At 59.2% G+C, this 57671-nt stretch carries 40 protein-coding genes and 1 tRNA gene (2 of these 41 cut by a window edge); 29 read left to right on the top strand and 12 right to left on the bottom strand.

Annotation, left to right across the window (positions count from 1 at the left end):
* From ACIF4X_RS01670 to ACIF4X_RS01600, 15 genes are all read left to right on the top strand, one after another.
* A protein-coding gene (locus tag ACIF4X_RS01670; RefSeq protein ID WP_397480667.1) for an NAD(P)/FAD-dependent oxidoreductase crosses the window boundary here: on the top strand, positions 1-1344 show its 3' portion. 63 nt of this gene lie to the left of the window's left edge; only the last 1344 of its 1407 coding nucleotides appear in the window; the start codon falls outside the window, past its left edge; the stop codon is at positions 1342-1344.
* Between the two features lie 41 nt (positions 1345-1385).
* Positions 1386-1730, top strand: a complete 345-nt coding sequence (locus ACIF4X_RS01665) for a cupin domain-containing protein (RefSeq protein ID WP_397480666.1) — start codon at positions 1386-1388, stop codon at positions 1728-1730.
* Between the two features lie 58 nt (positions 1731-1788).
* Positions 1789-2874, top strand: a complete 1086-nt coding sequence (locus ACIF4X_RS01660; protein ID WP_397480665.1) for a polyamine ABC transporter substrate-binding protein — start codon at positions 1789-1791, stop codon at positions 2872-2874.
* Between the two features lie 398 nt (positions 2875-3272).
* Positions 3273-4796 carry a hypothetical protein gene (locus ACIF4X_RS01655; protein WP_397480664.1) on the top strand — a complete coding sequence of 508 codons (1524 nt, stop codon included), beginning with the start codon at positions 3273-3275 and terminating at the stop codon, positions 4794-4796.
* Complete coding sequence (locus tag ACIF4X_RS01650; RefSeq protein ID WP_397480663.1) at positions 4793-5737, top strand: HNH endonuclease; 945 nt, start codon at positions 4793-4795, stop codon at positions 5735-5737. Before ACIF4X_RS01655 ends, ACIF4X_RS01650 begins: the two co-directional genes overlap by 4 nt.
* A gap of 436 nt (positions 5738-6173) precedes the next feature.
* Entirely contained in the window at positions 6174-7619 is a 1446-nt protein-coding gene (locus tag ACIF4X_RS01645; protein WP_397480662.1) for a serralysin family metalloprotease, read from the top strand.
* A 93-nt stretch (positions 7620-7712) separates the two neighbouring features.
* Entirely contained in the window at positions 7713-8141 is a 429-nt protein-coding gene (locus ACIF4X_RS01640; RefSeq protein WP_397480661.1) for an AprI/Inh family metalloprotease inhibitor, read from the top strand.
* Positions 8142-8343: 202 nt separating this feature from the next.
* A complete protein-coding gene (locus ACIF4X_RS01635) occupies positions 8344-10119 on the top strand; it encodes a type I secretion system permease/ATPase (RefSeq protein WP_397480660.1) in 1776 nt (591 codons plus the stop codon).
* Positions 10116-11465: an HlyD family type I secretion periplasmic adaptor subunit gene (locus ACIF4X_RS01630; protein WP_397480659.1), complete on the top strand. Its 1350-nt coding sequence runs from the start codon at positions 10116-10118 to the stop codon at positions 11463-11465. Before ACIF4X_RS01635 ends, ACIF4X_RS01630 begins: the two co-directional genes overlap by 4 nt.
* A gap of 2 nt (positions 11466-11467) precedes the next feature.
* Positions 11468-12838: a TolC family outer membrane protein gene (locus ACIF4X_RS01625; RefSeq protein ID WP_397480658.1), complete on the top strand. Its 1371-nt coding sequence runs from the start codon at positions 11468-11470 to the stop codon at positions 12836-12838.
* 321 nt (positions 12839-13159) lie between these two features.
* Positions 13160-16111, top strand: a complete 2952-nt coding sequence (locus ACIF4X_RS01620; protein ID WP_397480657.1) for an autotransporter domain-containing protein — start codon at positions 13160-13162, stop codon at positions 16109-16111.
* Positions 16112-16268: 157 nt separating this feature from the next.
* Complete coding sequence (locus ACIF4X_RS01615; RefSeq protein ID WP_397480656.1) at positions 16269-19346, top strand: autotransporter domain-containing protein; 3078 nt, start codon at positions 16269-16271, stop codon at positions 19344-19346.
* Between the two features lie 57 nt (positions 19347-19403).
* The gene (locus tag ACIF4X_RS01610) at positions 19404-21092 is read left to right on the top strand and encodes a polyurethanase (RefSeq protein WP_397480655.1); all 1689 of its coding nucleotides are present in this window, start codon (positions 19404-19406) and stop codon (positions 21090-21092) included.
* A 209-nt stretch (positions 21093-21301) separates the two neighbouring features.
* Positions 21302-23155: a polyurethanase gene (locus tag ACIF4X_RS01605; protein ID WP_397480654.1), complete on the top strand. Its 1854-nt coding sequence runs from the start codon at positions 21302-21304 to the stop codon at positions 23153-23155.
* A 241-nt stretch (positions 23156-23396) separates the two neighbouring features.
* Positions 23397-23771 (top strand): hypothetical protein, encoded by a 375-nt coding sequence (locus ACIF4X_RS01600; RefSeq protein WP_397480653.1) that lies wholly within the window; start codon positions 23397-23399, stop codon positions 23769-23771.
* 158 nt (positions 23772-23929) lie between these two features.
* On the opposite strand, the gene ACIF4X_RS01595 is transcribed toward ACIF4X_RS01600, so the two are convergent.
* Positions 23930-24154, bottom strand: coding sequence for a YgdI/YgdR family lipoprotein (locus ACIF4X_RS01595; protein ID WP_077572987.1), 225 nt, complete (start codon positions 24152-24154; stop codon positions 23930-23932).
* Between the two features lie 194 nt (positions 24155-24348).
* Here ACIF4X_RS01595 and ACIF4X_RS01590 point away from each other — a divergent pair, with 194 nt between their 5' ends.
* From ACIF4X_RS01590 to ACIF4X_RS01575, 4 genes are all read left to right on the top strand, one after another.
* Complete coding sequence (locus ACIF4X_RS01590) at positions 24349-26001, top strand: VRR-NUC domain-containing protein (protein ID WP_397480652.1); 1653 nt, start codon at positions 24349-24351, stop codon at positions 25999-26001.
* The gene (locus ACIF4X_RS01585; RefSeq protein WP_397480651.1) at positions 25998-28316 is read left to right on the top strand and encodes a helicase C-terminal domain-containing protein; all 2319 of its coding nucleotides are present in this window, start codon (positions 25998-26000) and stop codon (positions 28314-28316) included. Before ACIF4X_RS01590 ends, ACIF4X_RS01585 begins: the two co-directional genes overlap by 4 nt.
* Positions 28317-28321: 5 nt before the next feature.
* Entirely contained in the window at positions 28322-30241 is a 1920-nt protein-coding gene (locus ACIF4X_RS01580; RefSeq protein WP_397480650.1) for a PAS domain S-box protein, read from the top strand.
* A 77-nt stretch (positions 30242-30318) separates the two neighbouring features.
* Positions 30319-30855 (top strand): hypothetical protein, encoded by a 537-nt coding sequence (locus tag ACIF4X_RS01575; RefSeq protein ID WP_016983364.1) that lies wholly within the window; start codon positions 30319-30321, stop codon positions 30853-30855.
* 251 nt (positions 30856-31106) lie between these two features.
* Here ACIF4X_RS01575 and ACIF4X_RS01570 read toward each other — a convergent pair whose 3' ends face one another.
* The 4 genes from ACIF4X_RS01570 to ACIF4X_RS01555 all read right to left on the bottom strand — a co-directional run bounded on the left by ACIF4X_RS01570 (position 31107) and on the right by ACIF4X_RS01555 (position 35225).
* Positions 31107-31403, bottom strand: coding sequence for a hypothetical protein (locus ACIF4X_RS01570; RefSeq protein ID WP_397480649.1), 297 nt, complete (start codon positions 31401-31403; stop codon positions 31107-31109).
* Positions 31404-31590: 187 nt separating this feature from the next.
* A complete protein-coding gene (locus tag ACIF4X_RS01565; RefSeq protein WP_397480648.1) occupies positions 31591-32934 on the bottom strand; it encodes a cation:proton antiporter in 1344 nt (447 codons plus the stop codon).
* A gap of 83 nt (positions 32935-33017) precedes the next feature.
* The gene (locus ACIF4X_RS01560) at positions 33018-33875 is read right to left on the bottom strand and encodes a glucose 1-dehydrogenase (protein ID WP_397480647.1); all 858 of its coding nucleotides are present in this window, start codon (positions 33873-33875) and stop codon (positions 33018-33020) included.
* 195 nt (positions 33876-34070) lie between these two features.
* Positions 34071-35225 carry a MalY/PatB family protein gene (locus tag ACIF4X_RS01555; RefSeq protein ID WP_397480646.1) on the bottom strand — a complete coding sequence of 385 codons (1155 nt, stop codon included), beginning with the start codon at positions 35223-35225 and terminating at the stop codon, positions 34071-34073.
* 333 nt (positions 35226-35558) lie between these two features.
* Between ACIF4X_RS01555 and fdnG the strand changes: the two genes are divergently transcribed.
* The 7 genes from fdnG (at position 35559) to ACIF4X_RS01520 (ending at position 44630) form a co-directional block, all read left to right on the top strand.
* Positions 35559-38624, top strand: a complete 3066-nt coding sequence (gene fdnG, locus ACIF4X_RS01550; protein WP_397480645.1) for a formate dehydrogenase-N subunit alpha — start codon at positions 35559-35561, stop codon at positions 38622-38624.
* Positions 38625-38638: 14 nt separating this feature from the next.
* Positions 38639-39574 (top strand): formate dehydrogenase subunit beta, encoded by a 936-nt coding sequence (gene fdxH / locus ACIF4X_RS01545; RefSeq protein WP_008082738.1) that lies wholly within the window; start codon positions 38639-38641, stop codon positions 39572-39574.
* Positions 39571-40236, top strand: coding sequence for a formate dehydrogenase subunit gamma (locus tag ACIF4X_RS01540; protein WP_397480644.1), 666 nt, complete (start codon positions 39571-39573; stop codon positions 40234-40236). Before fdxH ends, ACIF4X_RS01540 begins: the two co-directional genes overlap by 4 nt.
* Before the next feature lie 3 nt (positions 40237-40239).
* Positions 40240-41166, top strand: a complete 927-nt coding sequence (fdhE, locus tag ACIF4X_RS01535) for a formate dehydrogenase accessory protein FdhE (RefSeq protein ID WP_397480643.1) — start codon at positions 40240-40242, stop codon at positions 41164-41166.
* Positions 41167-41211: 45 nt separating this feature from the next.
* Complete coding sequence (selA, locus tag ACIF4X_RS01530) at positions 41212-42615, top strand: L-seryl-tRNA(Sec) selenium transferase (protein WP_397480714.1); 1404 nt, start codon at positions 41212-41214, stop codon at positions 42613-42615.
* Entirely contained in the window at positions 42612-44528 is a 1917-nt protein-coding gene (gene selB, locus ACIF4X_RS01525; protein ID WP_397480713.1) for a selenocysteine-specific translation elongation factor, read from the top strand. The genes selA and selB overlap by 4 nt, the downstream gene beginning before the upstream one ends.
* Positions 44529-44534: 6 nt before the next feature.
* Positions 44535-44630: transfer RNA gene (locus tag ACIF4X_RS01520), tRNA-Sec, on the top strand.
* Positions 44631-44792: 162 nt separating this feature from the next.
* Here ACIF4X_RS01520 and ACIF4X_RS01515 read toward each other — a convergent pair.
* The 5 genes from ACIF4X_RS01515 to ACIF4X_RS01495 all read right to left on the bottom strand — a co-directional run bounded on the left by ACIF4X_RS01515 (position 44793) and on the right by ACIF4X_RS01495 (position 51644).
* Positions 44793-45152, bottom strand: a complete 360-nt coding sequence (locus ACIF4X_RS01515; RefSeq protein ID WP_397480642.1) for a DUF6124 family protein — start codon at positions 45150-45152, stop codon at positions 44793-44795.
* Positions 45153-45825: 673 nt separating this feature from the next.
* A complete protein-coding gene (locus ACIF4X_RS01510) occupies positions 45826-48369 on the bottom strand; it encodes a hypothetical protein (protein ID WP_397480641.1) in 2544 nt (847 codons plus the stop codon).
* 273 nt (positions 48370-48642) lie between these two features.
* Positions 48643-49002: a DUF6124 family protein gene (locus tag ACIF4X_RS01505; protein WP_397480640.1), complete on the bottom strand. Its 360-nt coding sequence runs from the start codon at positions 49000-49002 to the stop codon at positions 48643-48645.
* 515 nt (positions 49003-49517) lie between these two features.
* Positions 49518-51266: a phosphoethanolamine transferase CptA gene (locus ACIF4X_RS01500; protein ID WP_397480639.1), complete on the bottom strand. Its 1749-nt coding sequence runs from the start codon at positions 51264-51266 to the stop codon at positions 49518-49520.
* A gap of 195 nt (positions 51267-51461) precedes the next feature.
* Positions 51462-51644, bottom strand: a complete 183-nt coding sequence (locus tag ACIF4X_RS01495) for a DUF6026 family protein (protein ID WP_007914840.1) — start codon at positions 51642-51644, stop codon at positions 51462-51464.
* Between the two features lie 273 nt (positions 51645-51917).
* Between ACIF4X_RS01495 and gnd the strand changes: the two genes are divergently transcribed.
* From gnd to ACIF4X_RS01480, 3 genes are read left to right on the top strand one after another with little or no spacing between them, the layout of a single operon-like run.
* Positions 51918-52898 (top strand): phosphogluconate dehydrogenase (NAD(+)-dependent, decarboxylating), encoded by a 981-nt coding sequence (gnd, locus tag ACIF4X_RS01490; protein ID WP_007914838.1) that lies wholly within the window; start codon positions 51918-51920, stop codon positions 52896-52898.
* Complete coding sequence (zwf, locus tag ACIF4X_RS01485) at positions 52895-54418, top strand: glucose-6-phosphate dehydrogenase (protein ID WP_397480638.1); 1524 nt, start codon at positions 52895-52897, stop codon at positions 54416-54418. The genes gnd and zwf overlap by 4 nt, the downstream gene beginning before the upstream one ends.
* Positions 54415-55236: an HAD family hydrolase gene (locus ACIF4X_RS01480; protein ID WP_397480637.1), complete on the top strand. Its 822-nt coding sequence runs from the start codon at positions 54415-54417 to the stop codon at positions 55234-55236. Before zwf ends, ACIF4X_RS01480 begins: the two co-directional genes overlap by 4 nt.
* Positions 55237-55358: 122 nt before the next feature.
* Here ACIF4X_RS01480 and nhaB read toward each other — a convergent pair whose 3' ends face one another.
* Positions 55359-56861: a sodium/proton antiporter NhaB gene (gene nhaB / locus ACIF4X_RS01475; protein WP_397480636.1), complete on the bottom strand. Its 1503-nt coding sequence runs from the start codon at positions 56859-56861 to the stop codon at positions 55359-55361.
* Positions 56862-56935: 74 nt separating this feature from the next.
* A protein-coding gene (locus ACIF4X_RS01470; RefSeq protein WP_397480635.1) for a hypothetical protein crosses the window boundary here: on the bottom strand, positions 56936-57671 show its 3' portion. Its footprint extends 566 nt past the window's final position; the window shows 736 of its 1302 coding nt (coding positions 567-1302); the start codon falls outside the window, past its right edge — the gene reads right to left on this strand; its stop codon occupies positions 56936-56938.

The following is a 57671-nucleotide window of genomic DNA, read 5'->3' as shown; positions in this document are numbered from 1 at the left end:
CCCGAGCTTGAGCGAGACCTGGACGTCGACGTGGCGATCATCGGCGCCGGTTACACCGGGCTGTGGACCGCGTACTACCTGAAGAAGCTCGCGCCGGGGCTCGACATTGCGATTGTCGAAGCACAAACCGCCGGTTTTGGCGCCTCCGGTCGAAATGGCGGCTGGCTGATGGGCAATCTGCTTGGCGAAGACCGCTTGCTGGCGGGGCTATCGCCCGAGCAGCGCCGCGCGTCCTTCGACCTGCTGCACAGCATTCCCGATGAAGTGGAAGTCGTCCTCGAACGTGAAGGCATCGACTGCGATTACCGCAAGGGCGGCGTGCTGTATTGCGCGGCGCGCTATCCAGAGCAAGAAGCTACCCTGTGTGAATATCTGGCCAAACTGCACGCTCAGGGTCTGACCGACAACGATTACCGCTGGCTCAGTCCCGAACAACTCGCCCAACAGATTCGCGTCGCCAAGCCTTATGGCGGGATTTACGCACCACACGTGGCGACCATCCACCCGGCGAAACTGGTGCGTGGTCTGGCGCGCACCGTGCAGAACATGGGCGTGAAGATCTACGAAAACAGCCCGGTCACCCATTGGCAGTCGGGCAGCCTGCGCACGGCGAAAGCCAGCGTGCGCAGTCGCTGGATCGTGCCGGCCGTCGAAGGTTATTCGGTGACCTTGCCGCCGCTGGGTCGCTATCAATTGCCGGTGCAAAGCCTGATCGTCGCCACCGAGCCGTTGTCTGCTGCGACCTGGGATGAGATCGGCCTCAATCGTGGCCAAGCGTTCAGCGAATTCAGCCGCCAGGTCACTTACGGCCAGCGCAGTGCCGACAATCGTCTGATCTTCGGCGCCCGTGGCGGTTACCAGTTTGCCGGCAAGTTGCGGCATAACTTCGACCTGACCCGCGATGAGGTCGAGCTGCGCCGTTATCTGTTCGGCGAACTGTTCCCGCAACTGAAAAACGTGCAGATCACCCACGCGTGGGGCGGCAACCTCGGCATGTCCCGTCATTTCAAGCCGCACATGCTTTGCGATCGCGCCAACGGTATCGCGTTGTCGGGCGGTTATGGCGGGGAGGGCGTCGGCGCGAGCAATCTCGGCGGGCGCACCCTCGCGGACTTGATTCTTGAACGCGACAGCGAACTGGTTCAGCAGCCGTGGGTGCTGCCCGATGGCGGGATTCATACGCTGCGCGCCTGGGAGCCAGAGCCGTGCCGCTGGCTCGGCTACAACGCGATCATCAAAAGCTTCGTGCACGAAGACCAAACCCTGGCCAATCCGGCGACCGCGCCATGGCGGCGCAAGCTCGCCAGTCAGGTCGCGGGTTTCATGGAAGGTTTCATGCACTGAACGTCGATTTACTTCAAGAAAGCCCAAAGACAGGTCAGACCATGAGCATTACCCAGTTCAAGAACACCGCAACCTTGCCACTCGACGAATCCAGCCCGGTGGCCGTGCCTCTCGGCGAGCCGGTCGCGATCGCTTCGACCACCAGTGTCGAGCGCGACGACGGCGTCGAAACCGGCGTCTGGGAGTGCACGCCCGGGCGCTGGCGTCGGCAGATCACCGCGCAGGAGTTCTGCCATTTCATTTCCGGGCGCTGCACGTTCACCCCCGACGGTGGTGGCGAAACCCTGCACATACAAGGTGGCGACGCACTGATGTTGCCGGCCAACACGCTCGGTGTCTGGGACATCCAGGAAACCGTGCGCAAGAGCTACGTGCTGATTTTCTGATTGTTTGATCCTTTGATTGCCTGCCAACAAAAAAGAAAACCCACACAGGAATCGACCCATGATCCGCAAGACCCTCGCTCTGGCACCGCTGATGTTTGCCGTTTCCCTTGCTCAGGCCGCGGAAACGGTCAAGGTTTACAACTGGTCCGACTACATCGCGCCGGACACCACCAAGAACTTCGAAAAAGAGACCGGCGTTGGCGTCACCTATGACGTCTACGACAGCAACGAAACTCTCGATGGCAAGTTGATGACCGGTAAATCCGGTTACGACGTGGTGTTTCCGTCCAACCACTTCATGGCCCGGCAGATTCAGGGCGGGGCGCTGAAGAAGCTCGACAAGAGCCAATTGCCGAACTGGAAGAACCTCAACCCGGTGCTGCTCAAAGCCCTGCAGACCAACGACCCGAACAATGAACACGGCTTTCCGTACCTGTGGGGCAGCACTGGCATCGGCTACAACATCGCCAAGGTCAAAGCGGTACTGGGCGATAACGCGCCGGTGGATTCGTGGGACCTGATCTTCAAGCCCGAGTACATGGAAAAGCTGCAGAAGTGCGGCGTGGCGATCCTCGACAACGGCCCGGAACTGCTCCCGGCGGCGCTCAACTACCTGGGCCTGCCGCACCACAGCAAGAATCCCGAGGACTATAAAAAAGCCGAAGCGCTGCTGATGAAAGTGCGGCCGTACGTCAGCTACTTCCACTCCTCGAAATACACCAGCGACCTGGCCAATGGCGACATCTGCGTGGCGGTCGGCTTCTCCGGCGACATCCTGCAAGCCGAGAACCGCGCCAAAGAAGCGAAAAACGGCGTCGACATCGGCTACGCGATTCCCAAGGAAGGCGCGGCGATCTGGTTCGACATGGTCGCCATGCCCGCCGATGCGCCGGACGAGAAGGCCGGTTACGCGTTCATGAACTACCTGCTGCGCCCGGACGTGATGGCCGGCATCAGCAACTACGTGCATTACGCCAATGGCAATGAGCAGGCCGACAGCCTGATCGACCCGGCGATCAAGAACGACACCAAGGTTTATCCGAGCCCGGAGATGATGGGCAAGCTGTTTGCGCTGGAGGCGATGCCGTTGAACATCGACCGGATTCGGACGCGGGTGTGGAACAAGATCCGGACCGGTAGCTGACTCGCTTTTCCCCTGTAGGAGCTGCCGTAGGCTGCGATCTTTTGATCTTGCTTTTACAAGGCAAAGTCAAAAAATGGCAGCCTCGTTTTACACGGCAACTCTACAGTTCTCTACGGCTTCAAGGGGCCGATATCCTTCAGGCTCAGCCTTGCATTCGCACGAAGACCCGGAGCCAAACCCGCGTCAGCAACTGACAGTCGTTTTTCAAAGTTGCTGCAGGAATACTTGACGGCTAGATCGCTGGAATGTACAGCGGGAGGCACCTTTTCTTCTTATGCACCATCATCAGTGCATTCTGCTTGTCAAAAATGCGACTGCTGTGCTCCCATTACCGGCTATGAATGACAAAGTAAAGGTGTCAAGGAAATGCTCTGCGAGATCAAAAAAGGGATGAATTAATGCTTACCAGAATCATCTTTCCAGCCAATGAAATAAATTTACGATCAGTTCATCCTGACGGCTCGGTAAATTCGCATAACATATTTGGTGTTGATTCGATATCTTTGTTGATCGGTCATAATGGGGCAGGAAAAACCCATGTGCTTAAAGACCTGATCTACGAATTTCGGCAAGGAGGAGCAACCAAAATTTCGAGTAGGTGTATTCTTAAAGCAGAACCAGAAAATGGCGACATTAAGGATTACCTAAAGAAGGAGTGGGGCCTGGTTTACTTCACACCGGTGCCGCACGGCGGACGGGTCAGTCGTTCAAACAGAATCTGTGATGCATCTCCAAAATCCAATCGGCCACTTAATGCCTTTGACTTGAAAGATCAAACCGACCTTCTGAAAGGTTTTGGGGTCAAGACAAAATTAAAGGCTACGTTGAAGGTCGATCGAAAAAAAGTCATTTGCTATTTTTTGGATATCGCTTCTTCAATAAAGAATGATGAGTTCGGCGAGCGCCTGTTAGGTCGACATTTTCAGGGTTTCAAAGGCTTTTGCGCCGATATAAAGGAGCGAAGAACTACCTTTGGCATGGTTGCTGGTGTGTTGTTAAGGAAAAGCAAGAATGATGGGCACATGGCGGAGACACTGCATTCGTTCATTACTGAATTAGATAAGCGTTTTTTTAAAGAATGTGACTTGATAAAGGTCTTCTCAGTGTTTGCTGTTGTTGAGCATCAAATGAGCTCCGGGTTGCAGCGGCGCCAATTGTTTGCAGAGGTTGTTCGCTCTTTTTTTGGTATCGAACTGATGGAGGGGCTCGGTCAAGGCATAAGTCCGGTTATTGCACCTGAATTTATCGAAAAGTGCAGAGAGGTTGAGGATTTTGTGAGGAATAATGGGCTGAAAATAACCAAAAGTTCAACTTTCGGTTTTTCCTCCAATATTGATGACGCCATGAGCCGAAAATTGCTCGGAGGCGGCTTCCTTTCCCGAATCATCAATTTGGGCTGGAAGGGACTCAGTTCTGGTGAGTGGGCGCTGCTCAGCCAAATGCATCTGATTTCGCGTGCTGTAGAAACCCTTGTAAAGAATGGTGCTACGTCGATTTTGATATTGATTGATGAGGGAGATGCCTTTCTGCACCTGGAATGGCAGCGTCGCTACATCGGGGAAATCGACAAGTTTTTACTCCTGACCAAAGAGCGTCTGGGATTGGACACTATACAGGTCATCATTGCCACGCATTCGCCTCTATTGGCTTCGGACGTTCCCTCAGAATATGTGTGCCGCCTGGGGAAAGACTCGAAAGATCCTGTTCCAAGTTTTGCCGCGCCGTTGCAAACATTGTTGAATCTTTCTTTTTCTGCAAAATCCATCGGTCAGCATGCGATTGAAACGGTAAATGAAACAATTGTCAGAATTGAATCTCGCACAATGACGGAGCTTGATCATTATGTGGTTTCAATTGTTGATGATCCACTTATAAAAAGTGAGTTAGAGCGTTTGATGCAAATGAGTGGTTATACGTCATGATTGTCTCTATCGTTGGCAACTGGAACTCAGTAAAAAAATCGCACCGTCAATATCTTGAAAAGAAAATTGATAAATTTCTGAGGAGAAACGTTATTCACCACGGACCGCCTCTTCCAGCGTATTGTTTTATACGGCAAGCCAAAGCGGATATACTTTCTGACTCTCATGGTGATTTGAAGCGTTCGATAAGGCTATACCTCTCATACATTTCCAATCTTACTCCTGTCGAGGCGGAATTGTTTAATGTGATGTTAAATAAGTTGTTTAACTATGATGGTTTTACTTCAAAGGAGGGTGCATGGAATGCCTACTCTCTGTGTGGTGCATCCCCCAGTCGAACCTGCCCCTACTGCAATCAGGCTTTTGCATTTACAGTAACAGGAACGAAATTATCTTATCGGCCAACCTTGGATCATTATTACTCTCAAGAACATTATCCGCACTTGGCGCTAACGCTAAGTAATCTTGTTCCAAGTTGTTATGCTTGTAATTCGAGCTTGAAGGGGAGGGCTGATTTCTACACCGCACCTCATCTTCATCCTTTGTTTGACAAGGAGAATATTGAGTTCGATCTCGTACATCCTGATAAGAGTGTGATCGATATTCGTGCAGAGTTTGAAAGCGTCAAACATGAGTTGATTGTAAAGGCGCGAGCGATGACGGACTGCAAAAAGACAGACAGTTCACTGTCGACATTTTTGGTAAACGAACGTTACCTACAATCCTCCATTGAGGCTGTCAAATTTGCCAAAGCAAAAATTTCTTTCGATACAGACGTGCTCTCTTTGCTGACGTTTCCCCGTAAGACGCTGGAGAGCGAAATTCTTCAGTTCCACCCGAGTGATTACAGAGGGTCAATCTTGGGGAAAATGTACGAAAGCATCTATAGAGAACTGGAGCGTACCAAGAGCAAATTGAGAAGCCCCGTCGTTCGCGACTGAGGTACCTGGGTCGCTGAAGTGAATGTCCCGTGCGATTCGGGCCTGTTGGGGCTGCGATCACACTCTCGTTTCTTGAGGTTGCAGAGTTCATGTCGATTCATACCGATGATATCAATACACTGGCATCGCACTAATAAAGTGCAGGAAAGTGAGACGCGCCTAACAAAAAACAACTTACCCATATTTAATATTTAAATAGAAAATCGTCAGACAATTAGGCAAAAGCCGCGCAACTAAAACATTCTTTCATCCCCGCACGCTTTGTTTACGGCAGTTTTCCGAAACAGCCCGATTTGATCTAAAAAAAATCCTTTACGGCAGATTTCAAATTGTGTCAGGTTTCTGATGCCTTCATTGGGCGAGTGATAGGACGACCTCGCCAGAGATCGTCCTGTCGGACAAAAACTGTTCCATTGCTAAACAAGGAAGTGTGTTTATGTCGAAAGTTAAAACGAACGCTATTGATACCGCCGAACAGGCTTTCCAGCTGTCAGCCTTCAGCTCGGCGTACAACCAGATCAATAGCTTCAGCCATCAGTACGATCGTGGCGGCAACCTCACGGTCAATGGCAAACCCTCCTTCTCCGTCGATCAGGCCGCAACCCAGTTGCTGCGCGACGGCGCTGCCTACCAGGACAAGGACGGCAGCGGCAAGATCGAACTCACCTATACGTTCCTGACCTCGGCATCGTCCAGCACGATGAACAAGCACGGGATCAGCGGGTTCAGTCAGTTCAGTGCACAACAACAAGCCCAGGCCAAGCTCGCCATGCAATCCTGGGCCGACGTGGCCAACGTGACCTTCACCGAGAAAGCCACGGGCGGTGACGGCCATATGACCTTCGGTAACTACAGCGGCGGCCAGGATGGCGCTGCAGCGTTCGCTTATCTGCCAGGCACCGGCGCCGGTTATGACGGCACTTCGTGGTACCTGATCAACAGTGGCTACACACAGAACAAGAATCCGGATCTGAACAACTACGGTCGTCAGACCCTGACTCACGAGATCGGCCACAGTCTGGGCCTTGCTCACCCTGGTGACTACAACGCCGGCAATGGCAACCCGACCTACAACGACGCGTCCTACGGGCAAGACACCCGCGGCTACAGCGTCATGAGCTACTGGAGCGAAAGCAACACCAATCAGAACTTCAGCAAGGGCGGCGTCGAAGCGTATTCGTCCGGCCCGCTGATGGACGATATCGCTGCCATTCAGAAACTCTACGGTGCCAACACCACCACCCGTACCGGTGACACCACCTACGGCTTCAACTCCAACACTGGCCGCGATTTCCTCAGCGCTTCGTCGTCGAGTGACAAAGTGGTGTTCTCGGTGTGGGACGCGGGCGGCAAGGATACTCTGGACTTCTCGGGCTTCACCCAGAACCAGAAGATCAACCTCAATGACGCCTCGTTCTCCGACGTTGGCGGCCTGGTGGGCAACGTGTCCATCGCCAAAGGCGCGATCATCGAGAACGCAATCGGTGGTTCCGGCAACGATCTGCTGATCGGCAATAGCGTGGCCAACGAGCTGAAGGGCGGTGCCGGCAACGACATCCTCTACGGCGCCGGCGGTGCCGACAAGCTGTGGGGCGGTGCGGGTTCGGACACGTTCGTGTTTGCGGCCAGCTCCGATTCCAAGCCGGGTGCGATTGATCAGATCCTCGATTTCGTCAGCGGTCTGGACAAAATCGACCTGACCGGCATCACCAACGGCGCAGGCCTGCACTTCGTCAGCAGCTTCACCGGTGCCGCCGGTGACGCGGTCCTGACGTCGTCGGGCGGCAACAGCCTGCTGTCGGTGGACTTCTCCGGGCACGGCGTGGCTGATTTCCAGGTCAGCACTGTGGGCCAGGCAGCGACCAGCGACATCGTGGCGTGATGTAGCAGTGGAAAGCGGCGTGTGATGCGCCGCTTTCTTTGCTTGCATCGTGTTGATCGGTAAGCAAGGCTACACGCCGGAGCGAATATTCCCATGATCTGTAAAGCTTTTACCTACAAGGCAATGGCGTGGCTTTCGGCGGCGCTCATCATGATTTCAGGAGAAACCGGTATGGCAAGCAGCCTCAGACTCGAAGAACCCTCGGTGTTGGCCGGAAAGTGGCAGGCGACGTTGGCTACCCGCGGAGATGATCCACAAGCGCAAAAGCAGCAGGACAAACCTTCGAACACTTGCCTTCTGGAGCTGGAAAAAAACCAGACGTTGGGCCAGGGCGCCGATTGTCTCGGTGCATGGCTTGAACAAACCCCGATCGGCTGGTTTGTCGATCCTGACGGTCTGTCGATCACTGGCAAAGAAGGCTCAAGAATCCAGTTTTTCAGCCGACAACGTGACGGGCTTTATCTGACGACTTTGAAGTCAGGTCTGGTGATTACGCTAGAGCGCGCTGCGCAACAGCCCTGATTATCCAAGCGACGACAAGTTTTAATATAAAGCGCCACGCGATGGTTATAAATAACGCTGAGTGGCAACTGCACCGCATTTAATTGCGTAAGTTGTTATGAAAGTGTAAGCGGAAAACCACAAAAGCAAGTTCCGACGTTGTGCGGATAATTAATTCGAGTCTCGCCAATGAGTGGCGAGAGATACTTTCCAGGAATAACCAATGAAGATGGCGAAGGCCCCAGCCACCGCTCCCTTATTCAAGGCCTTGGGTGACTATAAAAGCATCCTGATCAGCGTCGGCTGCTTTACCGCGCTGATTAACGTGCTGATGCTGGTGCCCTCCATCTATATGCTCCAGGTCTACGACCGGGTGCTGTCGTCGCAGAACGAAACGACCCTGGCGATGCTGTCGTTGATGGTTGTCGGCTTCTTTGCCTTCATCGGCATGCTGGAAGTGATCCGCAGCTTTATCGTGATCCGCATCGGCAGTCAGTTGGAGCGCCGCTTCAACCTGCGTGTTTACAAAGCGGCGTTCGAACGCAACCTGTTCAAGGGCGAGGGTAACGCCGGGCAGTCGTTGGGCGACCTCACGCACATTCGCCAATTCGTCACCGGGCCTGCGCTGTTCGCGTTTTTCGATGCGCCGTGGTTCCCGGTCTATCTGTTTGTGATTTACCTGTTCAACGTTTGGCTCGGCGTGCTCGCCACGGCCGGCGCACTGTTGCTGATCGGGCTGGCCTGCCTCAACGAATACATGACCAAAAAGCCGCTGGGCGAAGCCGCCGGTTATTCGCAGAAGTCCAGCCAGTTGGCCACCAGCCATCTGCACAACGCCGAAACCATTCAGGCGATGGGCATGCTCGGCTCCCTGCGCAAGCGCTGGTTCCAGGTGCATTCGCGCTTCCTTGGTCTGCAAAACCAGGCCAGTGACACCGGTGCTGTGATCAGCTCGTTGAGCAAAACCCTGCGTTTGTGCCTGCAATCGTTGGTGCTGGGCCTGGGCGCCTTGCTGGTGATCAAGGGTGACATGACCGCCGGGATGATGATTGCCGGTTCGATTCTGATGGGCCGCGTGCTCAGCCCGATCGATCAGTTGATCGCGGTGTGGAAGCAGTGGAGCGGGGCGAAGCTGGCTTACCGTCGTCTCGATGCACTGCTGCAAGCGTTCCCGCCCAGCGACGACGCCATGGCGCTGCCACCGCCGAAAGGCCAGATCACTTTCGAACAGGTCAGTGCCGGCCCACCGGGGCAACGCGCGGCAACCCTGCAAATGGTCAATTTCAATCTGAATGCCGGCGAAGTGCTCGGTGTGCTCGGTGCATCCGGTTCCGGCAAATCGACGCTGGCCCGCGTACTGGTGGGTGTCTGGCCGACCCTCGGCGGCACCGTGCGGCTCGATGGTGCCGATATTCATCGCTGGAACCGCGATGACCTTGGCCCCTACATCGGTTATCTGCCGCAAGACATCGAGCTATTTAGCGGCAGCATCGCCGAAAACATTGCCCGTTTCAGCGAGGCCGATCCGCAGAAGGTCGTCGCCGCCGCGCAACAGGCCGGCGTGCACGAAATGATCCTGCGTCTGCCGCAAGGCTACGACACGCAACTGGGCGAGGACGGCAGTGGCTTGTCCGGCGGCCAGAAGCAGCGCGTGGCCCTGGCGCGTTCGATGTACGGCACGCCGAGCCTGGTGGTGCTGGATGAACCGAACTCCAACCTCGATACCGTCGGCGAAGCGGCACTGGCCAGCGCCATCGCAGCGCTCAAAGCCCAAGGCACCACGGTGGTACTGGTGACGCACCGTTCTTCGGTGTTGGCGCAGGCGGACAAGTTGCTGGTCCTCAATGATGGTCGTTTGCAGGCATTCGGTCCAAGCCAGGACGTGCTCAAGGCCCTTTCCGGCCAGCAGGAACAACAACGGGAAAAAGCTGCACAGGCACCGGGCGGGCTCAGCATGAGCCGACAGTATCAGCCCTCGACAAGGAATTCGGGTGTATGAGCAGCGCCAGCATGAACACTGAAAACGAAGCGAGCATGGAACACGCCTACATCACCGAACGCCCGGAGCGCGACGCGAAATTTTTCGCGCGCATGGGCTGGATTCTGGCCATCGTCGGCGCTGGCAGTTTCTTCACTTGGGCGGCATTGGCGCCGCTGGATCAAGGGATTCCGGTGCAAGGCACGGTTGTGGTCTCGGGCAAGCGCAAAGCCGTGCAGTCGATGAGCAGCGGCGTGGTCAGCCGGATTCTGGTGCGCGAAGGCGAAGTCGTGAAGCAGGGCCAGCCGCTGTTCCGCCTCGATCAAACACAAGTCGCCGCCGATGTGCAGTCGCTGCAAGCGCAATACCGCATGGCCTGGGCCAGCCTCGCGCGCTGGCAAGCCGAGCGCGACAACCTCAAGCAAGTGACCTTTCCGGCCGAACTTAGCAATGACCCGGATCCGCGTCTGGCATTGGTACTGGAAGGTCAGCGCCAACTGTTCAGCAGCCGTCGCGAGGCGTACTACCGCGAGCAGGCCGGACTGCGTGCGAGCATCGAAGGCGCCACCGCGCAACTGGCCGGCATGCGCCGCGCCCGCACCGATCTGAATGCCCAGGCCGACTCGCTGCTACAGCAGTTGAGCAATCTGCAACCGCTGGCCGACAACGGTTACATCCCGCGCAACCGCTTGATGGAATACCAGCGTCAACTGTCGCAGGTGCAGCAGCAACTGGCGGAAAACACCGGTGAAAGCGGCCGCGTGGAGCAGGGCATCCTCGAATCGCGGCTGAAGCTGCAACAGCACAGCGAGGAGTATCAAAAGGAAGTGCGCACGCAACTGGCCGACGCGCAGCTGAAAAGCGTGACCCTGTCGGAGCAACTGACTTCGGCCGGTTTCGACCTGCAGCACAGCGAAATCATCGCCACCGCCGACGGTGTCGCGGTCAACCTCGGCGTGCACACCGAAGGCGCCGTGGTGCGTCAGGGTGAAACGCTGCTGGAAATCGTCCCGCAAGGCACGACGCTGGAAGTGGAAGGGCACTTGCCGATCAACCTGATCGACAAGGTTGGCGCGCATTTGCCGGTGGACATCCTGTTTACCGCGTTCAACCAGAGCAAAACCCCGCGTGTACCGGGCGAAGTCAGCCTGATTTCCGCCGACCAGATGGTCGACGAGAAAACCGGCGTGCCGTACTACGTCCTGCGCAGCAGCGTCAGCGATCAGGCCATGGAAAAACTCAACGGTCTGGTGATCAAGCCCGGCATGCCGGCAGAAATGTTCGTGCGCACCGGCGAACGTTCACTCCTCAACTATCTGTTCAAACCGCTGCTCGACCGGGCCGGCTCCGCGTTGACCGAGGAATAAGGATGTTCGGCTGTATGAATAAGCTTTCCATGCTCGGGGCGGCAATGATGCTGCTCGCGAGTCACTCAGCAGTGGCGGCCATGGGGCCGTTCGAGATCTACGAACAGGCGTTGCGCAATGACCCGGTGTTCCTCGGGGCGATCAAGGAACGTGATGCGGGTCTGGAGAACCGTGCGATTGGCCGCGCCGGCCTGCTGCCGCGTATCGGTTACACCTACAACAAGGGCCGCAACACGTCGAAAGCCACCTCTCTGGATGAACGCGCACGTAACCGTACCGATGAGCGCAACTACAGCAGTTACGGCTCGGCCTTGACCCTGCAGCAACCGCTGCTCGACTACGAGGCGTATGCCGCGTATCGCAAAGGTGTCGCGCAGTCGTTGTTTGCCGATGAAAATTTTCGCGGCAAGAGTCAGGAACTGCTGGTTCGCGTGCTGGATAACTACACCAAAGCGCTGTTCGCACAGGATCAGATCGACATCGCTCAGGCGAAGAAGAAGGCCTACGAGCAGCAGTTCCAGCAGAACGAGCACATGTTCAAGCAAGGCGAGGGTACGCGCACCGACATTCTCGAGGCGGAGTCGCGCTATGAACTGGCGACTGCTGAGGAGATCGAGGCGCGCAACGAACAGGATGCCGCGCTGCGGGAGCTGGGTGCGCTGGTGGGCACGCCAGCGGTGGACATTGGTGATCTGGCGCCGCTGGGTCAAAACTTCCAGACCTTCGCGCTGATGCCTGCCAATTACGACACCTGGCACGAAATGGCGGTGAGCAATAACCCGAATCTGGCCTCGCAGCGCCAGGCCGTGGAAGTCGCGCGGTATGAAGTGGAGCGCAATCGCGCCGGGCACCTGCCGAAAGTCAGTGCTTACGCGTCGATGCGCCAGAACGAGTCGGAAAGCGGCAACACCTACAACCAGCGCTACGAAACCAACACCATCGGTTTCGAAGTCAGCGTGCCGTTGTATGCCGGTGGCGGTGTTTCGGCGTCGACGCGTCAGGCCAGCCGCACTATGGAACAGGCGGAGTACGAGCTTGATGGCAAGACGCGCGAAACACTGATCGAACTGCGGCGGCAGTTCAGTGCCTGCCTGTCCGGGGTGAGCAAACTGCGCGCTTATCAGAAAGCGCTGAGCTCGGCGGAAGCGCTGGTGGTGTCGACCAAGCAGAGCATTCTGGGTGGCGAACGGACCAACCTCGATGCGTTGAACGCCGAGCAGCAACTGTTCACCACGCGCCGCGATCTGGCGCAGGCGCGGTACGACTATTTGATGGCCTGGACCAAGTTGCATTACTACGCCGGGACCTTGAACGAGCAGGATCTGGCGCGGGTGGATGAGGCTTTTGTGGTCGCTCACCAGCCCTCACCCTAACCCTCTCCCAGAGGGAGAGGGGACCGATCCGGGGATATTCGAGAAGTACGCCGACCTGATCGAGCGGCACCGAATCCAACACCGACCCGGTTTTCCAGGTCGATGCATGACGCAAGACACCTCGGTCAGCTCCCTTTCCTGGGGGAGAGGGCTGGGGTGAGGGAAATGCTCTACCGAATCCACAATCGACGCGGTTTTCCAGGTCGATGCATGACGCAAGACCCCGCGGTCAGCTCCCTCTCCTGGGGGAGAGGGCTGGGGTGAGGGGAACAGGCAACACCGCAAAGAACCTGCATAAAACAATAAAAGTGAGTGGTGAACATGGACGTACGCATCAAGCCGATTTCGGTCGGCACTCTGCTGCTTGTGATTTCTGCAACCCAGGCGCAGGCCCAGTATCTCGAAGCCGGCCAACCCGGCGATCCCGGCAGTTGGCGCAGCGCTGAATTCCTCCGCGACTGGGGCTTGAGCCGCATGCAGGCCGAGCAAGCCTACGCCGCCGGCATCACCGGCAAAGGCGTGAAAATCGGCGCGCTCGATTCCGGTTTCGATGCCGCCCACCCGGAATTCGCCAGCGACCGTTATCACCCGGTCACGGCCAGCGGCAGCTACATCGACGGTTCACTGTTCAACGTCAATGGCACCCTCAATCCCAATAACGACTCGCACGGCACCCACGTCGTCGGCACCATGGGCGCCTCGCGCGATGGCGGCGGCATGCACGGCGTGGCGTACAACGCGCAGATCTACGTCGGCAACACCAACAAGAACGACAGCTTCCTGTTTGGCCCCAACCCCGATCCGCGCTATTTCAAAGCGGTGTATGACGCGCTCGCCGAGGCCGGCGTGCGCGCGATCAACAACAGTTGGGGCAGCCAGCCGCCGGATGTCAGCTACCGCACCCTGGCCGATCTGCACGCCGCTTACGCCCAGCACTGGAACAAAGGCACGTGGCTCGACGCGGCAGCCGATGTTTCCCGGCGCGGCGTGATCAACGTGTTCAGCGCCGGCAACAGCGGTTATCCGAATGCCAGCGTGCGTTCCGCGTTGCCATACTTTCAACCGGATCTGGAAGGTCACTGGCTGGCCGTGTCGGGCCTCGATCAAAGCAATCAGCAGAAGTACAACCAGTGCGGCCTCGCCAAATACTGGTGCATCACCACGCCGGGGGCGAAGATCGACAGCACTGTTCCCGGTGGCGGTTACGCGATCAAGTCCGGTACCTCGATGTCGGCGCCGCATGCGACCGGCGCGCTGGCGCTGGTGATGGAACGCTACCCGTACATGAACAATCAGCAGGCGCTCGAAGTGCTGCTGACCACCGCGACGCAACTGGATGGTTCGGTCACCGATGCGCCGACCGAGCGCGTCGGTTGGGGCGTGGCCAATCTGAATCGGGCGATGCGCGGGCCGGGGCAGTTGCTCGGTGCGTTTGACGCCAGTCTGGGTGCCGGGCAGCGCGATGTCTGGAGCAATGACATCTCTGACAGGGCGCTGATTCAGCGGCAGAGTGAAGACCTCGCCGAGCACAGTGCCTGGCAGCAAACCCTGCAAGACAAGGGCTGGCAGAACGGCGTTGCCGCTGGCGCGAGCCAACAGGATCAGACCGACTACGCAGTCGGCACCGCTCGCGATGCAGCCGCGGCGAATCGTGTGTATCAGGGCAGCCTGATCAAGTCCGGCGGTGGGCAGTTGATTCTCACCGGCGATAACACGTATCGCGGTGCGACCACGGTCAATGGCGGCTTGCTGACGGTCAACGGTTCGCTGACTTCCGCTGTGACGGTGAACGACAGTGGCACCCTCGGTGGTTCCGGGCGGATCGGTGCGTTGACCGCCAACAGCGGTGCTCGCGTGGCGCCGGGCAACTCCATCGGTACTTTGAACGTTGCCGGTGACGTGACGTTCGCGCCCGGTTCGACTTACGCCGTTGAACTGTCGCCGACCAGCAGCGACCGCATCGTTGCAGGCGGCACCGCCAGCATCCGCGGCGCCACCGTCAGCCTGTCGCTGGAAAACAGCCCGACGCTGCTCAGCACCACCGAGGTGCAAAGCCTGCTCGGTCGCCAGTACGACATCCTGCAGGCGGCCGGTGGGGTTCAGGGCCAGTTCGGTGCCGTGCTGCCGAACTACCTGTTTATCGGCGGCAGCCTCGATTACGCCGCCAACGGTATTCAACTCGGTATCGAACGTAATGCGACATCCTTCGCCAGCGTCGGGCAAACGCCAAACCAGCGCTCGGTGGCCGTTGCCGTCGAAGGTCTGGGCGCCGGCAACGCGGTGTATGAAAGCCTGTTGCGCTCGCCAACAGCCGCTTCGGCGCAACAAGCCTTCCAGCAGTTGAGCGGAGAAATCTATCCGGCGTTGAGTTCGATGCTGATCAATGACAGCCGCCAGTTGCGCGACGCGGTGGGCGAACGTCTGCACGATACACACACGGCGCAAAGCAATGGCTGGATCAAAGCCCTCGGCGCGTGGGGCACGACCGATTCGAGCCACGACACGGCAGGCTACAGCACCTCGATTGGCGGCCTGCTGGCCGGCGTTGACGGCGCACTGGACGAGCAGACTCGCATCGGTCTGGTCACCGGTTACAGCGACAGCTCACTGAGCATGGGTTCGGGTACGCATTCCTCGGCCAAGGTCGACAGCTATCACCTCGGCGCGTACGCCGGTCGTGAAATCGGCGCGTGGCGCTTGAGCACTGGTGCGGCTTACAGCTGGCATCGCGCCGATGTGAAGCGCGATCTGCAATACGGCAACGTCAGCGGCAAACAGAAAGCCAAGGTCGACGCGGCGACCACGCAAGTGTTCGGCGAAGCGGCTTACCGCTTGCACCTGCAACCGCTGGCGCTGGAACCGTTCGCCAACCTTGCCTACGTGCATCTGGACACCGAAGGTTTGACCGAGAAGGGCGACGCTGCTGCGTTGAAAAACTCCGGCGATCAACGTGACGCCGTGCTGAGCACCCTCGGCGTGCGGGCGATCAAAACTTTCAATTTTTCGGCGCAACAATCACTCGACGTGAGTGGCCACCTCGGCTGGCAGCACAGCCTCAGCGACATCGATTCCGAGCAGCATCTGCGCTTTGCCAGCGGCGGCACGCCGTACGCGGTGGAGAGCTCGGCGCTGGTGCGCGATGCCGCGCTGGTTGGCGTGCAGGCCAGCCTCGCGTTGAGCAAAGACGTACGTGTGAACCTCGATTACAACGGACAACTGGCCAATCGCGAGAAGCTTCATGGCGTTGGCCTGAGCCTGAACTGGCAGTTCTAAACGCCGCGCTCCGATCGTTGATCGTTCCCACGCTCTGCGTGGGAATGCAGCCCGTGACGCTCCGCGTCACTGGACGCAGAGCGTCCCTAGAGGCATTCCCACGCGGAGCGTGGGAACGATCAGGATTTTTCGCAACATCACTAAGGAAGGTCGCTGGATGAATAACAACAATACCCCCGCGCAAACGGGTGGCCGCTTTGCCCTGAAAACCCTCACGCTCGCCGTACTCTGTGCGATCGGCACAGCCCATGCCGCGCCCTACGTGGAGAACGGTCGCACGGGCGATCCGTCGAGTTGGCGCAGCGCCGAGTTTCAGGCCGATTGGGGCCTGGGCGCGATCGGTGCCGATCACGCTTACGCCGCCGGTTACACCGGTAAAGGTGTGAAACTGGGGATTTTTGACCAGCCGGTGTATGCCGCGCACCCGGAGTTTTCCGGCAGCAATAAAGTCGTCACTTTGGTCACCAGCGGGATCCGCGAATACACCGACCCGTACATCCCGGTCAAAGCCGGCGATGCGTTCCGCTATGACGGCTCGCCCTCGGTCGGTTCCGACGGCAAACTCGGCGCCCACGGCACCCACGTCGGCGGCATCGCCGCCGGCAGTCGCGACGGTGGTCCGATGCACGGCGTGGCGTTCGGTGCACAGATCATCAGCGCCGACAACGGTGACCCGGGCCCGGAAGACGGCATCGTTCGCGGTAACGACGGCGCGGTGTACAAGGCCGGTTGGGATGCACTGATCGCCAGCGGCGCGCGGATCATCAACAACAGCTGGGGCATCGGCATTACTGACCGTTTCGACCTCGGCGGCCGCGATCCGGCGTACCCGCACTTCACCGTCAATGACGCGCAAGTGCAGTTCAACGAGATCCGCACACTCCTCGGCACCAAACCCGGTGGTGCCTACGATGGCGCGATTGCCGCCGCGCGCAGCGGCATCGTGACGATCTTCGCCGCCGGCAACGACTACAACCTCAACAACCCGGACGCCATCGCCGGCCTCGGCTATTTCGTTCCCGACATCGCGCCGAACTGGATCACCGTCGCCGCGTTGCAGAAGAACCCGGACCTGGCCAGCGCCAACCCGTACATCATGAGTACGTTCTCTTCGCGCTGTGGCTACACCGCGAGTTTCTGCGTTTCGGCGCCGGGCACGAAAATCTTCAGCTCGATCATCGAAGGCACTAACGCCGACAACCTGACCACCGCCTACAAAAATTACAACGGCACCTCGATGGCCGCGCCACACGTGGCCGGTTCCATGGCGGTGTTGATGGAGCGCTTCCCGTACATGACTGGCGATCAAGTCGCCACGGTCTTGCGCACTACGGCCACCGACCTCGGCGCGCCGGGCATCGACGCCTTGTACGGCTGGGGCATGATCAACCTGCGCAAGGGCATCGACGGCCCGTCGATGTTCGTCACCGAGCAGGACATTCCGGCGGAATTCCGTATCGACGGCGCATATGGCTCCGGCCAGTTTGTCGCGGACCTGCCGGGCATCGGCGCGATCATCGATCAAGGCAAACCGACCGAACGCGTGTGCACCGACATCACTTGCGGCCTGGATACTTGGCGCAACGACATTTCCGGTCACGGCGGCTTGACCAAGCAAGGCCTCGGCACGCTGGTGCTGACCGGCGCGAACACTTACAGCGGCCCGACCCTGGTCAATCAGGGACGCCTGGCCATCAACGGTTCGCTGCAATCGGCGGTGACGGTGAATGACGGCGGTATCCTCGGCGGCAACGGCCGCATCGGCGCGCTGTCGGTGAACAGCGGCGGTACGGTCGCGCCGGGTAATTCCATCGGCACCCTGAACGTGGCCGGTGACGTGACATTTGCACCGGGTTCGACCTACGCCGTAGAGCTGTCGCCGACCAGCAGCGATCAGATCATCGCCACCGGCAAAGCGATCATTGAAGGCGCCACCGTGAGCATGTCGCTGGAAAACAGCCCGACGCTGCTGACCACCAACGAAGTGCAAAGCCTGCTCGGCACGCGCTACAACATCCTGCAAGCGGCTGACGGTATTGAAGGACGCTTCGGTCAGGTGTTGCCGGATTACGCCTTCCTCGGCGGCACGCTGGCGTACTCGGCGGATGGCATCCAGTTGGCGGTCGGGCGTAACGATGCCTCGTTCGCCAGCGTCGGTCTGACGCCAAACCAGCGCGCCGTCGGTGCGGCGGCGGAACGTCTGGGCGCCGGCAATGCGTTGTTCGAAACCCTGTTGCTGTCGCCGAATGCGGCGTCGGCGCAGCAGGCCTTCCAGCAACTGTCCGGCGAGATTCACCCGGCGATCGGCACGATGCTGATCAACGACAGCCGTTACCTGCGCGAAGCCGTGGGCGAGCGTCTGCGTGAGCGTGACCTGTTCAACGCGGGTGCACCGACTGACGATCGCAGCAACGTCTGGGTCAAGGTGCTGGGTTCGTGGGGCAAAAGCGATGGCGGGCATGACAATGCCGACTCCAACAGCTCCATCGGTGGCTTGCTGGCCGGTGTCGATGGCTTGATCGCTGAAGATACCCGTCTGGGTTTCGTTACCGGTTATAGCGACAGCTCGTTGAGCATGGGCAGCGGCACGCATTCGTCGGCATCGGTCGACAGCTACCACTTGGGTGCGTACCTCGGGCATCAGATCGATGCGCTGCGTCTGACCGTCGGTGGCGCCTATAGCTGGCACCGTGTCGACGTCAAACGTGACCTGCAGTTCGGGGACGTCAGCGGTAAACAAAAGACCAAGCACGATGCCGCAACCACGCAAGTGTTCACCGAGGCCGCTTATGATCTGGGCCTGCAACCGATGAATCTGGAGCCGTTCGCCAATCTGTCTTACGTGCACCTGAACACTGAAAGTTTCACCGAAAAAGGTGACGCGGCAGCGCTGAAGGGTGGTGAGGACAATCGTGATGTGGTGCTGTCGACCCTCGGCGTGCGCGCCAAGCGCAGCTTCGCCTTGTCGGATCAGCATCAACTGGAACTGGGCGCGAGCCTGGGCTGGCAGCACAACCTGAACAACGTCGATGCCGACAGCCATCTGGCGTTCGCCAATGGCAACAGCGCGTTCACCGTGCAGGGCGTGTCGATGGATCGTGATGCGGCGGTGGTCGGCGTGCGGGCAGGTCTGGCGCTCAATCGCGATGTGCGGGTGAACCTGGATTACAACGGACTGATCGGTGACAACGAGAAAGATCACGGTGTGGGTCTGACCCTCGACTGGCAGTTCTAAGGTGTACCGGCAGCTCTTGGGAGAGCTGCCGGTTTTTGAAGGAAGAGAGAGCACAACATGGGACTGTTCGATTACAAGAATGCCGATGGCAAAGCGTTGTACAGCGACGCCATCGCACTGACGCTGTACGCCTACACGCCGACCGGCAAACCCTTGCCGGCCACCGCTTGGGCACCGGTCACAGCGACGGCGCTGGGTTATCAGGGCAAGGTCGGGCCACAAGGCACGTTCTTTGGCGAGAAGGATGGCTTCACCAGCGCCGAAGCCGAAGTGCTGGGTAAATACGACGCTGCCGGCAAACTGATCGGTATCGGCGTGGCCTTTCGTGGCACCGGCGGGCTCGGTTACAGCGACACCTTCGGCGACCTGAAAAACAACCTGCTGGCGGCTATCGGGCCGTCGGATTACGCGAGCAACTACGCGAAAAACGCCTTCGACAATCTGCTCAAGGCTGTCGCGGCGTTTGCCATTGCCAACGGCATCGCCGCCAAGGACGTGCTGCTCAGCGGCCACAGCCTCGGCGGCCTCGGCGTCAACAGCGTGGCCGAATTGAGCGCGAGCAACTGGGGCGGCTTCTTCAAGGACGCCAACTACATCACCTTCGCCTCGCCAACCCAAAGCAGCACCGGCAATAACGTGCTGAACATCGGTTTCGAGAACGACCCGGTGTTTCGCGTGCTCGACGGCACCACGTTCAGCAGCGCGTCGATGGGCAAACACGACAAGCCGCACGATTCGACCACCGACAATATCGTCAACTTCAACGACAACTACGCGTCCACCGCGCAGAACCTGGTGCCGTTCAGCATCATCAATCCGCTGAACTGGTCGGCCCACAGCTCGCTGGGGTATGCCGATGGCTTGAATCGGGTGATCGACTCGAAGTTCTACAACCTGACGCATAAAGACTCGACGATCATCGTCTCCAACCTGGAAGAGGCTTCTCGCGGCAAGACCTGGGTTGAAGATCTCGGCCGCAGCGGCGAGCCGCACACCGGCAGCACCTTCATCATCGGCACGCAAAGCAGCGACTGGCTCAAGGGCGGCGCGGGCAACGACTTCCTCGAAGGCCTGGGTGGCGATGACCGTTTCCGTGATGACGGCGGCTATAACATCCTGCTCGGTGGCCAGGGGCACAACACCTTCGAACTGCAAAAACCGTTGCAGAACTTCAGCTTCGCCAACGACGGTGACGGCACGCTGTACGTGCGCGACGCCTACGGCGGCATCAGCATGACCCGCGACATCGGCGCACTGGTGAGCAAGGAGTCGGGTTCGTGGTGGGGCAGCAAGGAAATCACCTGGGGCGTCACGGCCAAAGGTTTGACCAATGGCAGCGAGCTGACCCAGTACAACCATTCGCTCAGCGGCGATGGCTACGGCAATGCGCTGCATGCCACGGCTGACGGTGACTGGCTGTTCGGCCTCGGCGGCGATGACAAACTGATCAGCGACAAGGGCCATGTGACCTTTGTCGGTGGTGCCGGCAATGACGTGATGAGCGCAGTGGGTGGCAACAACACCTTCCTGTTCAGCGGTGCGTTCGGTTTCGATGCCATCAACGGTTATCAGGGCAGCGACAAACTGGTGTTCATGGGCGTTGAAGGCGCGGGGCAGGGCTACGACTATAAGCAGCACGCGTCGCAGACCGGCAACGATACCGTGCTGAAGATTGGCGACTATGCCGTGACCCTGATCGGGGTGGGAGTGGCTAACCTGTCGGACTCGGCGTTCGTGTTCGCCTAAACAGTAATCCTGTAGGAGCTGTCGAGTGAAACGAGGCTGCGATCTTTTGATCTTGCTTTTAAGAGCAAAGTCAAAAGATCGCAGCCTTCGGCAGCTCCTACAAATGTCGCGTTAAAGAAGTGTTGTATCGAAATGCTCCGGGGCGTCCCCGTGGGGCGCCCTGGCTGTGAGCTATCTCTAACAATTCCAACAAGAGAGAGGCAATAGCAATGGGTGTGTATGACTACAAGAACTTCGGCACAGCCGATTCCAAGGCGTTGTTCAGCGATGCCATGGCGATCACGCTGTATTCCTATCACAACCTCGATAACGGCTTTGCCGCCGGTTATCAGCACAACGGTTTCGGTCTGGGCCTGCCCGCCACGCTGGTCACGGCGCTGCTCGGCGGCACCGATTCGCAAGGGGTGATTCCCGGCATTCCGTGGAACCCCGACTCGGAAAAACTCGCCCTCGACGCCGTAAAAAAGGCCGGATGGACGCCCATCACCGCCTCGCAACTGGGCTACGACGGCAAGACCGACGCGCGGGGCACCTTCTTCGGCGAGAAGGCCGGTTACACCACCGCGCAAGTGGAAATCCTCGGCAAGTACGACGCCCAGGGCCATCTCACGGAACTTGGCATTGCCTTTCGTGGCACCAGCGGCCCACGGGAAAACCTGATCCTCGACTCGATCGGCGACGTGATCAACGACCTGCTCGCCGCCTTCGGTCCCAAGGACTACGCCAAGAATTACGTCGGCGAAGCGTTCGGCAATCTGCTCAATGATGTGGTGGCGTTTGCCAAGGCCAACGGCCTCAGCGGCAAGGACGTGCTGGTCAGCGGTCACAGCCTCGGCGGCCTGGCGGTCAACAGCATGGCGGATCTGAGTGGCGGCAAGTGGGGCGGTTTCTTTGCCGATTCCAACTACATCGCCTACGCCTCGCCAACGCAAAGCAGCACCGACAAAGTGCTCAACGTCGGCTACGAAAACGACCCGGTGTTCCGCGCCCTCGACGGCTCGACCTTCACGGGCGCCTCTGTCGGCGTGCACGATGCGCCCAAGGCGTCGGCCACCGACAACATCGTCAGCTTCAACGATCACTACGCCTCGACCGCGTGGAATCTGCTGCCGTACTCGATCCTCAACATTCCCACCTGGATCTCGCACTTGCCGACCGCGTATGGCGACGGTATGAACCGGGTGATCGACTCAAAATTCTACGACCTGACCAGCCGCGACTCGACGATCATTGTCGCCAACCTCTCGGATCCGGCGCGCGCCAACACCTGGGTGCAGGACCTCAACCGTAACGCCGAAACCCACAAGGGCAGCACGTTCATCATCGGCAGCGACGCCAATGACCTGATCCAGGGCGGCAGCGGCAACGATTACCTGGAAGGCCGCGCCGGCAATGACACCTTCCGCGACAGCGGCGGCTACAACGTCATTCTTGGCGGGCAGGGCAGCAACACCCTCGACCTGCAAAGTGCGGTGAAGAACTTCGACTTTGCCAACGACGGCGCCGGCAATCTGTACATCCGCGATGCCAACGGCGGGATCAGCATCACCCGCGATATCGGCAGCATTGTCACCAAGGAACCGGGGTTTCTCTGGGGGCTGTTCAAGGACGACGTGACCCACAGCGTCACGGCCAGCGGCTTGAAGGTCGGTAACAATGTCACTGCGTACGAATCCAGCGTCAAAGGCACCAGCGGCGCCGATACGCTCAAGGCGCATGCCGGTGGCGACTGGTTGTTCGGCCTGGACGGCAACGATCACCTGATTGGCGGCGCCGGTAATGACGTGTTTGTCGGCGGTGCCGGTAATGACCTGATGGAGTCGGGCGGCGGCGCGGATACGTTTCTGTTCAACGGTGCGTTCGGGCAGGACCGGGTGGTCGGTTACACGTCCAATGACAAACTGGTGTTTCTCGGCGTGCAGGGTGTGTTGCCGGCGGAGGATTTCCGGGCTCATGCTGCGACTGTCGGGCAGGATACGGTGCTGACGTTTGGCAATGATTCGGTGACGTTGGTCGGGGTGTCGCTGAACAGCCTGAGTGCTGACGGCATTGTGATTGCCTGATGTTGATCGGGCGCCAGTAAGGGCCCTTTCGCGAGCAGGCTCGCTCCCACACTGGATCTGTGTCGTTTACAAAACCCCTGTGGGAGCGAGCCTGCTCGCGAAGAACGATAACGCGGTTTCAAAAGTGACTCGATGGCCACGACCTGACTCAAACCCCTGCGAAAACAGGAAATGCGGCCTAAAGCCAGCACGTGCGCACACGTTCTATAGCTAGCCGCCATTGAGTACAGGAGATTCAAACGTGAAAGGTTTCAAGGGGTATGTCGGGTTTGTTGCACTGGCGCTGTGTTCGGCCAATGTCTGCGCCGATCTGCCTCAAAGTTCGATTCTGAGCCGTTACGGCGTCACCACCGATCAATTGCCGAGCCCGCCGAAATCCGACGCGGTCGAGCCGGTTGAAGAGAAGAGCCGCTTTCAGATTCAGCCCGAACAACCGTTCGTGACCCTGCGCCTGGGTGACGGTAAACAGCCGCAGACCACCGGCAATCTGAGCATCGATCGCATGGCGCAGCAGGATCTGGAACGCTGCCGACGCTTGCAGGGTGAAGTGGTCAAGCGGGGCGGCACGTACATGCCATGCGATGGCAGCATTCCCGGTATGCCTACCTTCGAATAACACGAAATTCCTGTGTGATGATCGTTCCCACGCTCTGCGTGGGAATGCCTCAACGGACGCTCCGCGTTCGGCTCTGGATGGGACGCGGAGCGTCCCGGGCTGCATTCCCACGCAGAGCGTGGGAACGATCGAGTGCGGAGCGTGGAAACTAGCGAAACCTAGTCTTCCTCGCGCACCGTGGCTACTTCATCGGCACGGACTTTCACCTTGGCCCCGGAAATATCCTCGAACTCATAGAAGCCGTCCTTGGTTTTGGTCTTCGGCATGTCCTTGGTCAGATACTGGGTGCCGTTCTGCAGGGTGACCACTGTCGGGGTCGAGCAACCGGCCAGTGCCAGCGCGGCAACGACGGCGAAAGGGATGCCCAGTGATTTGATTTTCATACCCACCTCTAAATCCTCATTCGATGTGATGCCGAGCATTGTCGGCCCTCTAACGCGGTTGGTGCCATCCCCGGAGGAAAAGTTCGATGGCCCGGCGAAAAAATGCCATTGATCATTTTCCGTTTGCGCCGGGCAGGGCACAGCTGTTATCTGTACGCATAACCAGTACTCGTTCGCCATGGCCCAGAATTCCCGTGACTGCCAATCCCCTCGACGATCCGTTCTATTACCTTAATAACTTCCGGCAAGTGCTTGATTGGCTTGAGCTTCGCTATGCCGATGTGATGAGCGAAACGGAACATGCGTTCATCCGCGACTTCAAAGCCTTGCCCCGTGCCTCGCAGGGTTTGCTGGTGCGGATGGTCATGCGCAAAGGCGTGCATTTTCGGGCCGGCAAACTCAATTACGCTGAAATCGGTGACATCGCCGAGGCAGCGCAACCCTTGCTGGGATGTGGCTGGATCGACGAACACGCGCCGCTGGACATCGCCGAATTGTTCGACGTGTTACTCAAGGCCGAGATCCTGCAAGCGTTTGCAGCCTTCATTGAGCAGCCCAAGGGCCGCAAGGACGATTGGCTGCCGCTCCTCTCTGTTCGGTTTGCAGACCCTCGCAGCCTGCGCGACTGGGCGCCGCTGCTCGATGATCGCTTGTTCAGCCTGACCATCATGGACCTGTGCGATCGCTTGCGGCTGATGTTCTTCGGCAACCTGTATCAGGACTGGTCGGAGTTCGTCCTCGCCGACCTTGGCATCTTCACCTATGAAAAAGTCGAATTCTGCGCCGACTCGCGGGGCCTGCGCAGTCGCGAAGACGTCGACGCCTGCCTGTTCCTGCACGACTGCCAATTACGCTTCGAGGCCGGCGAGCCGCTGGAAACCATCGTTGAGCAAGTCAGTGCGCTGCACTTCGACAACCCGTGGCTGCAACGTCGGCGCGGCAAGGTACTGTTCCAGATCGGCCAGTATTGCGAACGTCTCGCTGAGTTTGCCCTGGCCCTGAGCATTTACCGCGACTGCACCTATCCCGGCGCCCGTTTGCGCATGATTCGTGTGCTGGAGCGCAGCGGTGAATACGCACTGGCGCTGGAACTCGGCACACTCGCCGAGCAGGCACCTGAAAGCGCCGCCGAGCAGCAAGGCCTGCAACGGATTCTGCCAAGGGTGCGGCGCAAACTCGGTGGCCCGCCGCTCAAGCGCATACCGGCGAAACCGGTCGAGCGTCTGGACCTGCAATTGCCACGCACCGATCCCGCGTTGTCCGTGGAGTATTACGTGCAGGCGCATCTGCACGATGACGACGGTCCGGTGCATTACGTGGAAAACAGCCTGATCAATTCGCTGTTCGGCCTGTTGTGCTGGCCGGCGATTTTCGCGCCGTTGCCCGGGGCGTTTTTTCACCCGTTCCAGCGTGGGCCGGTGGACCTGCTCAACGAAGACTTCCACCAACGCCGCGCCGAGCTGTTTCAGGCGTGTCTGCGCGAGCTTGACGACGGTCGCTATGCCGCGACCATTCGCCAGCGCTTTATCGACAAGTGGGGTATCCAGTCGCCATTCGTGTTCTGGGGCGCATTGAATGAAACGTTGCTGGAGCAGGCGCTGGCCTGTCTGCCGGCCGAACACCTCAAGCACTGGTTCAGCCGCTTGCTGCTCGACATCAAGGCCAACCGCGCCGGTATGCCCGACCTGATTCAATTCTGGCCGCAGCACAAAACCTACCGAATGATTGAAGTGAAAGGTCCCGGCGACCGCCTGCAGGACAACCAACTGCGCTGGCTCGAGTTCTGCCATCAGCACCAGATGCCCGTGGCCGTGTGTTACGTGCAATGGGCGGAGCAGATCGCTTGAGCTATAGCATTGCCGTGCGCGCACTGTGCGAGTTCACCGCCAAGACCGGTGACCTCGACCTGCGCTTCACGCCGTCACCCACGGCGCTGGAAGGCATTGCCGGCCACCGCACCGTGGCCTCACGGCGCAACGAGAAATATCAAAGCGAAGTGGCGCTGGAAGGCGAGTTCCGGCAATTGAAGGTCAAGGGCAGGGCGGACGGCTACGACCCGGCGCAAACCTGCCTTGAAGAAGTCAAAACCTACCGTGGCGACCTGAGCAAACAACCGGCCAACCACCGCCAGTTGCACTGGGCGCAGGCGAAGATCTATGGCTGGTTGATGTGCCGTAAGCTCCAACTTGAACAGATCAATCTGGCGCTGGTGTATTTCGATATCGTCAGCGAAAAAGAGACCTGTCTGGTCGAGGCGTTCAGTGCTGATGCGTTGAAAGCCTTTTTCGAGCAGCAATGCACGCTGTTCCTGCAATGGGCTGAACAGGAAATGGCCCATCGCGAGGCGCGTAATCTGGCCGCGCAACAACTGGCGTTTCCCCACGCGGATTTTCGTCCCGGTCAGCGGCATCTGGCCGAGTCAGTGTTCAAGGCCGTCAGCACCGGCCGCTGCCTGATGGCCCAGGCGCCGACCGGCATCGGCAAAACCCTTGGCACGCTGTTCCCGATGCTCAAAGCGCTGGCGCCGCAGCAACTGGACAAGGTGTTCTTCCTCACTGCCAAGACACCCGGGCGCAAACTGGCGCTGGATGCCAGTCAGGTACTCTTCGATCAATCGCCGGCCTTGCCCTTGCGGGTGCTGGAAATGGTCGCCCGCGACAAGGCTTGCGAACACCCGGACAAAGCCTGCCACGGCGAATCCTGTCCGCTGGCGCAAGGCTTTTATGAACGCCTGCCAGCCGCGCGTGAGGCAGCCAGTCGAATCCGCCTGCTCGATCAAGCGGCCATGCGCGAGGTCGCCGCGCAGCACGCGGTGTGCCCGTATTACCTCAGTCAGGAGATGGCGCGTTGGGTGGACGTGGTGATCGCCGACTACAACTATTATTTCGACTTCAGTGCTCTGTTGTTTGGGCTTGCTCAGCTCAACCAATGGAAAGTCGCGGTGCTGGCGGACGAGGCGCACAACCTCGTCGAGCGCGGCCGGCAGATGTACAGCGCAAGCCTTGATCAGTTCACCCTGGGCAGCGTGCGCAAAACCGCGCCCCCGGCGCTGAAAAACGCCCTGCAACGGATCAACCGTGAATGGAACGCGCTGCATGCGCCGCAATTGGCGGCCTATCAGGCGTACGACAAGGCGCCGGAAAAACTCCTGCAAGCGATCTCGCTGTGTTGCGCCGCCATTGGCGATTACCTCAATGACCATCCGCAGGGCCTCGACAGCGCCTTGCAGAACTTATATTTCGACCTGCTGCAATTCGCCCGAGTGGCGGAGCTGTACGACGAGCATTACCTGTTCGACATCAGCAAGCGCGACCTCGACCGCAAAAAGCCGTTGTCGCAGTTGTGCCTGCGCAACGTAGTGCCGGCCGCGTTTATCGGCCCACGCCTGAAAGCGGCGCGCAGCAGCGTGCTGTTTTCCGCGACCCTCAGTCCGCGTCACTATTACGCCGATTTGCTCGGCACGCCCGCCGACACTGTGTGGATCGACGTCGAGTCGCCGTTTTGCGCCGAGCAGTTACAGGTGCAGATCGTCAGCCGTATCTCGACGCGCTTCAACCAGAGGCAGGCCTCACTGGAACCGATCGTCGAGCTGATCGCGCGTCAGTTCAGCGAACGCCCCGGCAACTATCTCGCGTTTTTCAGCAGCTTCGATTACCTGCAACAAGTGGCGTCGTTACTGGCCGAGCGCTATCCGCACATCACCCTATGGCAGCAATCGCGGGGCATGCTCGAAGGGGCGCGGCAGGCGTTTCTCGATCAGTTCACCGCGCACAGTCAGGGCATTGGTTTTGCCGTGTTGGGCGGTGCGTTCGGCGAAGGCATCGATTTGCCCGGTACGCGGCTGATCGGCGCATTCATTGCCACGCTGGGGCTGGCGCAGTTCAATCCGGTCAACGAACAACTCAAGCTGCGCATGGCGGCGATCTTCGGCGCCGGTTACGACTACACATACCTGTACCCCGGTGTGCAGAAAGTGGTGCAGGCTGCCGGCCGGGTGATCCGTACCCGCGAGGATCGCGGCGTGGTCATGTTGATCGACGACCGCTTTGCCGAGAGCCGGATCAAACAATTGCTGCCACGTTGGTGGGCCATCAAAAATGAGCCGGCCGCTTCCCAATTCGCCGGATTGACGCATACTTCTGCTCATGACAATGGCTGGTGAGCGTGATGAGCGAAAACAACAAGACCGCGGCGATCGAAGAGATGCGTTTTCGTCTGCTGATCGATGCGGTGGTCGACTATGCGATCTACATGATCGATCCCGACGGCATCATCACCAGTTGGAACTCCGGCGCCAAACGCTTCAAGGGTTATGAGGAGGCGGAAATCCTCGGCGAGCATTTTTCGCGTTTCTACACCGCGGATGATCGCGCCGCCGGTCTGCCGCAACGCGCGCTCGATACCGCGATCCGAGAAGGGCGCTTCGAAGGCGAGGGCTGGCGGGTGCGCAAGGACGGCACCAATTTCTGGTCGCACGTGGTGATTGATCCGATCATTGATCCCAACGGCAAATTGCTCGGCTTCGCCAAGATCACCCGCGACCTCACCGACCGCAAAATGGCCGAGGAAACCCTCAAGCAAAGTGAGCAGCAGTTCCGCTTGTTGGTGCAGGGCGTTACCGATTACGCGATCTACATGCTCAGCCCCGAAGGCCGGGTCAGCAACTGGAATCAAGGTGCCCAGCGGATCAAGGGTTATCTGCCGGGAGAAATCATCGGTCAGCACTTTTCGGTTTTCTATACCCCCGAAGACCGCGAGCTCGGCGAGCCGCAACGGGCGCTGGAAATCGCCACCCGTGAGGGCCGCTTCGAAAACAAGAGCTGGCGCATGCGCAAGGACGGCACGCGGTTTCTCGCTCATGTGGTGGTTGATGCGATTCGTGGCGACACCGGCACGTTGCTCGGCTTTGCCAAGATTACCCGTGACATCACCGAAGCCCACCAAGCGCAGCAGGCGCTGGAGAAGACCCGTGAAGCGCTGTTCCAGGCGCAGAAGATGCAGGCCATCGGTCAGCTCAGCGGCGGCATTGCCCATGACTTCAACAATCTGCTGACGGTGATTCTCGGCAACCTCGAGATCGTGCAAAAGCGCGTGGGCGACGATGCGAAAATCAGCCGTCTGCTGGAAAACGCCACCCAAGGTGCGTTGCGCGGTGTATCGCTGACTCAGCGCATGCTGGCGTTCGCCCGGCGTCAGGAGCTGAAGACCGAGTCGGTGGATATTGCGCAATTGGTTCAGGGCATTACCGGGTTGTTGCGCAGCTCCCTGGGGCCGGGCATCCGTATCGACACGCGTTTTCCCGAAGATCTCGAGCCGGTGCTGGCGGACACCAATCAGCTGGAACTGGCCTTGCTCAACCTGGCGACCAACGCCCGCGACGCCATGCCCGACGGCGGTTCGGTCAGCATCAGTGCTGAACCGCAGGTGGTGCTTGAACTCAGTCATTCGGATCTGCCGGCAGGTCGTTACGTCTGTCTCAGCGTGATCGACAGCGGCGAGGGCATGGATGAGCACACGCTGGCGTCGGCCAGAGATCCGTTTTTCACCACCAAAGGTCTGGGCAAAGGCACTGGGCTCGGCTTGTCGATGGTCCACGGCTTCATGGAGCAGCTCGGTGGGCGTTTTGTCCTCAAAAGCGAAAAGGCCCAGGGCACCACGGCTGAACTGTGGATTCCAGTGGCCGTCGAGGGCATGACCAGCAAGCCGCTGCTGCCACATGCCGAACCGGTGGTGGTGCCAAGACTCAGCGTATTGGTGGTGGATGACGACTCGCTGGTGTTGACCAGCACCAGCCTGTTGCTCGAAGACCTTGGCCATCGGGTGGTCAGTGCGACGTCCGGGGCGCAGGCGCTGGCGCTGTTCGATCAGGGCGAGGTGATTGACCTGATGATCACCGACATGGCCATGCCGCAGATGAGCGGCGCGCAACTGGCCCACGCGGTGCGCCTGCTCAAACCGGATCTGCCGATCATCCTCGCCACCGGATACGCCGAGCGCCTGGAAGGTTTTGCCGCGCAACTGCCACGCTTACCCAAGCCGTTCACGCAGATGAATCTGGTGGCGATCATTGCGCAATCGATGAAGTGAGACGGTGGTCAATCCGGCTGAACTTGCGCGCCAACGGGGACTTCTAAACGTTTTCCCCACCCCGGAGCGTGCGTCTTTTGTCTCGCATACTGACTGAGCCAACTGCTGAAGAAACCCTGACCGAACACGACGCCAAGATGTTCGGCTCACCGAAGGAACGGCTGGATTTCTATCGGCGGGAGATCCAGTACGAAACCAGCATCCTCGCCAACCGCACCGATGCCTATCTGGCCGCGCAATCGTTTCTGGTGATTGCCTTTGCGTCCTGCATGGCCAACCTCAATCCGGAGTGGGGCAAGTTGTTCACGCTGGTGGTGCCGCCGTTTCTGGCGCTCCTCGGGTTGCTCAGCTCGCTGAACGCCTGGCCGGGGATTCGCGCGGCGTACGACATCATCGACCACTGGCATTTCAAGCAGAGCCACTTGCTGCACAGTGAGCCGCTGATGGGCTTGGCGTATGACGAATCGCCGTTGTTCAGCGAGATGGAATCGAGCCACAAGGGCTATCGCAAGTCGCTGCTGTTTTCGGTGCGCACGCCTTGGATCTTTGCGACGTTCTGGGTGTTGTTGGGGAGTTATGCGGTGTTTATTCAGGTGACCAATCCGGGGGGATGATTTGTGTGGCACAGAAAAGCCCGGCTTATGTGGCCGGGCTTTTTCATTCGCTTGGAATTTGTGTTGCCATTCAGATCGATCCCCCTCACCCCAGCCCTCTCCCCCAATGGGGGCGAGGGGGACGGGAGCAGATTTTTGTGCTTTTCAAAATCTGCGTTCGACCCGGTATCTCAGGTCGGCGTACCTCAACCATTCACCTCGGTCAGTTCCCTCTCCCTTGGGAGAGGGCTAGGGTGAGGGGCTGTTCTGGCTCACTCCACGGTCTCAAGCTGCCGGCGCAACGCCACCGAGTTCTGCGACGACATCGGAATCGGCGGAAAATCTTCGTTCAAGACGCACAGATGGTCGATGGCATCTTCAAACATCGCATCGGCTTTCTTGCGCAGCGCTCGGTAGCGCTCAAACTGTTCAATGTCCAGATCAGCCACATCGAGCAGCGCATTGGCCGCGCGGTTGAGGGTGTGGGCGTTATCGAACAATTGACGATTGCGTTCCAGAGCCAGTGCTCTGCAAGCCTTGATTTGTGCAGGAGTCGAGCATTCTTTCATGACCGTGACCTTTTTCTTCAAGGATTCCGTTTCATAGGCTTAGCGCCGCAGGGGAACCGAACCTGCCGGGCCCCGCCGAAAACATCTGGCGGGGGGTTATGCTTGTGACTGTCAGCCGTTAACCCGGGATCCATTTTTTTACAAAAAAAAATTCGATCAATCACCTGCTGATATCCGCCTGGAAAAATCAGATTTTTCGTTTTTTGTGTTGTTCGTAGCGGGCGAGGATCGGTTGCGTGCTGATGCCGTGCAGCAAAATGCTCAGCGCTACCACCGACAAGGTCAAGTCGGTACACACAGTGGCCACGCTATCGGTCAGCCCGTGATTCAAGGCATAAAACAGATAGAACAGGCTGCCGATCCCGCGAATGCCAAACCAGCCAATCAACAGCCGTTGCCGTCCCGGCAGCAACGCGCCCCAAGGCATCAGCGCGACGCAGACCGGGCGAATCAGGCAGAACAACACGCCGCCCACCAGCAACGCCCGCCAGTCCCAGTGCGCCACCAGCACCACGCCGAGCAGGGTCACCAGAAAGACTTCCATGGCGCGCTCGACCAGACTGCCGAACGACAACATATCGCCCATCATGATGCCGGCGGCAACCTGGCTGCTTTCCAGCCGTTCGGTGTCGCCATGCACCGCGTGTTGCGGTTCGACGTTCTGATGACCGACCACCGGTTGCACCAGGTGCTCGGCGGGCGGCTGGCTGGCGCCGGTGGATTTCACTTCAACCTGACGCAAGCCCAACCCGGCAGCAAACACCGACAGAAAGCCATAACCGCCAATGGCTTCGGCAACGACATACGCCAGGGCAATCAGCGACAGCGCCAGGTAATCATTCGGGCTGAGCGTGCTGTCGTCATTGTGAATACGCAGCGACAGCGTCACGCGGCCGATGCCACGGCCCATCCAGTAACCGGTCAGTAATCCAGCGGGCACCGCCCACAATAAGCTGCGCAAGACCCAGCCCTGCCACTCGGCGGCAGAACCGTCCCCGTGAATCAGCAACAAACCGAGAATCACAAAAGGAAAGGCCACGCCGTCATTGAGCCCGGCCTCGCCCGACAATCCGAAGCGCACACTGTCGACATCACGCGCATCGTTGACCTGGACCAGCGCTGCCAGCACCGGGTCGGTCGGTGCCAGAATCGCGCCGATCAACAGTGACGGCCCCCAAGGCAAGCGCAACGCAAAGTGCAGCAGCAGACAAACCCCGACGATGGTCAGCACCATGACCGGCCCGGCCAGACCAAAAGCGATCCGCCAACGCTTGTCGCGCAGTGGCAAACGTAACTTCAGGCCGCAGACGAACAAAGAAAACAGCACCGCGACTTCTGTCAGATGTTCCATCCACAACGAGGCGTTTTCCAACGACAGCTTCAGCAGATCGAGACCGCTGGGGCCGATGCCGATCCCCAGCAGCAGACAAACGGCCGACGTCGTCACCGGCATCCAGCGCAAGTATGACGAGGTCAGTGCCAGGGTCAGCAGCACCGCGCCAAGGACCGCGACCCACACAGTAAAACTCATGATTTGCCGCCTTCAGTGATTAATGACGGCCGCCTGCAGAGACCCTTTCGCTTATCACGCCGCCCCTGTAGGAGTGCGTTTACTCACAGCATCGGCTTACCGCCCGTCACGCCATAGCGCTGGCCGGTGATGTAACTGGCTTCGTCCGAGGCCAGCAGCACGTAGATCGGCGCCACTTCAACCGGTTGGCCGGGGCGGCCGAGCGGGGTGTTACCACCGAAATTCTGCACTTCTTCATCGGGCATGGTCGAGACGATCAGCGGCGTCCAGATGGGCCCCGGTGCCACGCAGTTCACGCGGATCTCTTTTGGCCCGAGCATCTGTGCCAGACCGCCGGTGAAATTGGCAATCGCGCCTTTGGTGGTGGCGTAGGCGAGCAGGGTGGGTTTGGGTAAATCGGAGTTGATCGAACTGGTGTTGATGATCGACGAACCGGTGCGCATGTGTTTGATCGCCGCCTGACACAGGCGGAAAATCGCGGTGATGTTGACGTCGAAGGTCATCACCCATTCTTCGTCGGGGATTTCTTCGAAGGTCTCGTGGGTCATCTGGAACGCGGCGTTGTTGACCAGCACATCGATGCGGCCGAAACGTTCGACAGTCTTGTCGACCAAGGCCTGGCAATGGGCTTTCTGCGCAATATCGCCGGGCAGCAACAGGCACTGACGCCCGGCCTGTTCGACCCAGCGCGCGGTTTCCTTGGCGTCTTCGTGTTCATTCAGATACGCCACCGCCACGTCGGCGCCTTCACGGGCAAACGCAATGGCCACGGCGCGGCCGATGCCGCTGTCGGCGCCGGTGATCAGGGCGATCTTGCCGGCCAGCCGCCCGGAGCCGACGTAGCTTTGCTCGCCGCAGTCTGGATACGGTTCCATCTTGCGTTGTGAACCGGGCACGGCTTGGGCTTGTGCGGGGAAGGGTGGTTTTGGATAGTCGGTCATCGCGGGTCTCCGAGGTCTCATGGCGGGTATGGGCGGTTGACCCGGGGTGCTTGCCGTGAGTTCGATCGGATTTCCACGCGACGCAAATTCCCTGTTGGAGCTGCCGAAGGCTGCGATCTTTTGATTTTGAACTTTTAAAAAGCAAGGTCAAAAGATCGCAGCCTTCGGCAGCTCCTACAGGGGGATGTGGTGTTCTTAAGTGTTGCGTTGTGCCAGGGCGCCTTCCATGCGGGCGATGCCTTCTTCGAGCAGTGAACGCGGACAGCCGAAGTTGAGGCGCACGAATTGCTGGTGTTGATCGCCGAAGTCCAGACCGGCGCTGAGGCCAACCTTGCCCTGCTCGAGGAAGAACTGCTGCGGATTGTCCAGATCCAGCGCCGAGCAATCCAGCCACGCCAGATACGTGCCCTGCGGCACATTGATGCTCACGCCCGGCAAGCGGTTACGCACAGCTTCAACCAGATAGTCACGGTTAGCCTGCAAGTAGGTTTTCAGCTCGGCGAGCCACGGCCCAGCTTCGCTATAGGCCACGCGCGTGGCTTCCATGCCCAGCGGATTGACGCTGTCGACCATGCCGCAACGGGCGTGGTTGACGCGTTCGCGCAGGGCGGCGTCCTGAATGATCATGAACGAAGTCTTCAGGCCGGCGATGTTGTACGCCTTGCTCGCCGACATCAGGGTGATGGTGCGTTGAGCGATTTGCGGGCTCAACGAGGCGGTCGGAATGTGCACGCGACCGTCGAAGCACAGCTCGGCGTGGATTTCGTCGGAGATGATCCACGCGTCCTGCGCCGCACAAATGTCGGCCACGGCTTGCAGTTCCTCACGGCCAAACACTTTGCCGATCGGGTTGTGCGGGTTGCTCAGCAACAGGGCGCCGCCACCGTTCAGCGATTCACGCAAGACATCCAGCGGCGTCAGGTATGTACCGTCAGCCTGCGTGACGAACTCCAGCTCAACCTTGTTCAAACCCCAATGCCCCGGCGCGTGGCGCAGCGGCGGGTAGTTGGGCACTTGCACCACGACATTCTGTTGTGGCTGCACCAGCGCTTTCAGAGCCATGTTGAAACCGGACTCAACGCCCGGCAGGAATACCAGCTCCTGCGGTTTGACCTTCCAGGCGTACTTGTTCCAGAGGTCGGCGACGATGGCTTCACGCAGGTTGTCCTGCGCCACGCTGTAACCCACCAACGGGTGCAGCAAGCGTTGCTGCAGCGCCTCGATCACCACCGGCGGCGCGGCGAAATCCATATCAGCGACCCACATCGGCAACACGTCGGCCGAATAGCGGCTCCATTTGGTGCTGCCGGTGTCGTGGCGGTCGAATAGCTGATCAAAATCGAAAGTCATGCGCGGTCTCGTGAAGGCGGGTTGATTCTGCCGGCCATGATAAACCCATGACCCTGCGGGAACACACAAAACCTTGTGGGAGCTGGCTTGCCAGCGATGGCGTCGGCATATCCAATAATGTAGGTGACTGACCAACCGCAATCGCTGGCAAGCCAGCTCCCACAGGGATTGCGGTTGTTAGTGGGCATGCCGACAAACGGCCGACGGTCGGTTTTCACACAGGTCGTGTGGTCATTGTCTACAGTGAAAAGGTCGGCACTTGTCTGCCGCAACCGTGATTGTCCAGATAAAACCCGGCTCAAGTACCGGGTTCCACCTGATCAGGAGTGCACGATGGATCTCAGCCGTCGTCAGTTCTTCAAGGTCGCCGGTATCGGCCTTGCAGGCTCGAGCCTGGGCGCGTTGGGCATGGCCCCGACGCTGGCCTTCGCCGAGCAGGTGCGCCACTTCAAGCTTGCCCACACCCATGAAACCCGCAACACCTGCCCGTATTGCTCGGTCGGCTGCGGTTTGATCATGTACAGCCAGGGCGATACCGCGAAGAACGTAGCGCAAAGCATCATTCACATCGAGGGCGACGCCGACCACCCGGTCAACCGCGGCACCCTCTGCCCGAAAGGCGCAGGTCTTCTCGACTTCATTCACAGCCCCGGCCGTTTGCTCTACCCGCAAACGCGCAAACCGGGCAGCAGTGAATGGACGCGGATCAGTTGGGACGAAGCGCTCGACCGCATCGTCGACCTGATGAAAGTCGACCGCGACGCCAACTTCATCGAGAAAAATGCCAACGGGCAAACGGTGAATCGCTGGCTGAGCACCGGGTTCCTCGCGGCCTCGGCAGCGTCCAACGAAGCCGGTTACATCACCCAGAAGGTGATTCGCAGTCTCGGCATGCTGGGGTTCGATAACCAGGCGCGTGTCTGACACGGCCCGACGGTGGCAAGTCTTGCCCCGACGTACGGCCGTGGTGCCATGACCAATACCTGGACCGATATCGCCAACGCGAATCTGATCCTGGTGATGGGTGGCAACGCCGCAGAAGCGCATCCGTGCGGCTTCAAATGGGTGACCGAGGCCAAGGCGCATAACGCCGCGCGCCTGATCGTGGTCGATCCGCGTTTTACCCGGACCGCTTCGGTGGCCGATTACTACGCGCCGATCCGCACCGGCACCGACATCGCCTTCATGGGCGGTTTGATCAATTACCTGCTGACCGAGGACAAGATCCAGCACGAGTACGTGCGCAATTACACCGACGTGTCGTTCATCGTCAAAGAAGGCTACGGCTTCGAAGACGGTATCTTCAGCGGCTACGACGTGGCCAAGCGCAGTTACACCGACAAATCCGGCTGGGGTTACGAGATGGGCGACGACGGCTTTGCCAAAGTCGATCCGACCCTGCAACACCCGCGCTGTGTCTATCAACTGATGAAGGTGCATTACAGTCGTTACAACATCGACCTCGCCAGCCAGATTTGCGGGATGCCGGTCGATGCCATGCAGAAAATCTGGGAAGAGATCGCCACTTGCTCGATCCCGGGCAAGACCATGACGATTCTTTACGCCTTGGGCTGGACACAGCACTCGATCGGTGCGCAGATCATCCGCAGCGCGGCGATGGTGCAACTGCTTTTGGGCAACGTCGGCATGCCCGGCGGCGGTGTGAACGCCTTGCGCGGTCACTCGAACATTCAGGGCCTGACCGACCTTGGCTTGCTCTCCAATGCATTGCCGGGCTACCTGACACTGGGCAGCGACAGCGAGCAGGATTACACCCAGTTCATTCACAAACGTACGCAAGTGCCGCTGCGTCCGGGGCAACTGTCGTACTGGCAGAACTACAGCAAATTCCACGTCAGCCTGATGAAGTCGTGGTACGGCGCCAACGCCACCGTCGAGAACAATTGGTGCTACGACCATTTGCCGAAACTCGACATCCCCAACTACGACGTCCTGAAAATGTTCGACCTGATGAGCCAGGGCAAGGTCAACGGCTACTTCTGCCAAGGCTTCAACCCGATCGCCGCGCTGCCGGACAAGAACCGCGTGATGGGCGCACTGGCCAAGCTGAAGTGGCTAGTGGTGATGGACCCGCTGGCCACCGAGACCTCGGAATTCTGGCACAACGTCGGGCCGTACAACGATGTGAAAAGCGCGGAGATCCAGACTGAAGTCATTCGCCTGCCCACCACCTGTTTTGCCGAAGAGGACGGCTCGCTGGTCAACAGCAGCCGCTGGCTGCAATGGCACTGGAAAGGCGCCGATGGCCCGGGCGAAGCGCAAACCGACATCCGCATCATGGCCGAACTGTTCCTGCGCCTGCGCAAGCGTTATCAGGCCGAGGGCGGTAAATTCGCCGATCCGCTGTTGAAATTGTCGTGGCCGTACAAGATCCCCGACGAGCCTTCGCCGGAGGAGCTGGCCAAGGAAATCAACGGCAGCGCTGTCGCCGATTTCACCGATGCCACCGGTGTTGCAGTGAAAGCAGGCTCGCAACTCGCCGGATTCGGCTTGCTCAAGGATGACGGCAGCACCGCGTCTGGTTGCTGGATTTTCGCCGGCAGCTGGACCGAAGCCGGCAATCAGATGGCCCGACGCGACAACGCCGATCCGTATGGCATGCACCAGCATTTGGGATGGGCGTGGGCGTGGCCGGCCAACCGGCGGATTCTCTACAACCGTGCTTCGGCGGACGTCGCCGGCAAACCGTGGGATCCGAAAAAACGCCTGGTGTGGTGGAACGGCAAGGCCTGGACCGGCACCGATGTGCCGGACTACAAGGCTGATGTACCGCCGGAAGCCGGGATGAACCCGTTCATCATGAACCCCGAAGGCGTCGCGCGGTTCTTCGCCGTCGACAAGATGAACGAAGGGCCATTCCCCGAGCACTACGAGCCGTTCGAAACGCCGATCGGTATCAACCCGTTGCACCCGCAAAACAAGAAAGCCACCAGCAACCCGGCGGCGCGGATCTTCGATTCGGTCTGGGAAACCCTCGGCGAGGCCAAGGACTTCCCGTACGCCGGCACCAGTTACCGGCTCACCGAGCATTTCCACTTCTGGAGCAAGCACTGCAAGTTGAACGCGATTGCCCAGCCTGAGCAGTTTGTGGAAATCGGCGAAGTGCTGGCGAAGGAGAAGGGCATTGCTGCCGGAGATCGGGTGCGCGTCAGTTGCAAACGCGGCTTTATCGAAGCGGTGGCAGTGGTGACGAAAAGAATCCGGCCGTTGCAGGTCAACGGCCAGGTCGTGCATCAGATCGGCATCCCGCTGCACTGGGGCTTCACCGGCCTGACGCGTCACGGTTACCTGACCAACACCCTGGTGCCGTTCCTCGGCGATGGCAACACACAGACCCCGGAATCCAAGTCATTCCTGGTCAACGTGGAGAAGCTCTGATGGAGAATCTTTAAATGGCCAGCCAAGACATCATTGCCCGCTCGGCCACCACCACGGTGCCGCCATCGGTGAGGAATCAGGAGGCCGTCGCCAAGCTGATCGACACCACCAAATGCATCGGCTGCAAGGCCTGCCAGGTCGCCTGCTCGGAATGGAACGAGTTGCGCGACGAGGTCGGCCACAACCACGGCACCTACGACAACCCGCAAGACTTGAGCGCAGAAACCTGGACATTGATGCGCTTCACCGAGCACGAAACCGACGCCGGCAACCTCGAATGGCTGATCCGCAAGGACGGCTGCATGCACTGCGCCGAGCCCGGCTGTCTGGCGGCGTGCCCGAGCCCCGGCGCGATCATCAAGCACGCCAATGGCATCGTCGATTTCGATCAGGATCACTGCATCGGCTGCGGCTATTGCATCACCGGTTGCCCGTTCAACATTCCGCGCATTTCGCAGAAAGATCACAAGGCCTACAAATGCACCTTGTGTTCGGATCGGGTCGCGGTAGGGCTGGAACCGGCCTGTGTGAAAACCTGTCCGACGGGCGCTATCGTCTTCGGCACCAAGGAAGACATGAAGGAACACGCCGCCGAACGCATCGTCGACCTGAAAAGCCGTGGCTTCGAAAACGCCGGTCTGTATGACCCGGCAGGCGTTGGCGGCACCCATGTGATGTACGTGTTGCACCATGCCGACACGCCAACCATCTACGCCAACCTGCCGCAGGATCCGGCGATCAGTCCGTTGGTGGGTTTGTGGAAAGGCATCAGCAAACCCTTAGGCCTGCTGGCCATGGGCGCGGCGGTACTGGCCGGGTTCTTCCATTACGTGCGCATCGGCCCGAACCGGGTGGAAGAGGACGAACACCCAACACCACCCGACACCTCGGTGCACGTTGTCGATCCGGCGGTGCACACCTTCGATCCACGCGGGGAGGACCGGCCATGAGCAACAAGACGATCCTGCGTTACACCGCCAACCAGCGCACCAATCACTGGCTGGTAGCGATCCTGTTTTTCATGGCCGGGCTGTCCGGGCTGGCGTTGTTTCATCCGTCGCTGTTCTGGTTGAGCAACCTGTTCGGCGGCGGGCCGTGGACGCGGATTCTGCATCCGTTCATGGGTGTGGCGATGTTTGTGTTGTTCCTCGGCCTGGTGTTCCGCTTCTGGCGTGCGAACTTCTTTATCGACAACGACTGGAAATGGATGCGCCGCATCGACCGGGTGCTGGTCAACGATGAAGAAAGCGTGCCGCCAGTCGGCAAATATAACGCCGGGCAGAAGCTGCTGTTCTGGACTTTACTGGTGTGCATGCTCGGTTTGCTGTTCACCGGGCTGGTGATCTGGCGTGCGTATTTCAGTGCGTATTTCGGCATCACCGTGATTCGCTGGGCGATGCTGTTGCATGCGTTGGCCGGGTTTATTCTGGTGCTGAGCATCATCGTTCACATCTACGCCGGGCTGTGGATCAAGGGTTCGGTCGACGCGATGATGCACGGCTGGGTGAGTCGCGCCTGGGCGAAGAAACACCATGAACTCTGGTATCGCGAGATCACCCGCGATGAGCGTCAAGCGGACGTGCCGGAGCGACCGATTACCAAAAAGGGCTGACGTTTGCCAACCATTCTGGAACCTGGGGAAATCGAAGCGGCGGCCAGTTCGCCGCCGTTTCTGCATCTGCCGCCTTCGAATCTGTTTGCGCTGCGGGCTGATCGTCTAGAGTTTTTGGCGCAAGGGCACCCGTTGGCCGAATACTTGCGACTGATCGCCGGGTTGTGCCGGGTTCAGCAACAGGTATTCGACGATCCGCCGTTGACGGCTCCGTTTGACCAGCAACGGATCGAGGCTTGCCAGCAGCATGGTTTGCCGCCATTTGCTGCCGACACGTTGGTGCGTGAAGAGGGCTGGCACGCTTATCTCGAGGCTTTATTGAAACGCTATGCGCCGGTTGAACAACCCGCCGTTATTGATGCGGTGGACACCTTGCGCTCAGCCAGTGCCGGCCAGTTGCGCGCGTGGGCCGTGGCGTTGGTCAGTGGTCAATATTCAATGGTGCCGGCGCAACTGGTGCCGTTTCTCGGCGCGGCGCTGCAAGTGGCCTGGAGTCATTGGTTGCTGAGCGCGCCGAATCTGCACCTCAAACCCGGCGACAGCCTCAGCCAATGCCCAGCGTGCGGTTCACCGGCCATGGCCGGGGTGATCCGCCATCGCGGCAAGCACAACGGCTTGCGTTATCTGGTGTGTTCGCTGTGCGCCTGCGAATGGCATGTGGTGCGGGTCAAGTGCGTGTATTGCGAATCGAGCAAAGGTCTGGATTATTTCAGCCTTGAGGATGATCGCCATGCTGCCAATCAGGCGCCGATCAGGGCGGAGGTCTGTCCGGGCTGTAACAGTTATCTGAAACTGGTGTATCTGGAAAACGATGCCGATGCGGAGGCATTGTCGGCGGATTTGAGCAGTCTGCTGTTGGACATGCGTCTGGCGCAGGACGGCTATCAGCGTCTGGCACCGAATCTGTTGCTGGCTCCGGGAGACGAGTGACAGCAGGGTCTACACTCTTGCGCAGTGATCTGTCTCCAGGAGTGGCTGATGTCCCTGCGGTTACCTTCCATTGATGGTTTGTTGCGTCACCCGGCGTGTGTGCCTTTGCTTGAGCGTCACGGGCGTGAGTCGCTGCTGGCGAATTTGCGGCAGTTGCTCGATGAATTGCGGCCCGGCGTCTTAAACGGGCAATTATCCGCCGTCGAAGTCAGCCCCGAAGTGCTCGCCGGCCGCGTCGGTGAACGTCTGGCCCAGCAACAGAGAAGCAACGTACGCCGAGTGTTCAACCTCACCGGCACCGTCCTGCACACCAATCTGGGCCGTGCCTTGTTGCCCGACGAAGCCATCGACGCGGTGCAAATGGCCGCGCGTTATCCGCTCAATCTGGAGTTCGATCTGGCCAGCGGCAAACGCGGTGATCGCGATGATCTGATTGAAGGTCTGATCCGCGAACTGACCGGCGCCGAAGCCGTCACCGTGGTCAACAATAATGCCGCCGCTGTGCTGCTGACGCTCAACAGTCTCGGCGCGCGCAAGGAAGGCATCATTTCCCGTGGCGAGCTGATCGAGATCGGCGGCGCCTTCCGCATCCCCGACATCATGGCCCGCGCCGGTGTGCGCCTGCACGAAGTCGGCACGACCAATCGTACCCATGCCCGTGACTATGAAGCGGCGATCAGCCCACGCAGCGGTTTGATCATGCGTGTGCACGCGAGCAACTACAGCATCGAAGGTTTTACCGCCCGCGTGCCGACCGCGGAATTGGCCGAGTTGGCTCATCGACATGGCTTGCCGTTGCTGGAGGATCTGGGCAGCGGCAGTCTGTTGGATCTGACGCGCTGGGGGTTGCCGGCGGAACCGACGGTGCGTCAGGCGCTGCTGGATGGCGCGGATATCGTCACGTTCAGCGGCGATAAATTGCTCGGCGGCCCGCAGGCCGGGTTGATCGTCGGGCGCAAAGAGCTGATCGCGAAGATCAAGAAGAACCCGTTGAAACGCGCTTTGCGCGTGGACAAGTTGACCTTGGCGGCGCTGGAGGCGGTGCTGGGTTTGTATCGCGATCCTGATCGCCTCGCTGAACGTCTGCCGAGTCTGCGCCTGCTGACCCGCCCGCAAGCCGACATCTTCGCCCAGGCCTTACGTTTGCAGCCGTTGATGGCTGAGTTGTTGGGTGAGCGCTGGCAGGTCAGTGCAGTTGAGGCCTTGGGCATGATCGGCAGCGGCAGCCAACCGGTCGCGCGTTTGCCGAGTGCGGCATTGTGTATGCGCCCGCAAGTCTCCAAGCGTTTGCGCGGGCATTGCCTGCTGAATTTGGAAGCGGCGTTGCGCGCCTTGCCGATCCCGGTGCTCGGGCGCATTGATGACGATGCCCTGTGGCTGGATCTGCGTCAGCTCGACGATGAGCCGGCGTGGCTCGCGCAGTTATCGCACTTGCAGGTCGCCCCGTGATCGTCGGCACGGCGGGGCACATCGACCACGGCAAGACATCACTGCTGCAAACCCTGACCGGACAAACCGGCGACCGCCGCCCGCAGGAACGCGAACGCGGGATGACCATCGACCTTGGCTATCTCTATGCCGAACTCGAGCCCGGCGCGGGGTTGACCGGGTTTATCGACGTCCCCGGCCACGAGAAATTCACCCACAACATGCTCGCTGGCGCCCAAGGCATCGATCTGGTGTTGCTGGTGGTCGCCGCCGATGACGGCGTGATGCCGCAAACCCGCGAGCATCTGGCGATTGTCCAATTGCTCGGCATCCCCCGCGCGTTGGTGGCGATCACCAAGTGCGACCGGGTCGAAGCGGGCAGGGTGGAAGAAGTGCAGCGTCAGGTGCTGGATCTTCTTGCACCGGGGCCGTTTGCCGAGGCGCCGATCCTGACCGTATCGAGCCTGAGCGGGCAGGGCATTGAGGCACTGCGCGAGGTGTTGCTGCAGACGCAAAGTGAAGTGCAAGAACGCAGCCGTGAAGGTGGTTTTCGCTTGGCCATCGACCGCGCGTTCAGCGTGGCCGGTGCGGGCATTGTGGTCACCGGGACTGCGTTGTCGGGCATGGTGGCTGTCGGCGACAAACTCATCCTCGGGCCATCCGGCAAAACCGTGCGAGTGCGCGGCTTGCATGCGCAGAATCAACCTGCCGAGCAAGCCTTCGCCGGCCAGCGAGTGGCGTTGAACCTGACCGGCGAACGCCTCGAACTGGCGCAGATCCATCGTGGCCAGTGGTTGCTTAGCGAGTGGCTGCACGCGCCGACGCAACGGGTCGACATCGACTTTCAACTGCTGCCCGGTGAGCGCACCTTCGAACACTTTCACCCGGTGCACGTGCACCTCGGCACTCAGGATGTGATTGCCCGGGTGGCCTTGCTCGAAGGTCCGCGCCTGAGTCCCGGCGAGCGCATGTTCGCGCAACTGCTGATCAATGCGCCGGTGCACGCGGTGAAAGGTGATCGACTGATCCTGCGTGATCAGAGTGCGCAACGCACCTTGGGCGGCGGTCAGGTCCTCGACCCGTTCGCCCCGGCGCGACAACGTCGTAGCCCGGAACGTCTGGAGCAACTGCGCACCTTGGTCTCGGGCGACGAGTTCGAACAGGTTTTGCCCGTGTTGCTCAACTACAGCGCGGGCGGCCTCGGCCCGCTGCGCCTTGAACGTCAGTTCAATCGTCCGCGCTCAACCTGGGCGTTAGCCGAAAACGTGCGCCTGATCGACACCCGCCAAGGCCCGGTGCTGTTTAACGTGCAGCGTTGGGCTCAACTGAAATTCACTCTGTTGGAACAACTCGCGCAGTTCCATGAACTGGAACCCGACCAGATGGGCCCCGATCGCGATCGCTTGCGGCGCTTCAGTGGGTTGGCGCTGGAACGTTCGACGTTTGTCAGTTTGCTGGACGAGTTGATCGCGGCCGGATCGGTGCAGGCGAGCGGGCCTTGGCTGCACCTGCCGGATCATCAGGTGCGCCTGAATGCCGAGGACGAAAGCCTCTGGCTGGCATTACAACCGCTGTTCGAAAACGCCGGATTCGACCCGCCGTGGGTACGCGACATCGCGAAAATGCTTGGCCAAGACGATGCGGTCGTGCGCCTGCTGCTGCGCAAACTGGCGCGGCTCGGGCTGATGCATCAAGTGGTACGCGATTTGTTTTTGAGCGACGTGCGACTGCGCCAAATGGCAGACGTGCTCCTGAAGCTCGCCAAGGAAAATCCTCAGATCCAGGTGACAACCTTCCGCGATGCGCTAGGCTTGGGACGCAAACGCTGCATTCAGTACCTGGAATATTTCGACCGCATCGGCCTGACCCGACGCCTCGGCGAATCCCGCCAGATCCGCCCCGACAACGCGCTGGCCCACGCCGACGCCCAATGAGTTCAAGGAAGGTAATCGCGCCCGGTGGCGCGGCCGGGCTTCAAACCCGGTTGGGGACGGCATCCGTTCCCGGGCAGGTTCGACTCCGGCTGCCTTCCGCCAGTTTTCAAAAAGCAAAAGATCGTGCCGATGTTGATCGTTTGATCGTTCCCACGCTCCGCGTGGGAATGCCTCAACGGACGCTCCGCGTTCGGCTTCGGAAGGGACGCGGAGCGTCCCGGGCTGCATTCCCACGCAGAGCGTGGGAACGATCATCGAGGCCCGCTACTGCGGCACCTCCAGATTATCCAACACCCGATTCACCGCCAGCTCGCCGAGCATGATCAATTGCGCAATCCCCAAAAGCGTCCTGCGCTGCGACGCGGGTATGAGGTGAGCGAAGTCATGGGCAATGGTTCTGGTTGAAGCGAGGGTTTCGCTGGCATCGGCCAGCAGTTCCTCGTTTTTGAAGTCGGCGGTGACGGCGTACATCCGGCGGGTTTTACGCGGCGGTGGCGTGGAGCCGGGTGGGCAGAGGTAGTGATCGAGCGCGCGTTCGGCGGCGTCGTTTAGCTTTTTCGAATCGAGGGATTCGTAGGGGGAAGCGAGATCGGTTTCGGGTGGGTTGGGGGTTGGTTTGATCATGGTGTAGCTCCTTGAGATGTGGAGCCGTCATCCATCGCTGCTAAACGGATAGGGTGGCGGCTGTACGCGGGTTAGCAGACCAGGCTCAAGGATCCCGGCGCACCGAAGTGCCCCACGCAAAGCCGCCATAACGTAATGGCAGTACTCGCGTGCCTTGAAAATTGCCGAGCTGCTAAACCCGATCGCTGATTCGTCAGCGACCGCACCACAATAGAACCCGACCCCAAAGCGCACAAGCCGGCGGATTCTGGCGTAGCTGTAGGCAAAGGCGCAAGGATTTGTAGCCTGAAAGGCGTGTCTGGAGGTGTCTTTTAAACACCTGAGTTTAAAAGGCGATTTGTACTGACTTCACTGGCCCCTTTGTGAGCAAGCTCACTCCCACATTTGGAATGCGTTTCCCTGTGGGAGCGAGCTTGCTCGCGAAAGGGCCATCCCGGTCAGCAGAAAAATCTCGGTCAAGCCTCGCTGTTTAAATCACGGGTTAAATAAATCTGTCTCCTTTTCGCTCTCTACTTTTCTCTGGGGCTTCAAACCCGGTTGGGGACGGCATCCGTTCCCGGGCAGGTCCGACTCCGGCTAATTTTCGCCAGTTTGTCAAAAGCAGAAGATCGCAGCTTTAGACAGCTTTAAGGAGGTGTTTGAGTGCTCATCAATGGTTGGGCGTTAAGAAAAATTAAGGATTTTTATTTCCAATTCTGGGGCGATACCCCAATGTGGGAAACATCCAGGTATTCGCATATTGCCCTATAGAGTTAATCCCGGCGACATAAGGGGGTTCATGCCAATATGCTCTTTGTCTAGTGGGCCCGCATACAGGGATCCAATCCGTGGCTGACTGTGATCTGTACCAGTATAAGAGAGTATTAGGGCCTAAATATTCAAAGCTATAGCAAGTAACCAAGGCGAATGGTTCTGTTGAGGTCGTTGCAAAATGAAACGGGAATAGTTGTGCACCGACAGATGCCACCCACGGACCGGCCTGGTAATGGTAAGAGGTATGTGGGCTACACACCAGTTCATATACATTTTTGCAGATAACCTCGTAACTAGCCGTCGTGCCCAACAGATCCCTGACAATAATACGTGCATCTCCTACTCCATTCGAAACTACATGGCCGGTATCAGGATCAACGGAAGCAACGCTAAGGTTTGACGAACTGTATTGATAAGGTAGAACCCCGCCTGCCGCTTCTCGAGTCCGCTGAGCATCAGGATGCACATAAGCTGTTTTCTCGAAGGGTGGGCTGTTTGGGGCTGCTGCCGGGTATAACTGGTAACCATCAAGCACCATTGGGGTCGTATCTATTTCAAGCGTCGGCGTCGCCTTAATCGCATAAGTACGCACCATGAACCGCTTCGCCAACCCCAGATCCTGACTCTTCCCAAACGCCACCCACATCTCCATGGTCAGTGGCATCCCATGCTTCAACCCTTTCAAATCCGCATAAGGTGCGGTTGCTTCAAAGTAACCATTCCTCACCCAGTCATCATTGACGAAGGCAAACGGTGCCGCCCAGATGTATTTCTCATAAGACGAGCCGTCGGCATTAGTGCCCTTGAACAGCAACCAGACATATTGCCCCACCGCATTGAAGGGGAAGCCTGAAAACCACATTTTGCCTTCAGGCGTCAGCTCGGACAGGTTCAGTTCCGTGCCTTCACCCGCGTCGCTCGCTTCCTTCAAACGAGGGGCGAGGAGTTCTGCCTGCGGCAGTTCCTGCACATTGAGGACGAACGGATCTGACGGTTGTGGCTGGCCGTTGCCACGGGTAATGGTGTAACTGACGGTCACTTTGCCGCCCAGACAAAAGGCCAATACAGCCGGCGGAATATCGATGCTGAGACCAATCTCGCTGAGCGGCCGTGGATCGCTGGTGAATGAGCCTTCAGCGTGGGTGCCGGGTTTGGGGATCCAGCTAACGCTAAGCCGGTCGGTGGGGAGGGTGGCGCCTTGCGGCACGACGATGGTGAGTCTGGAAACCGCGGCCATGGGCGCCAATGTGTTGCCGTTGGCTTGCTGCACGCCGGCGGGTTTCAGTTCCATGTACGCGCCGGTTACTGTTGCCCTGGCGATGTTGGATTTGCCCACCGGATCGGTTGACCTGAATAGCTCGTAAATCACCGTCACGATGCTGTCCGCAACGACTTTGGCGTTGGTCACCTTCAGAATGCAGGGGGCCTTCGGTTCGAAAACGCCTTTCTCCACGGTGCCGCTGAGCCGCTCGGTGATGTCTGAAAGCCCGACTCGGCTTGCGGTGTAGAGGGCTTCAATCTTGTCGCCGACTTGAAAGCGAGCGTCCGACGTCAGGATCGCCACGGTCAGGTTGTTATTTCCGAGTTTTTCCAAGTCGATGATTTCCGGATCATCCGACGTATCGTTTTCAATCTCCCGCAGGATTGCCTTGGGCAATAACTTGCCGTCGAGATCCTCAGCCACGGTTTGCGGTGGCGACCACGGAGCATCGGTGTCCGGGCCGTTGCCGAGCTGATCGGTAACGGTGAAGGAGAAAATCAGGTTCTGATCTTCCCGTTTTGCCAGCTCTAGATAGGCACGGGTGACGGTGAAACAAATCGTGATCGGCGTTTCCGAGCCCGGGTTCGGTGGCTGCGGTGCCTGATTCGCGGCCACGTTGACGTGCATTAACTCGCCATTGCACTTGAGGGTAATGCGGTCGTAGGCCCGACAATAGGGATAACTCACGCAGACCTGCGCGCTGACGAAACCCGGGCCAACGCCGTTGCGAATCAGCTCGGACAAGTCCAGTTTGAGTTCGGAATGACCACCAGGACTGTCATAGCGATCCTTGAGGCCGGGGCGGATGCGGTTGTAGAGCACGCGCAGACTCAAGGACGTACCCACGTTCCCGCTGTTGCGTTCAATTGTGTAAAACAGCTCGTTGACCTTATCCGGATGCAGTCGCCCTTTGGGAATGCGCAAGGCCGTCGACGCATCGGGATCCACAATGATTTTGCTGTCCAGCACTGCGGTTTCACCCTTGAGCCATAGCTTCATCTCATCGCGAGCCTGCATTTGACCGCTGGGCGGTGGGTCGACCTCGACATGCGCACCGTCGCCATCGGTGACCAGATCATAGGCCACCAACGGCACACCGACATCCGCAAGAATCTTCGGCTCGACCGGAGAGGTCTGGCCCTTGATTTTGGGCGGGTAAAGTTCGAGAACGGTGTTGTCGAGGGTGGTTGTGGTTGTGCTCATTCAATGCGCTCCTGCATGGGGGAAACCGCAGGAATGATGAAAGCGCGATTACTCAAGAAGCGCACCTGTCAGATCTGACAGGTGCCGACGAGTGGTAGGTGGAGCGGTGTTGAAAAGCAAAAGATCGCAGCCTTCGGCAGCTCCTACACCGATCTATGTAGAAACTGTCGAAGGCTGCGATCTTTTGATCCAAAAAGTGGAGAACCGTCTGGCCCTAATCAAGCCCACTGTGTCGAGGAGCAACCCCCTCGCCACAGGTGCTTGCCTGACCTCTCAGCCCGGCACCTCCAGATTATCCATCACCCGATTCACCGCCAGTTCGCCCAGCATGATCAGTTGCGCAATCCCCAACAGCGTCCTGCGCTGTGACGCGGGGATGAGGTGGGCGAAGTCATGGGCGATGGTTCTGGCTGAAGCGAGGGTTTCACTGGCATCGGCCAGCAGCTCTTCGTTTTTGAAGTCTGCGGTAACGGCGTACATCCGGCGAGTTTTACGGGGTGGTGGCGTGGAGCCGGGTGGGCAGAGGTAGTGATCGAGGGCGCGTTCGGCGGCGTCGTTGAGCTTTTTTGAATCGAGGGATTCGTAGGGGGAGGTGGGGTCGGTTTCGGGTGGGTTTGGCGTTGGTTTGATCATCGGTAAAGCCTCTAGAGTAGTGAAGCTGCCACCGTTCGCTGCTAACGAAGAAGGTGGCGGCTGTACGCGGGTTAGCAGACCAGGACTCTAGAACCCGGCGCACCGAAGTGCCCCACGCAAAGCCGCCATAACGGCAACGGACCTTGTGCGTCTAGAGATAACCCGGGCTGCTAAACCCGATCACTGAACAATCAGCGACCGAGCCACAATAGAACCCGACCCCAAGGCGCACAAGCCGGCGGATTCTGGCGTAGCTGTAGGCAAAGGCGCAAGAATTTGTAGCCTGGAAGGCGTGTCTGGAGGTGTCTTTTAAACACTCCAGTTTAAAAGGGCGAAAAGCCTCGCGAAGACCTGAAGGGAAAGGTGGTCTGTCCCTGATAACACCTCAAAAAGCAAAAGATCCAGCGAATTCCGAAAAATTCGCCATGGCAATGCACTGCTCACCCTGAGTATGGCGATCAGTCCTTCGCGAGCGGCGGCCATGAAAAAGGGGCCGGTTTCGGCCCCTTCTGGTGTTACTGCTGCGCGACGCCCGCTGGTGCTGTATCGGGCTTTTTCGGCTTCATCAGGCTGAAGTCGATCAGCGCGCGCTGATCGGTCTGGTACGGGTCGCCGATCAGCAATGGCCGCGCCTTGAAGCTGTCGCTGACCAGGCTCTTGCTGCGGTCGAGTTCATCGAAACTCAAACCGGCCAGATCCGCCCAGGTGTGGATCAGGTGCGAACTGCTGTATGGGCGATCGAGGTCGCCGGCGAAGTTCCAGTCGTGGTTGGCTTTCCACTTCGGCGATGCCCAGGCCATGAACGGGATGGTGTACATCGGCGCGGTCGGTTTGTTTTCGTTGCGGCCCAAGGTCTTGTGGCCCACCGAGTCGAACACGTCTTCACCGTGGTCGGAGAGGTACAACAGGAAACCGTTCGGATCGGATTTGGCGTAGTCCTTGATCAGGCTCGAAACGACAAAGTCGTTGTACAGCACGGCGTTGTCGTAGCTGTTGTAGGTCGGTACCTGGTCATCACGTACACCCGGTGGCACGCCGTTGCGATCCTGGAACTTGTCGAACGTCGGCGGATAGCGGTATTGGTAGCTCATGTGCGTGCCGAGCAAATGCACGACGATCAGCTTGCGCGGAGCAGCGTCAGCCAACGCCTTGTTGAACGGCTCGATCACGTCGCCATCGTATTGCGCGGCGTTCTGGTTGCGGTTGTTGTTCAGGTACACCTGCTCGTCGGCCTGTTCGGAGAAGGTCGTGAGCATGGTGTTGCGCTTGGTCATGGTCTGCTGGTTGGTGATCCAGAAGGTCTTGTAACCGGCCTGTTTCATCATGCTGACCAGCGACGGCGTCGACAGGTACAGATCCGGGCTTTCCTCATCAGCAAAGGTCAGAACCTGCTGCAGGGCCTCGATGGTGTACGGGCGAGGGGTGACGACGTTATCGAACACCGCCAGTTGATCCTTGAGCTTGTCCAGTTCCGGCGTGGTATTGCGCTGATAGCCGTAGAGGCTCATGCGCTGACGGTTGGTCGACTCACCGATCACCAGCACCAGAGTCTTCGGCTGATCGGCCGAGGCGTCCTGAAGGTTCTTCAGCGGCGGGATCTTGCTCACGTTGTGCAGCATGCCCTGCATGTCAGCGAGGGTGTCCAGATAACGGTGATAAGCCACAGCCATCTGCCATGGCACTGCAGGCTCGATGCGGGTTTCGAATTTTTCGAAGCCTTGCGCGAAGGTGCCCATGCGCAGCGTCTGTTTGACCAGCGGGTAACCGACTACAGCGATCACGATCGCGGTTGCGGCCACCAGCGCACGCCCTCGGGGCATGTACACCGGGCGCAGGCGTGTCCACAGGAAATAGGCGAACACGGTATGGGCGAGGAACGCCGGCACCATCCACCAGGCAAAGTACTGGGTCATGTACTCGCCAGCTTCAGAGATGTTCGACTCGAACATGATGAAGATGACGCTTTGCGAGAATTCCTGCTGATAGATGAAGAAATAACCCAGACTGGCCATCGAGCAGGCCCACAGCACCACGCCGATCACGGCGGCAAGAACTTTGGTGCGTTTGGGAAAGAGCAGCATGGGCGCCAGCCACAGCGCGCTCATGAAGAATGCTTGACGGAAGCCGCTGAAACCGGAGGTGCCGGTCAGCTGGATCAGCAGTTGGGTGATACCCGAGAAGTACCAGAAGAATACAAACAGCCAGATTAAACCGGCCCAGTCGAAACCTGTCGCAGTCGTTTTGCTGCGTTTGAACAATGCCATTCGGCGCTCCAGCTCATTCGTTACAACCACCGCCGGAACATCCATGAAACCGACGAACGGAGGCCGTACGCGAAGGTACGGCCAGAATGGGGCGGAGTATTACGAAGAGAATGTGAAAAGTTTGTTAGTCGACTAAAGCAGCCAAGGCTGAACGTGTCGGGAACAGCGGCGGCCGTTCCCGAATCAGGCGGGGGATCAGGCGTGGGGATGACGTTGAACGACCGGCAAAGGTTGCGGTTGCACACCTTGGGTCAACAGGCGCAGCTGCGCCAGCTCCTGCTTCAACTGGTCGCGTTCGTCTTTCAACTGACGCAATTCATCGCGACGGATTGTCACGTACAGGGTTTGTGGCGGCATTGCTGTGTGTACTGTGCCCATTGCTCACCTCGCAAATGGCGTGCATCAACTGTAAGGCGCCCCGGCTCTGGGGTGCTGACTTACTATCGGCGCCGATTTTGATTTCTTTTGCCTGTGAATGGAACTTTTTTATTTTTCAGGGTCGGTGTGTCTTCGCCACGTTTCGGGGCGTTATCAGTCTGATTCGGGCACAATGCCCGGAAACTTCATCGCAGCGCTCTGGACTAACCTCCATCAGTCGCGTTGGGCTATAACCAATGACACACATTTATTTGTAGTAAGGAGCATCAGCACATGCAACTCGGGATTATTGGACTGGGCCGCATGGGCGGCAATATTGCGCGACGTCTGATGCTCAACGGTCACACCACCGTTGTTTACGACCGCAATACCGCTTTCATCGATAACCTGGTCGCCGAGGGCTCCACCGGCGTCGCCGACTTGCCGGCACTGGTTGCCGGCCTGGCCAAGCCGCGCGCGGTCTGGGTCATGCTGCCGGCCGGCGCACCGACCGAAGACACCATTAACACCCTGAGCACGCTGCTCGAAGCTGGCGATACCATCATCGACGGCGGCAACACCAACTATAAGGATGACATTCGCCGGGCCAAGACTCTGGCCGAGAAAGGCCTGCACTACATCGACGTCGGCACCTCCGGCGGCGTCTGGGGCCTGGAGCGCGGCTATTGCATGATGATCGGCGGCGACGCTGAAACCGTGCAGCGCCTCGATCCACTGTTCGCCGCACTGGCGCCGGGCATGGGTGACATCCCGCGCACCAAGGATCGCAAGTCCGATGACCACCGTGCCGAGCACGGCTACATCCACGCCGGTCCTGCCGGCGCCGGGCACTTTGTGAAGATGATTCACAACGGTATCGAGTACGGCATGATGGCCGCGTTCGCCGAGGGCTTCGACATCCTCAAGACCAAATCCAGCGAGCGTCTGCCGGAAGATCAGCGGTTTGATCTGAACGTGGCCGACATCGCTGAAGTCTGGCGTCGTGGCAGCGTCGTTTCCTCGTGGTTGCTCGATCTGACGGCTGATGCACTGGCCAGCGATCCGAAGCTCGACGGCTTCTCCGGCTCTGTTGCGGACAGCGGCGAAGGTCAATGGACCATCGAAGCGGCCATGGAGCAAGCGGTGCCGGTGCCGGTGCTGTCGAACTCGCTGTTCTCGCGCTACCGCTCGCGCGGCCAGGGCACCTTTGGCGACAAGATTCTTTCGGCCCAGCGCTTCGGCTTCGGCGGCCACGTGGAGACACCGAAGAAATGACGCATACGATCCGCAGGAAATCCAAGGCAGAACCCGCACCACCGACCACGCTGTTTCTGTTCGGTGCCCACGGCGACCTGGTCAAGCGCTTGCTGATGCCGGCGCTGTACAACCTCAGTCGCGACGGCTTGCTAGACGAAAACCTGCGGATCGTTGGCGTTGACCACAACGCCATTACCGATGAGGCCTTCGCGCAGAAGCTCGAAGATTTCATCCGTACCGAAGTGGCGGCAAAAGTCGGCAAGGGCGATCACATGCTTGATCCGGCCTTGTGGGCCAAGCTCGCCAAAGGTATCAGCTACGTCCAGGGCGACTTCCTGGACGACAGCACTTATTCTGCGCTGGCGGCGAAAATCGCCGACAGCGGCACCGGCAATGCGGTGTTCTACCTGGCCACCGCGCCGCGTTTCTTCAGTGAAGTGGTGCGCCGACTCGGCAGCGCCGGTTTGCTTGAAGAAACCCCGGAAGCGTTCAGAAGGGTGGTGATCGAGAAGCCGTTCGGCTCCGACCTGCAAACCGCCGAAGCGTTGAACGCCTGTTTGCTCAAGGTGATGTCCGAGAAGCAGATCTATCGGATCGACCATTACCTGGGCAAGGAAACGGTGCAGAACATTCTGGTCAGCCGATTCTCCAACAGCCTGTTCGAAGCCTTCTGGAACAACCATTACATCGACCACGTGCAAATCACCGCCGCTGAAACCGTCGGCGTTGAAACCCGTGGCAGCTTTTACGAACACACCGGCGCACTGCGCGACATGGTGCCCAATCACCTGTTCCAGTTGCTGGCCATGGTGGCGATGGAACCGCCGGCGGCGTTCGGCGCCGACGCAGTTCGCGGTGAGAAGGCCAAAGTGGTTGGCGCGATTCGTCCCTGGACAACTGAGGAGGCACGAGCCAATTCGGTTCGCGGCCAGTACAGCGCCGGCGAAGTCGACGGTAAATCTCTGAACGGCTACCGCCAGGAGCCCAACGTCGCGCCGGACAGCAGCACCGAAACCTACGTCGCGCTGAAAGTGATGATCGACAACTGGCGTTGGGTCGGCGTGCCGTTTTACCTGCGCACCGGCAAGCGCATGAGCGTGCGTGATACCGAGATCGTCATCTGCTTCAAACCGGCGCCGTACGCGCAATTCCGCGACACCGAAGTCGACGAATTACAGCCGACGTATCTGCGTATTCAGATCCAGCCAAACGAAGGCATGTGGTTCGACCTGTTGGCCAAGCGGCCGGGGCCGGCGTTGAACATGGCCAACATCGAACTGGGTTTTGCCTACAAAGACTTTTTCGAGATGCAGCCGTCGACCGGTTACGAAACCCTGATCTATGACTGCCTGACCGGCGATCAGACGCTGTTCCAGCGCGCCGACAACATTGAGAATGGCTGGCGTGCGGTGCAACCGTTCCTTGACGCCTGGCAGCAGGATGCAACTGTACAGACCTACGCCGCCGGTGAAGACGGCCCGCAGGCTGCCGAAGATCTGCTGACTCGCGATGGTCGCGTCTGGCATGGCCTGGGATGAGTGACTTGCCGAAACAACCTGTCCGTTTTCTGCTCAGCGACATGGACGGCACACTGTTGCTGCCTGATCACACGTTGAGCCAGCGCACCATCGACGCGGTGCGTTCGCTGCGCGAGGCCGGCGTGCTGTTCAGTCTCGCCACGGGGCGACCGCCGAAAGCCATGTTGCAGCAGATCGAAGCCCTGGGCGTTGATCTGCCGACGGCGGCGTTTAACGGTGGAACCCTCGTCAATCCGGATGGCAGTTTGCTGGTTGCGCATTACCTGCCGGCCACCACCGCGCTGATTGCGCTGGCGACGTTTGCCGATCAGCCTGATGTCGAAATCTGGGTGTTCAGCGGTGGCGACTGGCTGCTCAAGGATCCGCACGGGCCGATGGTGCCACGCGAACAGCATGGCCTCGGTTATCCGCCGGTGGTGGTCGAGAGTTTCGAGCCGTATCTGGAGCGCATCGACAAGATTGTCGCGACCAGCAACAACACTGAACTGCTGATCGAACTGGAAGCGCGCCTGCTGCCCAAGGTCAATGGCATGGCGCAGGTCTCGCGTTCGCAACCCGTGTATCTGGACGTGACGGCGCTAGAGGCCAACAAAGGCACCGCGCTGGCGACACTGGCCGAACACCTGGGCATACCGCTGGAACAGACCGCTGCCATTGGTGACGGTGGCAACGACCCGGCGATGTTCCACTGTGCAGGATTATCGATTGCCATGGGCCAGGCAGAGGAGGCAGTGAAGCGTCAGGCCGACGTCATCACCGCCCCCAACACCGAAGACGGCGTGGCCCAAGCGATCGAGAAATACATCCTCCCTCACTGAACCAACGCAAAAAAATATGGGAGCGAGCCTGCTCGCGAAAGCGGTGTGTCCTTCAACGAATCTGTTGTCTGACACACCCTCTTCGCGAGCAGGCTCGCTCCCACAGTTTTGTTCAGTGTTGATTAGAGCCAGTAGCTCACGGCATACCAGCCCAACAGACCCATCACAAAGGTGTACGGCAACGCCATCCACACCATCCGCCCGTACGACAGACGCACCAGCGGCGCAATCGCCGAGGTCAGCAGAAACAGGAATGCGGCCTGACCATTGGGCGTCGCCACGCTCGGCAGATTGGTACCGGTGTTGATCGCGATCGCCAGTGTCTCGAAATGCTCGCGGCTCATGTGCCCGGCAAGGAACGCCTGCTTCACTTCGGTGATGTAGATCGTGGCAACAAACACGTTGTCACTGATCGCCGACAACAGGCCGTTGGCGATAAACAACATCCCCGGTTGTTGCTCGACCGGCAAGGCCAGCACCCACTGGATCAACGGCGCAAACAGCTGTTGATCGTGAATGACCGCCACCACCGCAAAAAATACCACCAGCAACGCCGTGAATGGCATGGCGTCCTTGAACGCGCTGCCCAGACGATGCTCGTCGGTGATGCCGGTAAACGCGGTGATTAACACAATCACCATCAGGCCGATCAGGCCGACTTCAGCGATGTGAAAAGCCAGGCAACCGATCAGGATCAGTGCCGCTGCACCTTGCACCAGCAGCGCAGCGCGTTGGCGCGCTGTGCGTTCGGCATTGTCTTCGGCGGCGTAGTTGGCCAGCACCGTGCGAACGTTGTCCGGCAGCAGTGTGCCGTAACCGAACCAGCGCAGTTTCTCCAGCAGCACGCAGGTGACCAGACCCGCCGCCAGCACTGGCAGCGAAACCGGTGCGACCTTCTGAAAGAACTCACCGAAGTGCCAACCCATTTCGTGGCCGATCAACAGGTTCTGCGGTTCGCCCACCAGTGTGCAGACGCCGCCCAATGCCGTACCGACCGCACCGTGCATCAGCAGGCTGCGCAGGAAGGCGCGGAATTGTTCCAGATCGTCGTGGTGCAGTTTCGGCAGGTTGTGGTCGTCAGCAAATTCGCTGTCCTGGCGCGGATCGTTGCCGGACGCGACACGGTGATAAACGGAATAGAAACCGACCGCCGCACTGATGATCACAGCGGTCACCGTCAACGCATCGAGAAAGGCCGACAGGAATGCGGAAAGAAAGCAGAACATCAACGCCAGGACTGCTTTTGACCGCACGCCCAACAGCAGACGCGAGAACAGAAACAGCAACAGATCTTTCATGAAGTAGATGCCGGCGACCATAAACATCAGCAGCAGGATCACCGGGAAGTTGTGCACCAACTCGTCGTAAAGTGCCTGCGGGGTGGTCATCTTTAGCAGCAGTGCTTCCACCAGCAACAAACCGCCGGGCATCAGCGGATAGCACTTGAGCGCCATCGCCAGCGTGAAGATGAATTCAATCACCAGCAACCAGCCGGCCGCTACCGGGCCAACCGTGAACAGCACCAGCGCATTAAGGATCAGAAAACCGACGATGGTCGCCTTGTACCAGCGTGGCGATTGCCCGAGAAAATTGTGCGCGAACGCCTGGGCCATTGAACCGGACATCGGTTGCTCCTTATTTTATCGAAGCGCGCAAGTTGCCGGATGCGTTACGGAAGATCAAGTACAGTCCGTGTTTTTCAATGGTTCAGGTACCGCGCCACCATCGCCCGGTAGTTGCCATCCAATGAATAACCGCCCACGAGGATGGCGTTATCGGCTTGCACGGCCAGTGAATTAGCCGTATCGAGGCTGCGCCCCAGGCGCGTGCGCAACCAGCCTTTGCCGTCGCCAAAACTGTGATCCAGGCCGCCATCACTGAAGTAGCGGGCGACGATAAAATCCGCTTCGATTCCACCAATGGTTGCGCCGACCGCGATGATGCGGCCGTCCGCCATGCGCTGGGCGGCGCTCCATTGGCAGCCGCTGGGGCCGATTTCCAATAATTGTGGCTGGCCGCCATGGTTGTGCAGGTTGGGGCGACCGTTTGTATGCGGGCTGAATGCCAGGCAGCGAATCGGGTCGCGACTGCTGCCGAAACAGTGCAGGGCATCTGAGGATTCAATCACCTGACTGACCTGAGCACTTTTACCGTGCGCCTTGAAGGCCATGAAACCGTCCACGGCAAAACGCTCGTCGAGGCGGCCGTCGGGCAGGTAGCGCGCCAGCAAACCCTCCTGCGGAAAGTCGATGGATCCTGCCACCACGATGCGCCCGTCCTTCTGCAACAGCAGGCTGCTGAGCCAGGTGTTTAGCAGCAAGTGGCGAATCATAACGAAGCCGCGGCCGTTGAAGGTTTCATCCAGACGGCCGTCGGGCTTGAGGCGAATCAGCATGCCGGCATGGTCGGCGAGTTCGAAGTGGTGATTGGCGATG

This window comes from Pseudomonas sp. NPDC085632 (assembly GCF_044541255.1).
In the GTDB taxonomy this organism is placed as follows: domain Bacteria; phylum Pseudomonadota; class Gammaproteobacteria; order Pseudomonadales; family Pseudomonadaceae; genus Aquipseudomonas.
Note: the sequence above shows the minus strand (reverse complement) of the source record. Positions and strands in the feature narration are given on the sequence as shown.

Coding starts and splice junctions, on each gene's coding strand:
- ACIF4X_RS01665 (WP_397480666.1), top strand. CDS start 1,386: ATGAGCATTACCCAGTTCAAGAACACCGCAACCTTGCCACTCGACGAA.
- ACIF4X_RS01660 (WP_397480665.1), top strand. CDS start 1,789: ATGATCCGCAAGACCCTCGCTCTGGCACCGCTGATGTTTGCCGTTTCC.
- ACIF4X_RS01655 (WP_397480664.1), top strand. CDS start 3,273: ATGCTTACCAGAATCATCTTTCCAGCCAATGAAATAAATTTACGATCA.
- ACIF4X_RS01650 (WP_397480663.1), top strand. CDS start 4,793: ATGATTGTCTCTATCGTTGGCAACTGGAACTCAGTAAAAAAATCGCAC.
- ACIF4X_RS01645 (WP_397480662.1), top strand. CDS start 6,174: ATGTCGAAAGTTAAAACGAACGCTATTGATACCGCCGAACAGGCTTTC.
- ACIF4X_RS01640 (WP_397480661.1), top strand. CDS start 7,713: ATGATCTGTAAAGCTTTTACCTACAAGGCAATGGCGTGGCTTTCGGCG.
- ACIF4X_RS01635 (WP_397480660.1), top strand. CDS start 8,344: ATGAAGATGGCGAAGGCCCCAGCCACCGCTCCCTTATTCAAGGCCTTG.
- ACIF4X_RS01630 (WP_397480659.1), top strand. CDS start 10,116: ATGAGCAGCGCCAGCATGAACACTGAAAACGAAGCGAGCATGGAACAC.
- ACIF4X_RS01625 (WP_397480658.1), top strand. CDS start 11,468: ATGTTCGGCTGTATGAATAAGCTTTCCATGCTCGGGGCGGCAATGATG.
- ACIF4X_RS01620 (WP_397480657.1), top strand. CDS start 13,160: ATGGACGTACGCATCAAGCCGATTTCGGTCGGCACTCTGCTGCTTGTG.
- ACIF4X_RS01615 (WP_397480656.1), top strand. CDS start 16,269: ATGAATAACAACAATACCCCCGCGCAAACGGGTGGCCGCTTTGCCCTG.
- ACIF4X_RS01610 (WP_397480655.1), top strand. CDS start 19,404: ATGGGACTGTTCGATTACAAGAATGCCGATGGCAAAGCGTTGTACAGC.
- ACIF4X_RS01605 (WP_397480654.1), top strand. CDS start 21,302: ATGGGTGTGTATGACTACAAGAACTTCGGCACAGCCGATTCCAAGGCG.
- ACIF4X_RS01595 (WP_077572987.1), bottom strand. CDS start 24,154: ATGAAAATCAAATCACTGGGCATCCCTTTCGCCGTCGTTGCCGCGCTG.
- ACIF4X_RS01580 (WP_397480650.1), top strand. CDS start 28,322: ATGAGCGAAAACAACAAGACCGCGGCGATCGAAGAGATGCGTTTTCGT.
- ACIF4X_RS01570 (WP_397480649.1), bottom strand. CDS start 31,403: ATGAAAGAATGCTCGACTCCTGCACAAATCAAGGCTTGCAGAGCACTG.
- ACIF4X_RS01565 (WP_397480648.1), bottom strand. CDS start 32,934: ATGAGTTTTACTGTGTGGGTCGCGGTCCTTGGCGCGGTGCTGCTGACC.
- ACIF4X_RS01560 (WP_397480647.1), bottom strand. CDS start 33,875: ATGACCGACTATCCAAAACCACCCTTCCCCGCACAAGCCCAAGCCGTG.
- ACIF4X_RS01555 (WP_397480646.1), bottom strand. CDS start 35,225: ATGACTTTCGATTTTGATCAGCTATTCGACCGCCACGACACCGGCAGC.
- fdxH (WP_008082738.1), top strand. CDS start 38,639: ATGGCCAGCCAAGACATCATTGCCCGCTCGGCCACCACCACGGTGCCG.
- ACIF4X_RS01540 (WP_397480644.1), top strand. CDS start 39,571: ATGAGCAACAAGACGATCCTGCGTTACACCGCCAACCAGCGCACCAAT.
- ACIF4X_RS01515 (WP_397480642.1), bottom strand. CDS start 45,152: ATGATCAAACCAACCCCCAACCCACCCGAAACCGATCTCGCTTCCCCC.
- ACIF4X_RS01510 (WP_397480641.1), bottom strand. CDS start 48,369: ATGAGCACAACCACAACCACCCTCGACAACACCGTTCTCGAACTTTAC.
- ACIF4X_RS01505 (WP_397480640.1), bottom strand. CDS start 49,002: ATGATCAAACCAACGCCAAACCCACCCGAAACCGACCCCACCTCCCCC.
- ACIF4X_RS01500 (WP_397480639.1), bottom strand. CDS start 51,266: ATGGCATTGTTCAAACGCAGCAAAACGACTGCGACAGGTTTCGACTGG.
- ACIF4X_RS01495 (WP_007914840.1), bottom strand. CDS start 51,644: ATGGGCACAGTACACACAGCAATGCCGCCACAAACCCTGTACGTGACA.
- gnd (WP_007914838.1), top strand. CDS start 51,918: ATGCAACTCGGGATTATTGGACTGGGCCGCATGGGCGGCAATATTGCG.
- zwf (WP_397480638.1), top strand. CDS start 52,895: ATGACGCATACGATCCGCAGGAAATCCAAGGCAGAACCCGCACCACCG.
- ACIF4X_RS01480 (WP_397480637.1), top strand. CDS start 54,415: ATGAGTGACTTGCCGAAACAACCTGTCCGTTTTCTGCTCAGCGACATG.
- nhaB (WP_397480636.1), bottom strand. CDS start 56,861: ATGTCCGGTTCAATGGCCCAGGCGTTCGCGCACAATTTTCTCGGGCAA.